Origin of the sequence: Dermacoccus sp. Tok2021 (assembly GCF_019895135.1) — a bacterium.
Lineage (GTDB): Bacteria > Actinomycetota > Actinomycetes > Actinomycetales > Dermatophilaceae > Dermacoccus > Dermacoccus abyssi.
Genome location: NZ_JAGTHU010000020.1, coordinates 1 through 57671 on the forward strand (window position 1 = coordinate 1; position 57671 = coordinate 57671).

The 57671-nt window shown below is 67.2% G+C and carries 49 protein-coding genes and 2 pseudogenes (1 of these 51 running past the window's edge); 12 read left to right on the forward strand and 39 right to left on the reverse strand.

Features of this window, described 5'->3' with window-relative positions:
• Nucleotides 1–54: 54 nt before the first annotated feature.
• The 15 genes and pseudogenes from K9D12_RS11515 to K9D12_RS11580 form a co-directional block, all read right to left on the reverse strand.
• Nucleotides 55–1179 (reverse strand): glycerate kinase, encoded by a 1125-nt coding sequence (locus K9D12_RS11515; RefSeq protein WP_223060287.1) that lies wholly within the window; start codon nt 1177–1179, stop codon nt 55–57.
• A 129-nt stretch (nt 1180–1308) separates the two neighbouring features.
• On the reverse strand, nt 1309–1734 hold the full coding sequence (locus K9D12_RS11520; protein ID WP_223060288.1) for a universal stress protein: 426 nt from the start codon (nt 1732–1734) through the stop codon (nt 1309–1311).
• Nucleotides 1731–3419 carry an APC family permease gene (locus K9D12_RS11525; RefSeq protein ID WP_223060289.1) on the reverse strand — a complete coding sequence of 563 codons (1689 nt, stop codon included), beginning with the start codon at nt 3417–3419 and terminating at the stop codon, nt 1731–1733. Before K9D12_RS11525 ends, K9D12_RS11520 begins: the two co-directional genes overlap by 4 nt.
• 6 nt (nt 3420–3425) lie before the next feature.
• A pseudogene (locus K9D12_RS11530) lies at nt 3426–4672 on the reverse strand (saccharopine dehydrogenase family protein).
• Between the two features lie 356 nt (nt 4673–5028).
• Entirely contained in the window at nt 5029–5166 is a 138-nt protein-coding gene (locus K9D12_RS11535) for a hypothetical protein (protein ID WP_223060290.1), read from the reverse strand.
• 411 nt (nt 5167–5577) lie between these two features.
• Nucleotides 5578–6825 (reverse strand): IS256 family transposase, encoded by a 1248-nt coding sequence (locus K9D12_RS11540; RefSeq protein WP_223060291.1) that lies wholly within the window; start codon nt 6823–6825, stop codon nt 5578–5580.
• Between the two features lie 901 nt (nt 6826–7726).
• The gene (locus K9D12_RS11545; RefSeq protein ID WP_223060292.1) at nt 7727–9715 is read right to left on the reverse strand and encodes an AAA family ATPase; all 1989 of its coding nucleotides are present in this window, start codon (nt 9713–9715) and stop codon (nt 7727–7729) included.
• The gene (locus K9D12_RS11550; RefSeq protein ID WP_223060293.1) at nt 9712–10164 is read right to left on the reverse strand and encodes a hypothetical protein; all 453 of its coding nucleotides are present in this window, start codon (nt 10162–10164) and stop codon (nt 9712–9714) included. The genes K9D12_RS11545 and K9D12_RS11550 overlap by 4 nt, the downstream gene beginning before the upstream one ends.
• 140 nt (nt 10165–10304) lie before the next feature.
• Entirely contained in the window at nt 10305–13679 is a 3375-nt protein-coding gene (locus K9D12_RS11555; protein WP_223060294.1) for a DEAD/DEAH box helicase family protein, read from the reverse strand.
• Nucleotides 13679–14272: a restriction endonuclease subunit S gene (locus K9D12_RS15320; RefSeq protein ID WP_370633504.1), complete on the reverse strand. Its 594-nt coding sequence runs from the start codon at nt 14270–14272 to the stop codon at nt 13679–13681. The genes K9D12_RS11555 and K9D12_RS15320 overlap by 1 nt, the downstream gene beginning before the upstream one ends.
• 27 nt (nt 14273–14299) lie before the next feature.
• Nucleotides 14300–14647 (reverse strand): annotated as a pseudogene (locus tag K9D12_RS15325) (restriction endonuclease subunit S); the annotation flags it as partial.
• Between the two features lie 92 nt (nt 14648–14739).
• Complete coding sequence (locus tag K9D12_RS11565; protein WP_223060296.1) at nt 14740–16212, reverse strand: class I SAM-dependent DNA methyltransferase; 1473 nt, start codon at nt 16210–16212, stop codon at nt 14740–14742.
• 93 nt (nt 16213–16305) lie between these two features.
• Nucleotides 16306–16854, reverse strand: coding sequence for a hypothetical protein (locus tag K9D12_RS11570; RefSeq protein ID WP_223060297.1), 549 nt, complete (start codon nt 16852–16854; stop codon nt 16306–16308).
• 79 nt (nt 16855–16933) lie between these two features.
• Nucleotides 16934–17803 (reverse strand): hypothetical protein, encoded by an 870-nt coding sequence (locus K9D12_RS11575; protein WP_223060298.1) that lies wholly within the window; start codon nt 17801–17803, stop codon nt 16934–16936.
• Nucleotides 17804–17836: 33 nt separating this feature from the next.
• A complete protein-coding gene (locus tag K9D12_RS11580; protein ID WP_223060299.1) occupies nt 17837–18988 on the reverse strand; it encodes a Fic family protein in 1152 nt (383 codons plus the stop codon).
• A 221-nt stretch (nt 18989–19209) separates the two neighbouring features.
• Here K9D12_RS11580 and K9D12_RS11585 point away from each other — a divergent pair, with 221 nt between their 5' ends.
• Both K9D12_RS11585 and K9D12_RS11590 read left to right on the forward strand, forming a co-directional pair.
• Nucleotides 19210–21765, forward strand: coding sequence for a DNA topoisomerase IV subunit A (locus K9D12_RS11585; protein WP_223060300.1), 2556 nt, complete (start codon nt 19210–19212; stop codon nt 21763–21765).
• A 174-nt stretch (nt 21766–21939) separates the two neighbouring features.
• Entirely contained in the window at nt 21940–22809 is an 870-nt protein-coding gene (locus K9D12_RS11590) for a sucrase ferredoxin (protein ID WP_223060301.1), read from the forward strand.
• A 54-nt stretch (nt 22810–22863) separates the two neighbouring features.
• Here the strand turns inward: K9D12_RS11590 and K9D12_RS11595 are convergent, their stop codons facing one another.
• Both K9D12_RS11595 and K9D12_RS11600 read right to left on the reverse strand, forming a co-directional pair.
• The gene (locus K9D12_RS11595) at nt 22864–23529 is read right to left on the reverse strand and encodes a hypothetical protein (RefSeq protein WP_223060302.1); all 666 of its coding nucleotides are present in this window, start codon (nt 23527–23529) and stop codon (nt 22864–22866) included.
• A gap of 154 nt (nt 23530–23683) precedes the next feature.
• The gene (locus K9D12_RS11600) at nt 23684–24922 is read right to left on the reverse strand and encodes an AI-2E family transporter (RefSeq protein ID WP_223060303.1); all 1239 of its coding nucleotides are present in this window, start codon (nt 24920–24922) and stop codon (nt 23684–23686) included.
• Nucleotides 24923–24985: 63 nt separating this feature from the next.
• Here K9D12_RS11600 and K9D12_RS11605 point away from each other — a divergent pair, with 63 nt between their 5' ends.
• Nucleotides 24986–25564: an HhH-GPD-type base excision DNA repair protein gene (locus K9D12_RS11605; RefSeq protein ID WP_223060304.1), complete on the forward strand. Its 579-nt coding sequence runs from the start codon at nt 24986–24988 to the stop codon at nt 25562–25564.
• A gap of 39 nt (nt 25565–25603) precedes the next feature.
• Here the strand turns inward: K9D12_RS11605 and K9D12_RS11610 are convergent, their stop codons facing one another.
• From K9D12_RS11610 to K9D12_RS11635, 6 genes are all read right to left on the reverse strand, one after another.
• Nucleotides 25604–26428, reverse strand: coding sequence for a hypothetical protein (locus K9D12_RS11610; protein WP_223060305.1), 825 nt, complete (start codon nt 26426–26428; stop codon nt 25604–25606).
• Nucleotides 26429–26568: 140 nt separating this feature from the next.
• Nucleotides 26569–27099, reverse strand: coding sequence for a hypothetical protein (locus K9D12_RS11615; protein ID WP_223060306.1), 531 nt, complete (start codon nt 27097–27099; stop codon nt 26569–26571).
• A gap of 137 nt (nt 27100–27236) precedes the next feature.
• Nucleotides 27237–27674, reverse strand: coding sequence for a hypothetical protein (locus K9D12_RS11620; RefSeq protein ID WP_225911213.1), 438 nt, complete (start codon nt 27672–27674; stop codon nt 27237–27239).
• 40 nt (nt 27675–27714) lie between these two features.
• Nucleotides 27715–28344 (reverse strand): SatD family protein, encoded by a 630-nt coding sequence (locus tag K9D12_RS11625; protein WP_129663149.1) that lies wholly within the window; start codon nt 28342–28344, stop codon nt 27715–27717.
• Nucleotides 28345–28376: 32 nt separating this feature from the next.
• Complete coding sequence (locus K9D12_RS11630) at nt 28377–29672, reverse strand: MFS transporter (RefSeq protein WP_047311490.1); 1296 nt, start codon at nt 29670–29672, stop codon at nt 28377–28379.
• Nucleotides 29669–31780, reverse strand: coding sequence for a type IIA DNA topoisomerase subunit B (locus K9D12_RS11635; protein WP_047311489.1), 2112 nt, complete (start codon nt 31778–31780; stop codon nt 29669–29671). Before K9D12_RS11635 ends, K9D12_RS11630 begins: the two co-directional genes overlap by 4 nt.
• A gap of 285 nt (nt 31781–32065) precedes the next feature.
• Here K9D12_RS11635 and K9D12_RS11640 point away from each other — a divergent pair, with 285 nt between their 5' ends.
• Nucleotides 32066–32266: a hypothetical protein gene (locus tag K9D12_RS11640; RefSeq protein WP_082128775.1), complete on the forward strand. Its 201-nt coding sequence runs from the start codon at nt 32066–32068 to the stop codon at nt 32264–32266.
• 129 nt (nt 32267–32395) lie between these two features.
• Nucleotides 32396–32884, forward strand: coding sequence for a DUF456 domain-containing protein (locus tag K9D12_RS11645; protein WP_047311487.1), 489 nt, complete (start codon nt 32396–32398; stop codon nt 32882–32884).
• 38 nt (nt 32885–32922) lie between these two features.
• Here the strand turns inward: K9D12_RS11645 and K9D12_RS11650 are convergent, their stop codons facing one another.
• The 5 genes from K9D12_RS11650 to K9D12_RS11670 all read right to left on the reverse strand — a co-directional run bounded on the left by K9D12_RS11650 (nt 32923) and on the right by K9D12_RS11670 (nt 39322).
• The gene (locus tag K9D12_RS11650; protein ID WP_223060307.1) at nt 32923–33399 is read right to left on the reverse strand and encodes a DUF3040 domain-containing protein; all 477 of its coding nucleotides are present in this window, start codon (nt 33397–33399) and stop codon (nt 32923–32925) included.
• Nucleotides 33400–33527: 128 nt separating this feature from the next.
• Nucleotides 33528–34676: a DNA polymerase IV gene (gene dinB / locus K9D12_RS11655; RefSeq protein WP_052946959.1), complete on the reverse strand. Its 1149-nt coding sequence runs from the start codon at nt 34674–34676 to the stop codon at nt 33528–33530.
• Entirely contained in the window at nt 34673–38539 is a 3867-nt protein-coding gene (locus K9D12_RS11660; protein WP_223060308.1) for a DNA polymerase III subunit alpha, read from the reverse strand. Before K9D12_RS11660 ends, dinB begins: the two co-directional genes overlap by 4 nt.
• A gap of 5 nt (nt 38540–38544) precedes the next feature.
• Nucleotides 38545–38994, reverse strand: a complete 450-nt coding sequence (locus K9D12_RS11665) for an SAV_6107 family HEPN domain-containing protein (RefSeq protein ID WP_052946958.1) — start codon at nt 38992–38994, stop codon at nt 38545–38547.
• A gap of 40 nt (nt 38995–39034) precedes the next feature.
• Nucleotides 39035–39322: a DUF6504 family protein gene (locus K9D12_RS11670; RefSeq protein ID WP_223060309.1), complete on the reverse strand. Its 288-nt coding sequence runs from the start codon at nt 39320–39322 to the stop codon at nt 39035–39037.
• A gap of 239 nt (nt 39323–39561) precedes the next feature.
• Here K9D12_RS11670 and K9D12_RS11675 point away from each other — a divergent pair, with 239 nt between their 5' ends.
• Nucleotides 39562–40650: a polyprenyl synthetase family protein gene (locus tag K9D12_RS11675; protein ID WP_370633502.1), complete on the forward strand. Its 1089-nt coding sequence runs from the start codon at nt 39562–39564 to the stop codon at nt 40648–40650.
• 22 nt (nt 40651–40672) lie between these two features.
• On the opposite strand, the gene K9D12_RS11680 is transcribed toward K9D12_RS11675, so the two are convergent.
• The gene (locus K9D12_RS11680; protein ID WP_047311482.1) at nt 40673–41047 is read right to left on the reverse strand and encodes an Rv2175c family DNA-binding protein; all 375 of its coding nucleotides are present in this window, start codon (nt 41045–41047) and stop codon (nt 40673–40675) included.
• 121 nt (nt 41048–41168) lie between these two features.
• Between K9D12_RS11680 and K9D12_RS11685 the strand changes: the two genes are divergently transcribed.
• Together K9D12_RS11685 and pknB are read left to right on the forward strand one after the other, a co-directional pair.
• Nucleotides 41169–42347, forward strand: coding sequence for a LysM peptidoglycan-binding domain-containing protein (locus K9D12_RS11685; protein ID WP_223060311.1), 1179 nt, complete (start codon nt 41169–41171; stop codon nt 42345–42347).
• A gap of 90 nt (nt 42348–42437) precedes the next feature.
• Nucleotides 42438–44405 carry a Stk1 family PASTA domain-containing Ser/Thr kinase gene (gene pknB / locus K9D12_RS11690; RefSeq protein ID WP_223060312.1) on the forward strand — a complete coding sequence of 656 codons (1968 nt, stop codon included), beginning with the start codon at nt 42438–42440 and terminating at the stop codon, nt 44403–44405.
• Between the two features lie 78 nt (nt 44406–44483).
• Here the strand turns inward: pknB and K9D12_RS11695 are convergent, their stop codons facing one another.
• Nucleotides 44484–45857, reverse strand: coding sequence for a class II 3-deoxy-7-phosphoheptulonate synthase (locus K9D12_RS11695; RefSeq protein WP_370633503.1), 1374 nt, complete (start codon nt 45855–45857; stop codon nt 44484–44486).
• 61 nt (nt 45858–45918) lie between these two features.
• On the reverse strand, nt 45919–46836 hold the full coding sequence (locus K9D12_RS11700) for a 1-acyl-sn-glycerol-3-phosphate acyltransferase (protein ID WP_187035349.1): 918 nt from the start codon (nt 46834–46836) through the stop codon (nt 45919–45921).
• Between the two features lie 167 nt (nt 46837–47003).
• On the opposite strand from K9D12_RS11700, the gene K9D12_RS11705 reads away from it, so the two are divergent.
• Nucleotides 47004–47564: a hypothetical protein gene (locus K9D12_RS11705; protein WP_223060313.1), complete on the forward strand. Its 561-nt coding sequence runs from the start codon at nt 47004–47006 to the stop codon at nt 47562–47564.
• A gap of 6 nt (nt 47565–47570) precedes the next feature.
• Here K9D12_RS11705 and K9D12_RS11710 read toward each other — a convergent pair whose 3' ends face one another.
• From K9D12_RS11710 to K9D12_RS11725, 4 genes are all read right to left on the reverse strand, one after another.
• Nucleotides 47571–48245, reverse strand: coding sequence for an endonuclease/exonuclease/phosphatase family protein (locus tag K9D12_RS11710; protein ID WP_118914887.1), 675 nt, complete (start codon nt 48243–48245; stop codon nt 47571–47573).
• Complete coding sequence (locus K9D12_RS11715) at nt 48242–49228, reverse strand: ROK family glucokinase (RefSeq protein ID WP_047311480.1); 987 nt, start codon at nt 49226–49228, stop codon at nt 48242–48244. The genes K9D12_RS11710 and K9D12_RS11715 overlap by 4 nt, the downstream gene beginning before the upstream one ends.
• Nucleotides 49225–50190, reverse strand: coding sequence for an ROK family glucokinase (locus tag K9D12_RS11720; protein WP_223060314.1), 966 nt, complete (start codon nt 50188–50190; stop codon nt 49225–49227). Before K9D12_RS11720 ends, K9D12_RS11715 begins: the two co-directional genes overlap by 4 nt.
• Nucleotides 50191–50281: 91 nt before the next feature.
• Entirely contained in the window at nt 50282–50749 is a 468-nt protein-coding gene (locus K9D12_RS11725; protein WP_047311697.1) for an SRPBCC family protein, read from the reverse strand.
• 111 nt (nt 50750–50860) lie between these two features.
• On the opposite strand from K9D12_RS11725, the gene K9D12_RS11730 reads away from it, so the two are divergent.
• Entirely contained in the window at nt 50861–52651 is a 1791-nt protein-coding gene (locus K9D12_RS11730) for a long-chain fatty acid--CoA ligase (RefSeq protein WP_223060315.1), read from the forward strand.
• 24 nt (nt 52652–52675) lie between these two features.
• On the opposite strand, the gene K9D12_RS11735 is transcribed toward K9D12_RS11730, so the two are convergent.
• On the reverse strand, nt 52676–53485 hold the full coding sequence (locus K9D12_RS11735) for a hypothetical protein (protein ID WP_223060316.1): 810 nt from the start codon (nt 53483–53485) through the stop codon (nt 52676–52678).
• Between the two features lie 23 nt (nt 53486–53508).
• Nucleotides 53509–53679, reverse strand: coding sequence for a hypothetical protein (locus K9D12_RS11740; protein ID WP_165357813.1), 171 nt, complete (start codon nt 53677–53679; stop codon nt 53509–53511).
• A gap of 227 nt (nt 53680–53906) precedes the next feature.
• On the opposite strand from K9D12_RS11740, the gene K9D12_RS11745 reads away from it, so the two are divergent.
• Nucleotides 53907–55634, forward strand: a complete 1728-nt coding sequence (locus tag K9D12_RS11745; protein ID WP_223060317.1) for a DEDD exonuclease domain-containing protein — start codon at nt 53907–53909, stop codon at nt 55632–55634.
• A 7-nt stretch (nt 55635–55641) separates the two neighbouring features.
• On the opposite strand, the gene K9D12_RS11750 is transcribed toward K9D12_RS11745, so the two are convergent.
• Nucleotides 55642–55923, reverse strand: coding sequence for an Lrp/AsnC family transcriptional regulator (locus K9D12_RS11750; RefSeq protein WP_129663110.1), 282 nt, complete (start codon nt 55921–55923; stop codon nt 55642–55644).
• 19 nt (nt 55924–55942) lie between these two features.
• Nucleotides 55943–56998 (reverse strand): anthranilate phosphoribosyltransferase, encoded by a 1056-nt coding sequence (gene trpD / locus K9D12_RS11755; protein WP_129663108.1) that lies wholly within the window; start codon nt 56996–56998, stop codon nt 55943–55945.
• Nucleotides 56999–57214: 216 nt separating this feature from the next.
• Here trpD and K9D12_RS11760 point away from each other — a divergent pair, with 216 nt between their 5' ends.
• Nucleotides 57215–57671: the 5' portion of a heme-copper oxidase subunit III gene (locus K9D12_RS11760; RefSeq protein WP_082128771.1), read on the forward strand. 197 nt of this gene lie beyond the right edge of the window; 457 of the gene's 654 nt are visible here — the first part of the coding sequence; the start codon lies at nt 57215–57217; its stop codon lies beyond the right edge, outside the window.

Genomic DNA, 57671 nt, shown 5'->3' on the forward strand with positions numbered 1-57671 from the left:
GGCGGGGGGGTGGGGGGGGGGGGGCGGGGGGCCCCCCCCCCCCCCCCCGCGCCTCTACCGAATTCGCTCGACGGCCGACGCCGCTGCCTGTTCGAGGTCGGCTCCGGTGTTGGCGAGCGCCTCGTCGAGGTCGGTGTAGCCGGCGTGGATCGGCTCGACGGCGACGATCGTGTCGTCGATGAGAGCGCGCCCCTCCGGGCGGACCTCTCCCCCGAGCATGACGACGGGCACGCCGTGACGGCGGGCGATTTCGGCGACGCCCCAGGGCGTCTTACCGAAGCGGGTCTGCCCGTCGATGCGGCCTTCGCCGGTGAGCACGAGGTCGGCGTCACGCACCGCATCCTCGAGCCCCACGGCCTCGGCGACGACATCAAGACCCGGCCGGAGCGTCGCACCCGTGAGAGCGAGGAACGCAGCGCCGAGTCCCCCGGCAGCGCCCGCCCCGGGCAGGTCGCGGACCTCACGGCCCGTCGCCGTCTCGAGAACGTCGGCCCATCCTGCGAGCACCGTCTCGATCACGGGCACCCGCGCGGGCGTCACGCCCTTCTGCGGCCCGAAGACGGCCGTTGCGCCGTCGGGCCCGAGCAGCGGATTCGTCACGTCACTGGCCAGGATCACCTCGACACCCGCAAGCCGCGGGTCGAGCTCCGACAGGTCGAGCGACGCCACATCGTGCATGCCCTCGGGCGTCGGAGTGACAGGCCTGAGGTTGCAGTCGAGCAAGCGCCCACCGAGCGCAGAGATCATGCCCGCGCCACCGTCGTTCGTTGCCGATCCTCCGAGACCGATGACGACCCGGCGCGGGTCGAGGTCGAGCGCGGCCGAGACGAGGTGCCCGACACCAGAGCTGCAGGAGCGGTACGGGTCGCGCAGTTCCAACTCGATGTGATGCAGCCCGGCCCCCTGCGCGACGTCAACGACGGCGAGGCGTTCCGAAGCGACCCACCCGAGCTCAGCTGTGCGAGGACGTCCGAGCGCGTCTGTGATGTCCACGGCGATCAGCTGACCGCCCATCGCCGCCATGAGGGTTTCGGTCGTGCCTTCTCCCCCGTCGGCCACCGGCAATTCGACGACGTCCGCCGAGGGAAGGACGCCACGCACACCCCGAGCCAGCGCTGCCGCGGCGTCCACCGCTGAGAGCGCTTCTTTGTACGAGTCGGGGGCACAGACGACCTTCATGGGGCTGACCTCGTTCTCATACGCCTCGCGGGGCGACGATCATCGGGATGGGCAGGTGGGCGAGCATCCGGCTCGCCACTGTACCGATGAAGATCTGCTTGCCCTGCGCCAGGCGGGACGAACCGATGATCAGCGCGCTGTCGGGCTTCCACTCGATGTGCGAGATGGCCTCCTTGAGGTTCTTGCCCTGCCCGACCTGAGCGTCCGGGTGCCGGTGCCCGCGCCGATGACGATGCGGTCGGCGTCGATCTCCTCGGCGGCGTCGAGCACGCCCGCCGCGACAGAACTGCTCCGACGCACGTGGAGGACGACGCCGTCGAGGTCGGTCAGCGCGTCGAGGTGCTTCTGCACGCCCTCGCTCGCCTGGCGCACGACTTCCTCGGTGAAACCGACGTCGCCGAACGTGTGGGCGCCGAACGTCTCCTCGCGCACGACGTAGACGACGGCGAGCTCGGCCCGGAAGGTGCGGGCGAGCGTCGCCCCGAGGGCGAGGGCGTCCTTGGAGCGGGCGTCGCCGCCCCACGCGACGAGGTATCGGACGGTCGAGTCGCTCATCGCGTTTCACCTTCGCCTGTTGTCGGGGTCGGCCCCGTCGGTACGCCGCTGAGCCCGCCGTCGGTGACGAGGTCGCCTTCCTGCGTGATCGTCACATCGCCACCGATGACGCCGTACTGGGTGCCCTCGGCGCGCCAGCGCTGCAGGTCTTCGAACGAGCCGGTGCGCAGCGTCCGCCCCCGGAAGAACGCCGCATCCCGCGACCACTGCAGGGCCATGAGCACGAATCCGCACAGGAGCGAGACGACACCGACGACGGCCACGGCGCCGAAGCCCCAGATGGTCACGTTCTTGCCGTTGTCGTCGAGCAGGTAGTCGGGTTCGGCGTACGACTTCACGGCGTAGGCGAACGTGAGGAACAGGAGCGCCCCGCCGAGGCACGGGATGAGGCCGCGGTTGACGAAGTGGCGCGCCGAAGTGCGCAGCGAGTGCCGGTAGAACCAGGCGCACGCGAAGCCGGTGATGCCGTAGTAGAAGGCGATCTGCAGCCCGATCGCACCGATGAGCGCACCGAGGATGTTCGTGCTGATGAGCGTCATAAGCAGGTAGAAACCTGCCGAGACGATGCCCATCCCGAGCGTCGACCACGTCGGCGTCTGGTAACGCGGGTGGACGGTGGAGAACTTGGCCGGCAGCGCGCGGAACACGCCCATCGACAGGGCGGTGCGCGCCGTCGGGAGGATCGTCGTCTGCGTCGAGGCGGCCGACGAGGTAAGAATCGAGATGGCCAGGAGCGCCAGCCCGGCATGGCCGAGGAAGGTGTCGCCGAAGAGCGCCGGCCCGATGGCGGTGAACACGTCGTCGGCGTTGGATTCGTTGCCGAGCCCGATGCCCGTGTCCCCCGTTCCGGCGAACGCGACGGTGGCGATGGAGACGAAGACGTAGATGACGAGGAGCAGCAGCGTCGAGATGACGGCGGCGCGCCCCGGCGTGCGGCTGGGATCGTCGGCCTCCTCGTTCGTCGAGACGGCCGAATCCCAGCCCCAGTAGATGAAGACGGCGAGCAGCACTGTCGAGGACAGCACCGACATCGAGAGTCCACTCGGCCACAGCCACGACAACGACGGCTTCGCCGAGCCGGCCGGGGCGCTGCCGGAGTAGACCTTCCACAGCGCCACCCCGACGACCATGATGAGCGTGAGCACCTCGATCGTCAGCAGCGCGTACTGCAGGCGGGCGGAGACTTCGATGCCGCGGAACGAGATCCACGTCATGACGCCGATCCACAGGAGGCCGGCGGCGGTGGACCAGAACGTGCTCGTGTCGAGGCTGTTGTGCAGGCCGAGTTCGTTCGCGAGGGTGAACGAGTAGGCGCCCGCGATCTGGGCGAGGTTGGCCATGACGATGATGTCGGCGATGACGATGCCCCAGCCGCCCATCCAGCCGGCCACGGGGCCGAAGGCGCGGGTCACCCAGGTGAAGGTGGTGCCGCAGTCGGGTTCGGCCTCGTTGAGCTCTCGGTAGGCCACCGCGATGAAGTACATGGGCAGGAAGGCCAGCAGCATGATGGCGGGCGCCTTGAAGCCCGCGCCACCCGCGACGACGAAGCCGAGCGTTGCGGCGAGTGAGTACGCGGGTGCCGTCGAGGCCACGCCGACGACCACGCTCCCGGTGAGGCTCAGGGCGCCCGCGCGAAGCCCCTTGCCCTCGGTGACGACGGTCGCGACCGATCCTGCGTCGCCCATCTCACCTCACTGCTCCCGCATGCCCCAGGGGGAACCGAAACCGTCGGGCTTCGGCGCCTTGAGCAGGTCGAGGAACGGCACGGCATCGAACGCCTCGGGGCCGAGGACGCCGGCGCCGGACCACGCACCGATGGCAAGGAGTTCGAGAACGACGACGGGGTTGATCGCCGTCTGCCAGACGACGCACTGGGAGTCGTAGTCCTTCATCGTCTGCTCGTTGTCGACGACGTGGTAGAGGTACGTCGAGCACGGCTCGCCGTCCGTTCCGGTGCCGGTGACCCACAGTCCGGCGCAGGTCTTGCCCTTCATGCGCGGCCCGATGGTGGCGGGGTCGGGCAGAGCTGCTGCGACGACGTCGCGCGGCGAGATCTGCTGGCCCTTGACGGTGATGAGTTCCGTTGAGTCGAGGCCGAGGGTGTGGAGCACCTTGAGGATGCCGATGAACTCCTTGCCGAGGCCGTACTTGAAGGTGACGCGCTTGGCGTCGACCCAGCGCGGCATGAGGAGCACTTCCTCGTGTTCGACGTTGACGCACTCCACCTCGCCGATGCCCTCGGGGAAGTCGAAGGTTTCGGGCTCACTGAACGGCGGCGTGGTGAACCAGCCGCGGTCCTTCTCCCAGACGACGGGCGGGTTGAGGCATTCCTCGATGGTCGTCCACATGGAGAAAGACGGCGCGAAGATCTGTTGCCGTCGTCGCCGGTGACGACGAGGTTGGCGCCGTCGCGGGTGCCGAGTTCGTCGATCTCGGAGAAGAGGTGGTCGGCGGCGTAGCGGGCGAAGACGTCCGAGAGGCCGGGCTCGACTCCGATGCCGACGAGCGCGAGGCGTCCGGCCTTCTCCCACGCGTCGGCCTTGGCGAACTGCTCGTCGCCGAGCTTGACGCCGACGTTCGCGTACGGCTCGCTCTCGTGGGGTCTCGAGAGAGACATCGCCATGTCGAGGTAGTCGGCGCCCGCGGCAAAGGCTCCGTCGAAAATGGGGATGACGAAGACGGGGTCGACGGCGTTGAACACGTGCGTGATGGCGTGCTCGCGGCAGAGCGCCTCGACGCCCTCGGCGCTCGAGGCGTCGATCTGAGCGGACGCGACTCGGGTTTCGCCGTCACGACGCTCGGACGCAGCGCGGGCGCTCGCCTCGGCGCGCTCGGCGGAGTAGTCGGCGACGACGAGTGCGTCGAAGAAGTCGCGCTCGACGAGGAGTTTCGCGGCGGCCGAGCCGACGCCGCCGGCGCCGATGAACAGGATGCGCATGGTCGTGTGGTCCGTTCAGGAGGTCGAGCGGTTCGGGACGTGCTGACTGCGGTGTGATCTCAGGTCAGCCGCACCGGGCCGTCGACTCGTGCGTGTGCCCGGATCGCCCCTACGGATCCGCCGGCATCGCCGCGTTGCCCGCGCCTGCGCCAATCATGCTCGTGAGACGCAGTTCACTATGGGCGCGAGCATAGGCCTAGCCCCCGACAACCGCTAGCGATGCGTCAGCCCGTAGAAGGTGGGGCGGCGGGAAGCCCCAACCGTCACCAACTACGCAGTGAAGACAAGCGCCCAGCCGTACCCTGAGCCCATGCGGCCCGGCCTTTACGAAAAGCTCATCACTGCCCGCCCTGTCGCTACTGGTCGACGTCGAAGTGCTCGCTGAGCCGTTGCAGGGTGAACTCCTGACGGAGTTTGCACGCGCTGTTCTGGTTCGCGAACATCCCCTTCTCCCACACAGCGTCCGTGACCGAGCGCGTATCGAGCCACTCCACAGGCACCACCCACTCAGCATCATCGTCAGTGTTTGAGCCTGCGTGCCAGTACGAACCCATCAACGGCTGTTAGTGCAACGGAACGTCTCGTCCGCCAGTCGCGAGAACCGTGTCTTCGAAGCGCTGGGCGGGCCCGGTCGTGACGCCCACGCCGACGTACCCAGTTCCGGGGACGTTCACCCAAACGCGGGCTTCCTCCGGCAGGGCCCGAATCGTCCGGCTGTAGAACTTTCCACCGCCCGCCGACAAGAATCCATAGCGCCGTGCGTCTTCCCAGTTGCGATCACCGCCAAAAGAGACGTACCAGTCCCGCCCGTTCCACAGTGGCTTCTTCCTCCCCCGAGTACCCGACCCTCCCTCTTGGTCAAGTCCCGGGTAGTGGTGTAGCGCCTGCGTGGTCCTTTTGATGGTTCAGGCGGTCAGTGCGGGCAGGGCGTCAGCTCCGATCTCGGTGTCGAGGGCGGGCACAATGTTGACGCGGCAGCGGGCGAGGACGTCGAGGCCGAGATAGCGCCTGCCTTCGGTCCATTCGTCGGTTTGCTCGGCCAGCACGGCACCGACCAGGCGCACGATCGCGGCGCGGTTGGGGAAGATCCCTACGGAGTCGGTCCGGCGACGGATCTCGCGGTTGAGGCGCTCCGCGGGATTGTTCGACCAGATCTGGGTCCACACGTCCTTGGGGAAGGCAGTGAAGGCGAGGATGTCGGCGCGGGCGGCGTCGAGGTGCTCGTGGACCTCGGGCAGCTTGTCGTCGACGTAGTCCAGCAGGCGGTCGAACTGCGCCTGGACCGCCGTGTCGTCGGGCTGGTCGTACACCGAGTGCAGCATCGCCTTGACGGCCGGCCACATCGACTTGGGTGTCGCCGACATTAGGTTCGCGGCGTAGTGCGTCCTGCAGCGCTGCCAGGTGGCGCCGGGCAAGTTCGCGGCAACCGCTTCGACCAGGCCCTTGTGGGCATCGGAGGTGACCAGGCGGACGCCGGTCAGGCCGCGGGCGGTCAGGTCGGCGAAGAACTCGTTCCACGCTGGCCCCGTTTCCGACGTCGCTACGCGTAGTCCGAGGACTTCGCGGTGCCCGTCGGCGTTGACACCGACCGCGACCAGCGCGACGGCGTTGATCACGCGCCCACCCTCGCGCACTTTCATCGTCAACGCGTCCGCGGACACGAACGTGAACGGCCCCGCCTCATCCAGAGGCCGGTGGCGAAAGTCGTCGACGATCTGGTCCAGGTCTGCCGCCATCCGAGAGACCTGCGATTTCGACAGGGCGTCGATCCCCAAGGTCTTCACGAGCTTGTCCATGCGGCGGGTGGACACCCCGGCGAGGTAGCAGTCCGCGACGACGGTGATCAGCGCGGACTCGGCTCGCTTGCGGCGCTCGAGGAGCCACTCGGGGAAGTAGGTTCCGCTACGCAGCTTCGGAATGGCGACGTCGACGGTTCCGACGCGGGTGTCCAGATCGCGGTGGCGGTACCCGTTGCGTTGCGTGGTGCGGGTCGGGTTGGGGCGGCCGTACTCGGCTCCGACGACGGCGTCGGCGTCCGCGGACAGCAGCGCGTTGATCATCGTCTGCAGCAGCGAACGCATCAGATCCGGGCTTGCTTCGGACAGGGCTTCACCCAGCAGGCCAGCAGGGTCGACAATGTGTGGTGCGGTCATCGTGATGACTCCGTTCGAGAGTGCTGTGAGAGGTTCACTCGAAGGATCACGCGGTGGCCGCACCACGTCCACTACCGGGACGATCTCGGCGACCGCGCTACACCACTATGCGGGACTCAACTAGCCAGAACGGCGCCCACTGCTCTTCCTCCTCCCAAACATAGGGACGTTGGAACGGCGGCACGACCAACTGCTGAGGCTGGTAGAAGATCTGCTGCGGAGTAAGAACATGGGTCTCCATCCGGCCAGGCTACGTTGTTCGTGATGCGGGCCACAGGCCATCCCCGAGAGTCCAGATTCTGGCATTTATAGAAGTCAGCACCGCAGATCGGGACTACCCACGCCGAAGCGGGATCCTCATGGCGTTGTCGTGCCAGATACTCGCGCTCGCCCGCCAGCCCTACTAGCGGTGGCCCAACGGCGAAGGGGGCGTACTCGAAACCCATGGGGAGCTACTCGCTCGGATGGCATGACCGCGAAGCTCGCCACCGATGCGCTCTGCGTCGCCGTCGCCCACCGGACCGAGATCGTAGGATGCATTCTGCACGTGGTCAGGGCAACCAGTTCCGCAGCAGGGCCATGGCTCGGGCGCTGCGCCGTCACCACATGGTCGGATCCGTGGGCAGAGTCGGCGCCTCTGGCGCGAATGGCGCGATGGCGATGTTCTGGTCGCGCCTGCAGACAAACGTCCTGAATCAACCGCGCTGGTCGCCGCGGCAGGATCTGCGGCTCGCGATCGTGGTCCGGATCGAGCGAAAGTACCACCGGCAGCGAGCCCAGAGCCCCTCGGCGCCTTGCCTATCCAGTTCGGAGCCAAGCTAACCGGCCCTTCACACTCGCGGCCTAAGCTGAACCTGTGATCGTTCCCCGCGTCCTTGCCCGAGATGGCGTAGGCGGCACTCTAGATCCGCTCGTTGACCGTACTCACGTCCGCTGACGTACTCCTTCCGTCGAGCACCTTCATCAGCGACTCGTGTACAGCCTTGAGGATCCGGGCGCCCTCCTCACTCGGGATGGCGAGTCCTTCTTCGACGAGGCGGCTGGCAATGACCCGCTTCCCGGGCAGCTGGTACCCCCCTTCCCGGGCCCAGGACTCAATCACGGTCGGCCACAGCGTCGTGCTGTCGACCCGCAAGTCCGGCAGGTCAGAGACAGCGATCGGGTCTCGCCCAGCCTCGTTAACCAAGATGACCACGACTTGCTTGTAGGCGTCGGCATCGAGCAGGTTCTCCAGAGTGAGCGCGCCAAGGGTGACGATCCGGTCTGCAGGGACGCCTGCTGTCATGAGTGCAGTGCGGAGCTTCTTGCCCCCTTGGTCGCCGTCTACAAGGAAGGCAACTCTCGCACCTTCGAGATCGAGATCGGAGTACATGGACACCGGCACTTCAGCCAGCCCAGGGGCGACTTGGTAGTCGAGGTCCTCAGCCCCTATCGCCGCCTTGATGAGTGACGGCAAGATGAGCATCTCGGTCGCACCCTCAGCAAGGACAACCTTGCGCGCTGCCGAGAAGGCCGCCGCCCCGGCGCCCATCGCCAGCATCAGCGGCGAGTAGCCGACCCCTTTCGTCCAGAAGCTACCTTCAACGAGGCTTCGTTGGCCGTTGGCGGGATCCGGAACAACCGCCCGGATGTTTGTGCCAAGGTCAGGCGGGAGACAAGCTGGCGAGTGGGTCGTGTAGATGATCTTGGCTGCGCGGGTCTGCGTCATGAACTCGTTCACGAGATCGGCTTGTGCATCGATGTGCAGGTGGGTCTCGGCTTCGTCGATCAGGAGGATCGGCGGCACAGTCTGGCCTTTTACGGTTAGGAACGCCACCAACGCAACGAACATCTGCACGCCCGCGCTTCGCTCGTGGAACTGCGTGATCGTTCGCCCATCCTGTTTCATCCGAATCTCCAGGCTGGCACCATTGATCTTCAGGTGGGCGCAGATGCTCGACTGGTTCCAGACCTGGCCAAACTTGGCCTGCAGCGTTTGGTTCGCCTGTTCGATCAGAGTCTCGCGGGCACCCTCATCGCCGTTGTTGATCGTCTTCCACAAGTCGGGCAAGGAAAGCTCGGCCATAGTGGCGATGTTGCGGAGCGCTGCTGGTGGCTCTTCGACGCGCGCCTCAGTGAGTTCGTAGCTCGATTCGAGGAGTCGGTCCGCGTCGGACATGAGCAGGATGTCTGGAGAGATCTTGTAGAGGACCTGTGCAACCTCGGCAGTGGGGTCGGGCCGATCGATCCATGCTTGGACTCTTTCGAGCGCGGCGCGAATCTCACCGCTGAGCCCGTATTCCTCGAACTCGGCAATCCAGCTCGCGGGTTCAAGATCCGATGCCTGCTGCACGAGCGCGTTGACGTCTTGGGTTTCAACCGTTGCCACCGCATGCTGCAGGCGGTTGACAAACGATACGCAACGCTCGTCGAGCTGCTCCGGCTCCTCGCCGTCCGCCGACTCAGTCGACGCTTGCACCTCCAGTTCCTCTAACGCGGACTTGGTCGCCTTGTCCTTCACGTCACCAAGCGCAGATGCGAGTGTGAGGAGGTTCTTGCGGGGAGCCGGTACGACCGTTCGAACCAATTCGCCGGGGCCCGCAGTCCTTGAGAGCCAGAGATCGGTCGGTTTCTCATGCAGATCGAAGTCAGCGACGGCGGCCTGATCACCTTCGCTTAGTCGGTACTGGACCTGCACGACGACGTGGTCGTCGGCGATGTCACCGGGAAGGCCACGGGATCGCTGAGCAACGGTGAGCGACTCGCCGTTATCGATATAGGCGAGCGCTCGGAGCAAGGTCGTCTTGCCAGCCTCGTTCGGTCCGACAATGGCCACAACCTTGTGGTCCAGATTGATCTGCGCCTCAGCGAGCCGACCAAATCCGCTGAACTCTGCCTTCGTAAGTCTCATCGACGCGCGCCCTCGGTAGTGGCACCGGCCAGCAGCTCCGCCGGCTCCAGTACGAGCTTTGACTGACGCGGACCCTCCGCATCGCCATTAGTGAGGAAGCCATTTCGGATCTTCGGCGAGGAGCCGTCCCGCGGTTCCTGCTCGCCCGCCGGTAACGTCGCCAACCGTGCGGCGAGCCCTACGAGCAGGGGCGTCACCGTGGTGACGGGCTGTGGACCGTTGATGAGACCTGGCTCTGCAGACGTGTTCGTGGATCGATCCATCGCCACGTGGACCGCCGAACCGGTGAAGTGTAGACCCAGACTGGGCCTCGAATCCGCGCGGATGATGTCCGAACACTGCTGGGCACAGTCGGCTCCATGCCAGGAAGACAAGTGCTGATACATCGGCACGATGGACTGATCGCCCGTGCGCAGGAACGCGAGCAACTGCGAGACGACGGCCTTCATGTGTCCTCCGTGTTCATGCGACGCCCCAGCCCCGCATCGCGTAGCCATGATGTTTCGGGCGCTCTCACGAGAAGTCGCCGTTTGGCGCCCGTTGGATGCTGTCACCTTCGGTTCCCGGCTCGGCCAATTCTCGAGAACCGTCATGCAGGATGGGACTCGACAAGTGCGTGTTCGCGAACCGACTTTAGTGTCTCGACGATAACGGTGACGTCCTTGTCGGGGAAGATCATGTCCGGGCCCCGCGGCAGGTCATCAGTGAAGGGCGACTCGTACAGGCGTCCTGGTGGCATGACACCGTTGGCTGTCAGTTCCGTGATGATCGACTCGATGAAGCTCACTTGATCCGCGGTGTATCGGGTGCCATCAAGGAAGTCCTTGAACACCTCCATCGCGGCAGCGCGATCCAGCCCGACGAGCGAGCGCACGAACAAGCCCAGCCCGCCCGTGTCGATCTTCGCTCGCTCGAGATGGGACGGCTCGGCACCAGCCTCGACCAACATGGTTTCCAGCGCTCCGAGGTCCGTCTCCGTGAGCTGTTTGTTACGACGCAGCTTCTGCAGCGCGACATCTGATTCGTGATCGCGCAGGTAGGCAGTCGCCTTTTCCCGGAATCGCTCCCAGTTCAGACCCGGCGTAACGATGGGAAGCGTCACGTCCGAGGGCTCGATCCACGTGTCCTCGAAGTCCGTGTAGACGGGGTTCTTGCCGCCCTCTGACGTAACGAACGCGGCCAGCTCACGCAAGCGCAGCCGGACGAGTTCGAGCATCGGCAGTGTGACATCCACCCACCACTCGTCGCTTGCCACATCCTCAAGGCGTTCGGTCTGTGCTGCAACAAGCGGGATCGACAACTTGCCAAGGAGGTTGTGCGCGATTGCCTGGATGGTCTCCCGCATACGCTCAGCCGTGGCCGCATCGCCATCAAGATCAGCTACCTGGCGACGCAGGATGAGCAGGTCGAAGCGCTTGGCGGGTTCCTTGCCCATGCCCACTGTGCTCGGCAGTCCCGCCAGGGAAACCGCCTCGGCGGCAGCGACTTCGTCAAGCGACTCCCATGCCTCACGCGCGGTGAATTTCTCCACGAGGCGACGGTGCGGACGTACGAGCACGTTGTCGAGGGTCATGCCCGTGACGAACTCGTGCAGCGCGTCCGCGGTCGACCGCCGCAACTCCCCCTCGCCTCGTGAAGCATCGAGCCCCCTCACGAGTGCGACCCGGTTTTCGACGATGCGTTGCGTGAGCGACTTTTGGGTCGACCCATCATTCGTGGCTGGGTCGGCGCTGAAGAATTCCAAGTTGCCGCAGAAGTCAAAGACGAAGAAATCCTCCTTGTCCGCACCCTCCCCGTACAGCCCCGGCCGCAAACGAGTGCCGCGTCCGATCATTTGCCAGAACTTGGTCCGTGAGCGCACTGGCTTGAAGAACACGAGGTTGGCGACGTCGGGTACGTCGATACCGGTGTCGAGCATGTCCACGCTGATGGCGATGTGCGGCGCCGACTCCGGGTTGCCGAAATTCTCGATGAGCGTGTCCGCATACGACACCCCATGCGTGATCACTCTCGCGTAGGTACCAGCCAGAGCCGGCCATTGTGCGTCGAAGCGAGCCGCGATGAAGTCCGCATGCCGTTGGCTCTTCGCGAAGATGATCGTCTTTGCGATGCGGTCGCCGCCTGCCACCTTGTGGCCGCGCTCCATCACCATCGCGAGCACCTTGTCTACGGTGTCCGCGTTGAAGAGGAACCGGTTGATGTCATCCGCCTCCACGCCATCGGGTGGGCCGTCCTCGCCCCAGTCGATGAGATCCCACGCGTCCTTCTCGTCGGCGCTCAGGTCCTCGTAGCGGATCCCTCGCTGCAGGAACGTGGTGCCGACGGGGATGCCGTTGGGCGGCACGAGGTAGCCATCCTTGATGGCGGCGTCGAGCGTGTATGCGTCGGTGGGCGTGCCGTCGTCGAGTTGGAAGAGGCGGTAGGTGTTGTGGTCCACCTCGTCCTTGGGTGTTGCTGTGAGGCCGAGCAGCAGCGAGTCGAAGTGGTCGAAGAGGTAGCCGTACTTGGCGTAGACGCTGCGGTGCGCTTCGTCGATTACGATGAGGTCAAAGTGGCCTGCGCCGAAGCGGCGGGTGCCGTCGGCGTTCAGCTGCTGGGTGAGGCCCATCATCGTTTGGTAGGTGGACACGTAGATGCGGCCCTGCCCGTTGCGTTCTTCGACCAGGTTGACCACGGGGTCGTTGGGCAGCAGCGCCGTGAAGGTCTTTTTCGCCTGCTTGACCAGGGCAGTTCGGTCGGCGAGGAACAGCACGTTCTTGGCCCAGCCCCCGTCCATGAGCTGCTTGATAATCGCGGCCGTGGTGCGGGTTTTGCCGGTGCCGGTGGCCATGACGAGCAGGGCGGCGCGCTCGCAGCGCTGGAGGGCATCATCGACGGCGCGGATCGCGCGCACCTGGTAGTGACGGCCGGCGATGTCGGTGTCGACGGGCTCGTCGGCGAGCGGACGACGGGTACCGCGCCGTTCGATGAGCCGCATGAGTTCGGCGCGCGTGTAGAAGCCGCTGACACGACGCGGCGGGTAGCCGATCTCGGGCGCGTCGTCCCAAAGGTAGTGCTCGTAGCCGTTGGTGAAGAAGATGATCGGACGACGTCCGAACTGCGCCTCAAGCACATTGGCGTAGAGGCGCGCCTGCTCCTGGCCTTCGTTGGGTGAGCGGCGCGTGCGCTTGGCTTCGACGACGGCGAGTGGGCGCCCATCGTCGCCCCAGAGCACGTAGTCGACAAAGCCCTTGCCGGTCTTGCTCGGCATGCCCATGATTTCGTATTCGCGGTCGTCCTTCGCTTCCAACGGCCAGCCGGCTTCGTGGAGCAGTAGGTCGATGAACGCGTCGCGCGTTTCGTCTTCGCGGTAGTCGTGGTCGTCCTTGAGGGTTTTGGCGGCCTGCGCGGCCTTCACCTGGGCGCGGAGCTTTTCGATTTCGGCTTCGTGCTGCGCGAGCAGGTCGTCCTTCTCAGCGAGAGCAGCCGCGTGGGCGGCGTCTTGATGTTGGAACTTTTCGGCGAGCTTTACCACTTCGGCGTGGCTAAGCGGCGCGGACTGTGCTGCGAGCTTGGGGTCGAACTGCAGGCCGGTGGGCACCGAGTTTGGTGTAGTCGAGTAGCGGAACGCCGCCCAGACGACAACGTGGAACAGCTCGTTGAGCACCTGGGTCGCCGTAGTGATGGGGATGGGCTGCGTCTTGTGCACAGCGTTGTTGCCCATGTTCTTGATGAGCATGAGCTTGTTGACGATGCCCTGCCCCGCAAGGTTCTTGAACTGCGACGACGTGATATGCCCCGACAGGTCATCGTGGACCGGCGACTTCAACGCCGCGAGGTCGTACAAGTGGTGGACGAGCACCTCGATGCTGCGCCGCGCGTAGAAACAAGCAGAGCGCGGGTCGTTCGTGAGGTACGACTCCGCCTTCGCGCAGTCTTCGTACACCTGCGACCATTCGGCTTTGATGAAGTCGAAATTTCCCATCACAGTTCCCCCTTGAACGCTCGGGCTTGGAGGGAGTCGAACAACGCGTCATCTTGCGCCAGTGCAGCCCGCACACTTTTGGCGGCCACCCAAACCGCTGAGGAGAATTGCGAGAACTCCCGTTGTACTTTCATATCTGGGACAGGGATTTCGAGGGCACCAAATCGCGATTTGGGCAGAATGGGGAGAGTTGTGGAGTCACCCTGCGATCTCATCAAGGGTTTCAGTTGACGCACTGCGTAGAGGCCGTAAACAGGATCCACCGAATCGGACCACTCCACCGCATTGATCTGCTGGTTGAATGCGACGGTTTCGCTCGCTATACCTGTCTTGCCGATCGTGCCAATACAGCAGACTAATACTGATCCCGCCGCCACCGTCTTGCTCAGGAGTGCTCCTTCGTTCGTCACTGACCGCTGCGCAGGGGTTTCCCCCTCAAGGTCTCCGGGCGTCACGAATGGGATCTCACCTCCGAACATCCCGCCCCGGCTCGTCGGGGGGGTCTTTCCGGTCAAAACGGCGCCAAGCTCAGAAAGGGGCCGTGTTTCATACCTGGATCTAGGAAATTCAAGAGAGAACTTCGCGTCGATCACCTCGACAGTACGTTCGATAACCCCTCGCCGCTTGGTGCGGATGGCATCGGCTTGGTCGAGAATTGCCGCGATGCGCCGCTGCTCATCGAGGGGTGGAAGGGGGACTGCGACCTTTGAGATCCCTTGCCGCGTGAGCTGGGGCTGGGAGGAACCGGAAACAACATCTTTGAACCCGCGGAACTGCAAAAAACGTGCAAGGAATCTCAAGTCCACCCGCTCGTCTTTGAGCTCGTCTAGGGCCATCGAGTTACTGGTGACAAAGCTCTCCGACCGCGTGATATGTACGCTACCGATAGTCCCCCGGCATCCGACTGCGATGACAGGATCACGGTGCGTGAACGTGTCATAATAGCCAATGACTCCGTTTGCCCCGTAAACGGGATATCCTGCGTCCTAGAGATTTTTTGCCGGTAGCGCTCGCCATTGACGAGGGCGGCACAGCTCCTGCAAGGGGACTGCGATCCAGGTCATCCTAGCATCGCCTTCAACTCGGCGATGTAGTCAGCAATCTCGGCGTTGATATTTTCGATTTCACTGATGATCTCCGCAGGCGCGCGGTGTTCAACATCCTCGTATTCAATCTCTTTGTACCGGTTGAGCGAGAGGTCATACCCCTGCCCCACGATCTCCGCCTTCGGCACGCAGAACGACTGCTCAGTCCGCGCCCGTTCCTTCTCTGAGCCGTCGCGCTGGGCCCAGCGCGCACGCACGTCGGGCAGGTCGTTGGCCTCGACAGGGTTGCGCTTGTCGTCGAGCGAAAGGCCGTCGGCGCGCACCTCGTAGAACCACACGTCGTCGGTGCCGCCCGAGTCGGTCTTCGTAAAGAAGAGGATGGCCGTCGAAACCCCGGCGTACGGGCGGAACACGCCCGAAGGAAGCTTCACCACCGCGTCGAGCTTCTGATCCTCCACGAAGATGCGCCGCAGTTCCTTGTGTGCCTTCGACGAGCCGAAGAGCACGCCGTCCGGCACGATCACCGCAGCGCGACCGCCCGGCTCAAGGAGGCGCAGGAACAGCGCGAGGAAGAGCAGCTCCGTCTTCTTCGTCTTGGCGACGCGCTGCAGTTCGGCGCTCGTTGAGTCGTAGTCGAGTGACCCCGCAAAAGGCGGGTTGGCGAGGATGAGTGAGTACTGCCCGGCGTCGCCCGCAGCGCCCTCGGAGAGCGAGTCGCGGTAGCTGATCTCCGGGTTCTCGACGCCGTGCAGCAGCATGTTCATACTGCCGATACGCAGCATCTGGTTGTCGAAGTCAAAGCCGTTGAACGTCGTCGAGTGAAACGCCTTGCGTAGGACGGCGTCGGTGAACAGCTCCGAGTGGTGCTCGCGCAGGTACTCCGACGCGACCATGAGGAATCCGGCGGTGCCGCAGGCGGGGTCGCAGATGCGGTCAGTGGGCTTCGGCGCCGTCATGTCCACCATGAGCTCGATGATGTGACGCGGCGTACGGAACTGGCCGTTCTGTCCGGCGGACGCGATCTTGCCGAGCATGTACTCGTACAGGTCGCCGTTGGTGTCGCGCTTCTCCATCGGAATCTCGTCGATGGTGTCTACCACCTTGGCGAGTAGTTGCGCCGAGGGAATGGTGAAGCGTGCGTCCTTCATGTGGTGCGCGAACGTCGAGTCGTCACCGCCGATCTGCGTGCCGAGCTGGTGCAGGTACGGAAACACCTGCGTCTGCATCGTCGTGAACATCTCCGAGGGCGACTTCTCTCGAAGCTTGCTCCAGCGCAGATGCTGCTGACCCGGCAGGAACATCGGGTTTTCAATCGGCCCGCCCGTGATGAGCGCCTTACGCTCGGCGAGCGTCTGCAGGTCGTCCAGACGACGTAAGAAAAGCAGGTAGGTGATTTGTTCGATTACCTCCAGCGGATTGCTGATGCCACCCGACCAGAAGGCGTTCCAGACGCTGTCGACCTTGCTCCGAATCTCACCTGTGATCACAGGCCCAAGGTTAGGGCACTCGACCAGGTGACCGCGCGCAGAGTGCTCAACCGGGCAGGAACGGAGCAGGGACTCCTGACGCCCCATCCCGGGTCAGGCGCCTGCCTCGCTGACGGCCGTCGCGTTCTGGGACTGGGCGTCGTCATAGCCCAGCGTGGCGACGCGCCTCCGAGCAGCCTGGCGTACGGCCGCTTTGCGACGAACAGTACGCCACAATAGGACGAGCGCCAGGAGACCGCCGATTACGGTCGCCACGCTGCCAAACCACGCCGCTTTCACGGCGAGATCCCGAGGGGCACCGAGCACCTTCATTATCTGCAGCATCATGACGGTCCAGATCCCGATCAGATAGCCAGCCGGCGCCACCCAGGAAAGAGCCACGTCCACGCGGTTCGCGGGATGCAATGGTCGCTCAGCAACCTCCGCCACTCGCAGGTTGCCCCTCTCCTCATAGTGCGATGCCGCGTCGTCGTCTCCTAGGTCACGCAACTGGGCTGCAATCTGCAATTGAGTAGCCCGATCAGCCAATGCTCGAGACATAGCAGAATTCTTCGGATCCGCCAAGCTCGTCACCCAGCGCCAGACACCGAGGATCGCAGGGATCGCAGTGGTTAGAGCCGCGAGAACCAATTCGCCGTTCATGCATGCCTCCTTCGTTATATGTGCGACCCACGCTACGAAGGACCACCGACATCGGCCGGCCGCTCAGGTCTTCGCTCAGTTACCACTGAGGCTCCAGGTGGCGACACATCGCCACAAAGTTCTCGTCACTGTTGTGACGGCGAAAGATCGACTCCCACGTGGCACCTTCGTTAGTCAGCTGTTCGCAGACTTCGTTGTGCTTCGCGAGGAAGAGTTCGACCGACTCTTCATCCGTCAGGACTCCCTTGTGCTTCACCTGCATGACGCCCGTGGACTCCACGCCGGGCACGTATCGCTCTAATCGGCGAAACCACCGGGGCCGCTCTACTGCTTCCGCCAAGGCGATCGCTTCGAGTGCTCCTGTGTGCGAACAGTCAGCGCTGCGGATCTTCCTGAGCAACTCTGCGTCGACAGAACGCGCAGCGCGGTCATGAAGGTACTCCGCTTCGGGGGCACGCTTGAGAAGGTCATACGCCCCCTTCGCCAACGCCAGGGCCAAGACCGTCGCCCAGATGTTGGTGCTCAAACCGCGCACGTCCGGCGCCAGCCAGCCGGTCCACCGGCGCGTCGCCCACACTAGGGCACAGGACAGCACAACGCCCACAGCCGTGATCCCGTGAAAATACATACGGGTGGTGCGAGCCCACTCGTTCTTCGACATCGTAAGCATGGCCGCAACCGACGACGTCAACACATGCGTGAGGCACATCGTGAGCAGTGCGACTGCTGACGGCCACCCCAGTTGCTGGGCGCCGTGAACCGCCAAGATTCCTGCCATTGCCACAGGCCCGAGCCGGAAGAGGATGTATGTCCACCAAGAGCGACTCACGACGATGCTGACAAGGTCTTCGGGATCGACATAACGTTCTGGCCATTCCACCGACAGGTAACGGTAGAGCCAACGCAGGGCGAGCGCGATCACGGCTCCCCACACAATGCTCTGGACCAACGGACTCCTTTCGTTTGCCGACACAGCTATCGATCAGCGAGGAAGCTCCACGCGAATCTGTTGAAGCAGGTCGGGGTATGGGTCAACGAGAGTTCGGTCGCCGCGCGCCTCGCTCATCGCAACCCGTAGTTTGTTCGCCGGCAGGTAATAGCGACCACGCGTCGTCCCTTCGGCACGAAGCAGCCCGGCACTGACGAGCACGCTCAGGTCACGAGTCGCTGTCCGGTCCTCGACGCCCGTCCTGTTGATGTAAGTACTACGGCGGATACGCATGCCAAGGGCAGCATCGAACAGGGCGTCGACCGACCGCTCGGGGACACCCGAGTCCACAACGATTTCGTCCAGCGCGGCCCAGATTCGCTCGGCGTCCGTGAACCGTCGGCGCAGGGTTTGAGCCTGCTGGTGATGCGCGCGGAGGGAGAACTTCAACCACAGCGTCGCGTCCCGCTCCGGACTCCACGCGCCCTGACCTGTTGCTGCAAGAACGTCGTAGTAATCGCGAGTGTTGGCACCGAGCCACTCTTCGATGCTGGAGAACTCGGGCTCGAGAATGTCGTCAGTCGCCAAGACCAACGTCTGCAGGATGCGAGCCATCCGGCCGTTGCCGTCCCGGAACGGGTGCACCATGACGAAGTTCAAGTGGGCCATGGCCCCACGAACCAGGCTGTGCTCATCGGTGGAGGCCGCCAGGACCTGCATCAACTGGTCGATCAGCTGCGGAACGTCGTCGGAGTCCGGACCCTCGTATACGTTGCGACCGGTCGACTCGTCCTGCACATAGATGGCCCCGCGCCGGTACTCCCCCGGGCTCTTGGAGAAGTCGTGCTCGAGAAGCATGAAGTGCATGGTGCGAAGCGTGTGAGCGTCCAAGGTGAAGCCCGGCAGGGTTGCCATCCGCAGCACGTAGGTGAGCACCCGACGGTAACCCTCGATCTCTTTCCAGGTGCGCTCGTCGGCGGTCAGCGGCTCATCCCCTTCGACCGCGGCTGCCGCATCTTGCTCGGTGACCTCGTACCCCTCGATGCTGTTGGAGCCGCGGATCGCACGGGCTTGTGTGGTTCGGCGCAGACCACCTGACCAACGCTTGGGTGCGCGAAGAACGTCAGCCATCTCACGCCGGATGTCATCGATCTCGTAAAGAACGCCTACGTCGACGACGTCGAGCTCGGGTGTCTCGTAGAGCATGGCTGAGCCTCCTCGTCTCATTGTCCTAATGATTCGGACATTGAGACAGTACCGCGCGATGTCCTGATGTCCTAATAATTAGGACATCAGGACATCGACGTGCCGACGGGCCAGCTCGGCGTGCATGCCGCGTGTCGATCGCCCTCCGGTATAGATCTATGCCGGAGGATGACAGATGCACTGTGCCCTCCCCTGGGCGTCCGCGACGTGAAGGATGATCGGTGGCCCGTTCGAAGAAGCCCGAGGTTCTCGACGACGACTTCGTCGAGAACATCATCGACATCGATGTCGAAGAGGAGATGCGCTCGGCGTTCCTCGAGTACTCCTACTCCGTCATCTACTCGCGTGCCCTGCCCGACGCGCGCGACGGCCTCAAGCCGGTGCAGCGCCGCATCCTGTTCTCCATGGACGAGCTCGGCCTCATGCCGACGAAGAACCACGTCAAGTCCTCCCGCGTCGTCGGCGAGGTCATGGGCAAGTACCACCCGCACGGCGATTCGGCCATCTACGACACCCTCGTGCGCATGGCGCAGGACTTCACGATGCGCCTGCCGCTCGTCGACGGCCACGGCAACTTCGGCTCCCTCGACCAGGGCCCCGCCGCCTCCCGTTACACCGAGGCCCGCCTCGCGCCGGCCGCGCTGACGCTCACCGAGAGCCTCGACGAGAACACCGTCGACTTCGTCCCCAACTACGACGACTCCCTGCAGCAGCCGTCCGTCCTGCCGGCCGCGTTCCCCAACCTGCTCGTCAATGGCGCCAGCGGCATCGCCGTGGGCATGGCCACCAACATGCCCCCGCACAACCTCGGCGAAGTCGTGCAAGCCGCCGTTCACCTCATCGAGAACCCCGACTGCAGCCTCGACGACCTCATGCGCTTCGTCCCCGGCCCCGACCTGCCCATGGGCGGGCGCATCGTCGGCCTCGAGGGCGTGCGCGACGCGTACATCTCCGGCCGCGGTTCGTTCCGCACCCGCGCCACATGCAGCATCGAGAACGTCACCCCCCGCAAGAAGGGCATCGTCGTCACGGAACTGCCCTACATGGTCGGCCCTGAAAAGGTCATCGACCGCATGCGCGACCTCGTGAGCAGCAAGAAACTGCAGGGCATCTCGGACGTCAAGGACCTCTCGGACCGCCACCACGGCCTGCGCCTCGTCATCGAACTCAAGAACGGCTTCAACCCCGACGCCGTCCTCGAACAGCTCTACAAGCTCACGCCGATGGAGGAATCCTTCGGCATCAACAACGTCGCCCTGGTCGACGGCCAGCCGCGCACCCTCGGCCTCAAGGACCTCCTGCGCGTCTACACCGACTTCCGCGTCGACGTCGTGCGTCGCCGCACCGCCTACCGCCTCGGCAAGAAGGAAGACCGCCTCCACCTCGTCGACGGTCTGCTCATCGCGATCCTCGACATCGACGAGGTCATCCAGATCATCCGCTCGTCCGACGACTCGGGCATCGCGCGCGAACGCCTCATGAAGGTGTTCGACCTCTCCGAGGCGCAGGCCACCTACATCCTCGACCTGCAGCTGCGCCGCCTGACGAAGTTCTCCCGCCTCGAGCTGGAGAAGGAAGCCGAAGAGCTGCGCAAGGAGATCGAGAAGCTGCGCGCGATCCTCGCCGACGTCAAGCTCCTGCACAAGGTCGTCTGCGACGAACTGCTCGCCATCGCCAAGGAGCACGGCACGCCGCGCCGCACCGTCCTGCTCGAGGCCTCCGGCGAGACGAAGACCGCCAAGAGCGCCACACCGCTCGAGATCGCCGACGACCCGTGCTGGGTGCTCCTCTCCTCCACCGGCCTCGTCGCGCGCACGACGAACGCCGACCCGCTCGGCACCGACGGCAACCGCCGCAAGCACGACGCCATCGTCGCCGCCGCGCGCACGAGCGCCCGCGGTGAGTTCGGCGTCGTCACCTCGACCGGACGCCTCTTCCGCGTCTCCGCGCTCGAGCTGCCGCACCTCGTGGACACCCACGAAGCGCCCGTGCTCGACGGCGGCGCACCGCTCGCCGCATTCGTCGACCTCGCCCCCGGCGAGAAGGTGCTCACCGTGACGTCGCTGCGCACCGACTCCCCCGGCCTCGCCCTCGGCACGGCCGCCGGCGTCGTCAAGCGCGTCAACCAGGACTACGCGAACAAGCCGATCATGGAAGTGATCACGCTCAAGGGTGACGACGTCGTCGTCGGCGCCGTCGAACTCCAGACCGGCACCGAGGAACTCGTCTTCGTCACCAACGAAGCGCAGCTGCTCCACTTCAACGCCGACGGCGTGCGCCCGCAAGGCCGCACCGGCGGCGGCGTCGCCGGCATCAAGCTCGGTAAGGGCGCCCACGTCATCCACTTCGGTAGCGTCTCGCGCGACGGCGTCGTCGTCACCGGCGCCGGCCACCCGAGCTCGCCGGACGGTGAGATCACCTCACTCAAGGTCGCGCCGTTCGCCGAGTTCCCGGCCAAGGGACGCGCGACGGCCGGCGTGCGCGCGCACCGCTTCCTGCGTGGTGAGAACCACCTGACGTTCGCGTGGGTGGGCTCCGCCCCGGCGCGCGCGGCTGACGCGACGGGCAAGGCCATCACCCTGCCTCCGGCCGACGGCAAGCGCGACGGCTCGGGCGACACCGCTCCCGGGCAGATCGCGGCCATCGGCACGACCGCGCCGTACACCGACGTTTCGGCCGACGCGTCGGCGAGCGAGGTGGCGGAGCAGACGCCCGTCAGCGCAGCAGAGGAGAGGGCCGAGGGCACATTGAGCCTGTTCGACGGCGACGACGCCTGACCCGGTCGGGCCGCTCTGTGAGTGTTGGCCCGGTCTGTGACCGGCGCCGCTCACAGAGCGGGCCAGAGCTCACATCCTGACGCGTGGGACCCGACCGGGCGGTGCGAGACGGTGTGCTGCCCCGCTGCGGCACCGGGCGTGAGAGCCTATGCGCTTCCCGACTAGGCTCAAGGTGTGACTCCTTCGCTGTGCTCCGCCGACTGGGACGACTCCGCCCTACCCGCCTGGGGCAGCGCGAAAGATGCCCGCGTCGTCGTCGTCGTGGAAGTCGGCGGATCGTGGGGGCGTGACGCTGTCGCCGACGCCGGGCTCAAGTCTCCGAAGGGCGCCACTCTGTACGTGGTGCGCTCCCCCGGTCGTCATGCCGAGACACCGTCACTGCAGCGCGTCATCGTGAGCGGTGGGTTCGACAACGAGCCGTGGCTTGTCACCGGAAAACTGAATGCCCCAGGGGTTTCCACGTTCCTTTCGGGCGATGTTGTCGACGAATCATGGTGGGCCGAGTTCGGCTTTGAGCGTTCCGACGAACCCGCACTCCTCGTCTGCACCAACGGTGTTCGTGACACGTGCTGCGCGGTGCGTGGACGGCCCGTCGCGCAGTCGGCCCACGCGGTTGAGCCGACCCGCACGTGGGAGGTGTCGCACATCGGCGGCCACCGCTTCGCGCCGACGGCGATCCATTTGCCGAGTGGGCAGACGTTCGGCCGCCTCACGGGCGACGACGCCGCCACCCTGGCGAGCGTTGCGACAACTGAAGCTCTCCCCGCCGACCTCTTCTCACGCTCGAAGCACCGCGGACGGGTGGATCTCTCCCCCGCCCAGCGCGTCGCCGAGACCTGGTGGCGCGAGCAGCACCCCAACCTTCCGCTGACGCCGCCCGTCGCGATCGGTGAGACGACGAAGACTGACGGCGGCGAGAGCGTCGAGCTGCCCGACGGCACGACGCTGCTCGTCACCACGCACAAGGGCCCGGAGCTGCGCGACTCGTGCATCAAGAACCCCAAGCCGTCGCAGTACTACGAAGCTGCCCCCGAAACGCAGTGACGGGCCGGGCGCCCTTCGCGCCCGACCCGTCCTCCGCTCACACGAGCGCAATCCTCACTTGCGTACGGTGCTGCTCGTCGAGCTCCAGATCGTCGTTCCACCCGCGTAGCTCACGCGGTAGTCGCGTGCTGCCTTCGAGGTGTAGGAGTAAGTCAGGGCCCCCTTCGTCGCGGTCGCCTTCTTGAGCGTCTTCCACGTCGTCGTGCCCACCGGGCGGTACTGCAAGGTCGCGGTGGTCTGCCACGGAATGCGCTTCTGAACGGTCGTCGCGTATCGCGTGCCGGTCGACGTGAGCGTCACGCGGGAGCCGCTGCGCACGGCCTTGAGCGACGTCCAGGAACCCAAGCGGACGGTGGTCGTCGGGGTGTTGGGGGTGAACTCGTTCCAGTTGTTCTGCTCCGTTGCCCACGCCTCACGCCAGGAGACGACACCCGGGGTGTGCCAGTCGTAAATGTCCCAGTAGTCCGACGTCACCGAATCGAAGAGGACACCGTCCTCGGCTCCCTGCGAGGTGTATCCGGTCCACGTCGCGAAGACGGACGATGCGTACGAGGTGCACGTTCCGGAGAGCGTGGTCTTGACCGCCTGGTACGGACCGACGATGCGCACCTGCGCAGGAACGACGAGTCGGCAGCTACCGATCGTCGCGGCCTGGGCACTGGGGCTGAAAGCCACCGTCGCAAGAGTGGCGAGGGCCGCGGTGCCGGCCAGGGTGGACATGCGTCGCATGCTGGGTTGTCCTTCGGGGAGCAATGAATAGTCGGTTCGACATGAACCAACCTTCGAAGATTACGGCACGCCACGGTGCCCGCCGACACGATTCGGCCGAACTCGCACGTCGTCCGCACCGGGTTGGTGGACCGGTGCCCCCACGTCACTCTGCTTTGGTTGCTCCGTGCAGTGCCGCAGGTGAGTTCTCGGGTGGCTGATCTGCACGCCCCGGCGGGCGCTCGTCGTCCCCCTCGCCCTCCACCTCGCGGCGAGCGTCACGCTCCGCAGCGCGGCGCGTCTCGTCGCTGATCTCGTAGCGACGCTTGTAGAGGTCGAGCAGCGCCATTGCCGTCGCAGCCATGGGCACACCGAGAATGCCGCCGGCGAGGCCGAACATCTGCGCACCCAGCAGTGCCGACGCGAACGACACCGCCGGGTGGACGTCGACAGCCTTCGCGCTGATGTTCGGCTCGATCGTGATGTTCTCGATCTGCTGGTAGATGATCGCGAAGACGAGGATGACGAGACCGTTGACCGGCTTGTCGCTCGTGAGACCGACGAGCACGGGCAGCACGATCGAGATGTACGTGCCGATGTTCGGGATGAACTGCGCAATGAGGCCGGTCCACAGCCCGAGCGCCAACCAGTAGGGCATCCCGATGATCATCATGAACGTGCCGTGCACCGTCGCCGAGATCGTCGCAAGGATGCACCGCGCCGCGACGTAGCCGCCGACCTTCGTGACGAAGACTTCCCACACCGTCAGCACCACGCGCTGCTGCGACGGGCGGAACAGGCCCGCGATCCACGTGCGCAGGCGCGGCATGCCCGCCGAGATATAGCAGGTGAAGAACACGAGAACGAAGGTGTTGAACGCCGTCGAGACGATGCTCGTCACGAGCCCGAGCACACCACCCGCGAGCTGCGACCCGTAGGACGCGACCCGCTCCGGCGTCAGGGAAAATTTCGACAGCATCGTGTTGATGTCGTAATCGGTGTCGAACTGCTCGTTCGCGTAACGCACGAGGTCGGTGACGACGCCCGGCGCCGCCGTGACGAGCGCCTGGATCTCCGACACGAGCAGGCTGCCGAACGCGGCGAAGAAGCCGGCGATCGCCAGGCCGAGCGTCAAGACCACGACGCCCGTCGCCAAAGCACGCGGCATGTGCTTGGCCAGCCGACGGACGGCCGGCTCCATCGCGACGGCGAGGAAGAACGCCATGAGGATGGTGAAGATGGCCGAGCCGGCGGAGTTCGAGATGAACCCGAGCGCCGCGACGACGCCCAAGGCACCGAGCACCACCCACGTGGCCCGCCACACCGACCGCGGGTCGAGGGCGATGGTGAGACGGGGTGCGCCCTGATCGTGACGCGCGTCGGAACCGCTCGCTGGCACTGTCATTGCCCTCCCCCTCGTCACGTTGACGGGATGAGTGTTTCACGCCACCGCGGCTAGGCTGACGCCATGGCCGAGCTTCACATTGCACAGGACGAGCACGCCGACGAGATCATTTCCGAGCACCCGTTCGGGCTGCTCGTCGGGATGCTCCTCGACCAGCAGCTCGCCATGGAGGTTGCCTTCGCCGGCCCCGGCAAGATCTACGACCGCTTCGGCACGCTTGATCCCACCGAGATCGCGGCGATCGACCCCGACGAGTTCATCGCGCAGTGCACGACTCCCCCGGCTATCCACCGCTACGGCAAGTCGATGGCCGAGCGTGTCCAGAAGCTCGCCGCGGCCGTCCGCGACGAGTACGACGGCGACACGACGAAGATCTGGGCCACCGACGACGCGAACGAACTCCTGAAGCGCCTCAAGAACCTGCCCGGTTACGGCGACCAGAAGGCGCGCATCTTCGCATCCCTGCTCGGCAAGCAACTCGGCGTCCAGCCCGACGGCTGGCGCGAGGCCATCGGCCCCTACGCCGAAGAGGGCTCCTTCCGCTCCGTCGCCGACGTCGTCGACCCCGACTCGCTGCTCAAGGTCCGCGAGACCAAGCGCGAGATCAAGGCCGCCAAGAAGGCCGCCGCGAAGAAGGACTGACGGTGGTGGGCTCCCCTCATCGGAGCCCACCACAGCGCGTCACCGGGCGGGCTTGAACTCGAGAGTGCCCTTCACTTTCGTAGCCTCCCCAAGTCGAGCCACAACGTGGCCGCCCGACGTCGTGTATCCAGCCAGTGTCTGCGTCTTGCCTGTGCACGTGAAGGGCTTCAACGGCGCATACGCCACTGGCCCGGAGACTGAGAGAGCGACCGACTCCGCGCCGGTGCAGGTCCCCACCAGGGAGTACTTTCCCTTGGGCAGGTACATGCTCCAGGTCATCCCATAGCCGTCCAATTGGAAGGGCGCGTCGAACGGCCCGGAAACCTTGTTCGCCAGATCCTTCTCGGTGGCGGCAATCGGTGTGACGACGAAGTCCGTCGTACCGCTGGACTTCACCTGGAGCTGGAGCTCTCCCCCGCGCGCCCGGAAAGCCGGAGTTGCAAGGCCAACACGTCCAAAACCCCGGCTGGCGCACCCCTCGGTCTCGTGGAAGATCTGCCCCTTCGAGTCATTGACGATGATCTCAAAAGGGTCGCCGACACACGAGTACTGCACGGCGTAGATGCCCGCCTTCACGGTCTCGGACTGCGAACCCGTAGGTGCCTTGCTGTTCAGCTGTCCGCTCGTCACGCCGTAGCGCGCCTGGCCATCGGGGATGCCGGCGTCCTGCGCGGTGAGCTCGGGGTCAAGCGGCGCCGGGGTCTTCGAGGGTGACGCTGTCGCCTTCGTGGCCGACAACGTAGCGCTGCTCTTCGATGTGGGCGATGTATCGGTCTTCGTGTCATCGTCCGACGAGCAGGCGGTGGCGGAAGCGAGAACGAGTGCGGCGACGAGAACGCCCCCGCGGCCGAGCGATGAGGTCATCTGACGTGACCCTTCTGACAGACCCCGCAGGATCCCAATGAGACGAGCGTCACTGTAAGGAGTACCGGCCGCCACACGCCAGAGCCGATGCGTGACCGTGACCCACTTGGCAGCCCGCACTCAACCTCACCGGCCTGCCGTCACGCGGACGGCGTGCCTGCCTTGCGCACACCGACGGCGAACTGCACCGTCGTGCCTGCCGCCGGCGTCAGCGTCACCTTCAACCCGGGCGCGGCCGTCGTGAGGGTGTCCAGGGTTCCGGGGTCACCGTCACACTCGTACGTGCGCGAGAACGTCTGCTCGATCATGGCGCCCTCGATCGCCTCCGAGTACGACGCGGTCGCCACCAGCCCACCGCCGGTGCACGCAACCACCACTTCCATGGGTCCACCCGCCACGTCGGGGAAGTCGAGGCTCTTCCCCTCCGACGCTGTGCCCTTCTCGATCGTGCGGAAGCCCTGCGGGTGGCCCAACACGTTCTCCCGCAGCCCCGACGCCCCGGCCGCCGGCTTCGCCTGAGCGTCGTCGCCGAGCACGACCGGCTTGGGCGTCGTGTACTCCGGGTGGTCCTGATCGCGCGCCCACTCGTCCATCGAGCAGCCCGAAAGCAGCGCGGCCACGAGCGCGTTCGTCACCGTTGCAGTAACGCGAAATGAGCGGAGGGTCGCCATGAGATCTCGTTCTTCCTGGCGGCAGGCCGCACGGTGTCCGGCGGACAGCCGAATCACTTCAACGTAACGGCGTCACACGATTCGAGGAAGAGTTGCCGCCGGAGCAATCCGGTAACGAAACAGGCGTGGCGAATCCGTCAGCCGCGCAACCACACGGCCAACCCGGCGCATCCGCACGCCCAGAGCACGCTGACGAACGTGCCAATGATGAAGCGTTCCGCCACCGCCGACTTCTCACCGCTGCGCAGCTCCGGGTAGCGCCCGAGACCCTTCACGGCCAGGACGATGGCGATGGCCTCCGGCCAGTTCGCGACCAGACCCGCGAAGATCGCCAACCGTTCGAGCGCCCCGATCCATGCGCCGCCCCGCAGGATGCTCCCGGCCTGCTCGACGCCACCCGTCGCCTTGCCCGACCCAGGTTTCGGTGTCTCGGCGTTCGGCTCGGAAGGCGCCGGTAGCTGTTCGTGATCGCGCCGGCCGTCGACGAAGCGGAAGACCAGCTGCGTGACGAATCCGCCCGCCACGACAGCGAGCACACCGAAGAGCGCGACCACCAACACCGCCCGTTCGTTCATGACCTGAACGCTAACGCCCGGTACCGACAACCGGGCGAGATCAGCCCAAAGCAGCCGTCAGCGCGCGCACCGCGAGCGCCTCTCCCGCGTCGGCTTCGACGACGGCCGCGGTGCTCACTCGCTGGCTGACGGCGGACGCCGTCACGCCGAGGCGAGCCGCGACCTCCTGACGCGACAGGCCCTCGGCGACGAGGTCGGCGACCTCCCACCCGGCCGCGGTGCGGCGTCGCCAGACGAAGGCCAGCAGGTCGAGGGCGGCGCGTACGTCGTCGGCAGCGGCGCTGGCCTCGGCTCCCCCGACACGCGTCACGACGGCGAGATCCTGCGCGCCGCCCCGTGATTCGTTGACGGCGGCCCGGGCCGCGACGAACGCGGGCCCGTTCGCGGCGCGAACGTCGTCCGGCACCGGGGTGTCGACGGCCCCGATGCCAAGACCGACCCGCCACCCGCCCTCGCGGACGAAGAGACGCACGGCGCTCACGGCATCGGCCGGGTCGGCGATGAGTGCCTGGACTTCGTCACCCGCCGTGCGCGCGAAGGCACGGGACCTACCGCCGAGCGTCAGGGATTCGAGGGCTGTGAGCATGGCCGGAACACGGTCGCCCCGAGAACTGCTGCGGATCTGGTCTGCCGTGACGACGATCATCGCCCCACCGCTCGATTTAGTCATACGCCTAAAGTAGCAGCGATTAAGCCTCTGGCCTAACTCTTTGCGGCTTCAGTCGACAGCCTGTACCGACGGAACGATGGCACGAGCACGGCGATCGCCACCACGGAGACGAGCACGAGGACACCACCGATCCACGCTGCCCGACCGGCCCCGAACGCCTCGGCGCCCGCCCCGTGGACGACATCGGCGATGCGCGGCCCACCCGCGACGACGACGAGGAAGACGCCCTGCAGGCGACCGCGCACCGCGTCGGTGGCCGCCGTTTGCAGCATCGACGTGCGGAACGCCGCCGAGACCATGTCCGCCGCGCCACCGACGACGAGGGCGCCGAACGCGATCCAGAACAGGATGTCGAGCCGTCCGTTCGCGAACACCACCGCTCCACCGAAGACGACGACCGCCCCGCCCCACACGGCGACAGCGGCGAGCACCGCCACGCCGTGACGTTGAACGCGCGACGCCCACCCGGAGAACACGCCGCCGAGGACGGCGCCGACCGGAATGGCCGCGAACAACCACGCGAACGCGAACCCGCCCTCGCTCGGCCCGCCGAACGACTCGTGCGCGATCTGCGGGAACTCCGCGCGCGGCATGCCGAAGATCATCGCTGCGAGGTCGACGACGAAACTCGCCATGAGCACGGGATGGCGCGAGAGGTACCGCAGCCCGTCGACCACGGACTTGAAGCCGGCCACCGTCACCTCGCCGAGCGGACGCATCGCCGGCAGGTTGATGACGGCCCACATCGTCGCGAGCAGGCACAGCGTGTCGGCGGCGTACATCCACGAGAACCCGAGCACCGGAATGAGCGTTCCCGCGACGAGCGGCCCCGCGATGCCTCCCGCCATCGCCACCGTCATGAGGAGTGAGTTGGCCGCGGGCAGGAGCTCGGGTGGCAACAGCCTCGGCAGAGAACTCTGCAGCGCCGGCTGGTGGAGCGCGAAGAAGATCTGCTGCACCGCGAACAGGCTGAGCAGCAGCCACACGTTGATGCCGCCGACGGCGGCCTGCGCCCAGAACAGCGCGCTCGTCACGATGAGCCCGGTCGTCGTGAACATCAGGATGCGACGCCGGTCGTGCGCGTCGGCGAGCGAGCCTCCGTACAGGCCGAAGACGATGAGCGGCACGAGACCGAACAGGCCCGTCAGCCCGACATAACTCGAGTCACGCGTCTGCGCGTAGATCTGCGCGGGCACCGACACGATCGTCAGCTGCGCACCGATGACCGTGACGATGTCGGCCAGCCACAACCGCCGGAAGGCGAGAACCTTGAGCGGGCGCGTGTCCGCGAGAACGCTGCGGGCACGCGCGAGCCTGCTCGCGGTCATGCGTCGATGCGCTCCATGTCGAGCTGGTGAGCCGACGAAATGATGAAGTCCTTGCGGGGCGCCACGTCGCTGCCCATGAGCAGGTCGAACACCTGCTCCGCCGCCTCGGCGTCGGCGAGCGTCACGCGACGCAGCGTGCGGTGACGCGGATCCATCGTCGTCTCCGCGAGCTGGTCGGCGTCCATCTCACCGAGACCCTTGTAACGCTGCGGCTGCTTGAACGTGCGGCCCTTCTTCTCCCACGCGCTGACGACCGAACGCATCTCGGCCTCGGAGTAGGTGTAGATGACCTCGCCCTTGGCGCGGCCGCTCGCGTTGAGCTCGAGACGGTGCAGCGGCGGCATGGCCGCGTACACCCGACCGGCCGCGACGAGCGGGCGCATGTAGCGGAAGAACAGCGTGAGCAGCAGCGTGCGGATGTGGGCGCCGTCGACGTCGGCGTCCGTCATGAGGATGATCTTGCCGTAGCGCACCATGTCGAGATCGAAACTGCGCCCCGAGCCGCCACCGATGACCTGGATGATCGAGGCGCACTCGGCGTTCTTCAGCATGTCGCCGACCGACGCCTTCTGGACGTTGAGGATCTTGCCGCGGATCGGCAGCAGCGCCTGGTACTCCGAGTTGCGCGCGGCCATGCCGGTGCCGAGCGCCGAGTCACCCTCGACGATGAACAGCTCCGACTTCTCGCCGTCGGTGGAGCGGCAGTCCTTGAGCTTGCCCGGCAGGCTCGAGCTCTCCAGCGCCGTCTTGCGCCGCTGCGTCTCCTTGTGCTGACGCGCGCTGATGCGCGACTTCATCTCGGCGACGACCTTCTCCAGCAGGAGCGCCGACTGCGCCTTCTCGTCGCGCTTCGTCGACGTCAGGTGCGCCGTGAGCTCCTTCTCGACGACCTTCGCGACGATGGCGCGCACGGCGTTCGTGCCGAGCACCTCCTTCGTCTGGCCCTCGAACTGCGGCTCCGCCAGACGCACCGTGACGACGGCCGTGAGGCCGGCGAGGACGTCGTCCTTCTCGACCTTGTCGTTGCCGACCTTGAGCTTTCGCGCGTTGACCTCGAGCTGCTTCTTGAAGACCTTCATGAGGGCCTGCTCGAAGCCGGTGTTGTGCGTGCCGCCCTTCGGCGTCGCGATGATGTTGACGAAGGAACGCACCTTCGTCTCGTACCCCGTGCCCCAGCGCAGCGCGATGTCGACGCCGCACTCACGCTCGACGTCCTGGCTCGTCATGTGCCCGCTCTTCTCGTCGAGCACGGGCACCGTCTCGGTGAAGTGACCGCTGCCCTGCAGACGCCACACGTCGGTGACGGCCGCGTCGGCGGCGAGGTAGTCGGTGAACTCGCTGATGCCGCCGTCGTGGAAGAAGACCTCCTCGTGGGGTCCGTCGGCGCCCGGCGTCTCGGGCAGGCCGCGCTCGTCACGGATGACGAGGGTGAGGCCCGGCACGAGGAAGCTCGTCTGACGCGCACGCCCGATGAGCTGCTCGTAGTCGAACTGGGCGCTCTTGAGGAAGATGCTCGTGTCGGCCCAGTAGCGCACGCGCGAACCGGTGACGCCGCGCTTGGCCTTGCCGACGACCTTGAGCTCGCTGCCCGACTCGAACGGGCTGAACGGGTTGAGCGGGCTCTTGCCGTCGGCGTCGTCGAAGACGCCGGGCTCGCCGCGGCGGAAACTCATGCCGAACGTCTTGCTCGCACGGTCGACCTCGACGTCGAGACGGGCGCTCAGCGCGTTGACGACCGACGCGCCGACACCGTGCAGACCACCCGACGCGGTGTACGAACCGCCGCCGAACTTGCCGCCCGCGTGCAGCTTCGTGAAGACGACCTCGACACCCGAAAGGCCCGTGCGCGGCTCGACGTCCACGGGGATACCGCGGCCGTTGTCGCGCACCTCGACGGAGCCGTCGGGCATGAGGATGACCTCGATGCGGTCGCAGTAGCCGCCGAGCGCCTCGTCGACCGAGTTGTCGATGATCTCCCACAGGCAGTGCATGAGACCGCGCCCGTCGGTGGAACCGATGTACATGCCCGGGCGCTTGCGTACGGCCTCGAGCCCCTCGAGCACCTGGAGGTGACGAGCGGTGTAGGTCTGGTTCTCTCCTTGCGACACCTGGGAATCTCCTTGAAGTTCGCGGGGGACGCCGCAGACGGCGCACCCGTCACCGTACCCGAAAATCCGCGGGTTTCCGGGCCGCCACGCGGTGATCCGACGCTCACTCACTGCGCACCTGCGGCGTCGACCGAATCACAACGATGTGGCTCAGGAGTCGGAATTGGGCTTCTCGGGAATGTCCGCCCGTGACAGACTGTTGTCGATTCCGAGAAACGATGCTTCGGGCATCGTTCGTAGGACGCCGCTGGTGCCCTTTGAGGGCATCCCGACGAGAGGATCGATATGACCACGACGATGGAACACACGATGACGGCCGCTGACCGCTGCGATCGCTGCGGAGCCCAGGCCTTCATCAAGGCGGTCATGTCGGGTGGACTCGAACTGCGCTTCTGCGGCCACCACGGCCGCGAGCACCTCGACAAGCTCAAGGAGGTCGCCGTCGAGGTCATCGACGAGACGCCCCGCCTGAGCGAAGAGGTCTGAGCAGCACACTCCCGCTGACGCCGAACGGCCCCGGTCACCCGCCAAGGGTGCCGGGGCCGTTCGCGTGCCTGCACGCGGCGGGCTCTCTTCCTGGTCCGGCTCGTGGCCCAGCTGAGGGATGATGGCCCCATGGAACTGACGACGACGATCATCGCCGCACTCGTCATGGCGGTCGGCATCGCCGGTCTCATCGTGCCCGCGCTGCCCGGCCTTCTGCTCGTGCTGGGCGGGGTGCTCATCTGGGCGCTCGGCAACTCCGGCCCCACCGCGTGGACGGTGTTCGGCATCGCGTGCGTCCTCGCTGCGATCGGCTACGTCGTCCAGTACGTCGTGCCGGGCCGCCACCTCGGCCGGGCCGGCATCCCGAAGCGCAGCAGCCTCGTCGGAGTGATCTTCGGCGTCATCGGCTTCTTCATCATTCCGGTGATCGGCCTGCTCGTCGGCTTCGTGCTCGGCGTTTTCGTGGCCGAGATGGCCCGTCAGCGCCGCACGGACGAGGCGTGGCGCTCGACGAAGGTGGCCGTCAAGGCTGCCCTCATGTCGGTGGGAATCGAACTGCTCGCGGCGCTGATCATTGCCGTCGGATGGGCCTGCGTGGCCATTCCGATGGCTCTGTGACTGGCCTGTGACGAGGCGTCCCTACCAGCCAGGCGTCCCTACCAGCCCTGGCTCTCGCGGCGACGACGATCCCAGCGCTCCTCAAGACGCTGCATGAAGCCGCTGTTGCTCGCGCCACGAGCGGGCTTCGCCTTGGACTTGGCCGAGCCCGGGAATCCACCCTGGACGCTCGGGAAGCTGCGTCCGGCACCGCCCGAGCCGCCGGCGCGCTGCGCCGACGAGGAACCGACGACGTGCAGGTCAGGACGCTGGTCGGCATCCGTACCCACCGCGTAGGTGACGCCGAAGACCATGCCGAGGAAACCGATGGCGCCCAGCCAGGTCTGACGGGTGGTGACGGCGAGAACGACGAGCGCGAGACCCGCCGCGAGGGCAAGCACACCGAGCAGGACACGACGGCGACGTCGTGCGCGGTTCGGGTCGGAAACCATGGTCGACGCGAACTTCGGGTCCTCGGCGGAAAGCTGCGCCTCCAACTCTTCGAGAGCGCGCCGTTCCTGTTCTGACAACGGCATGGGAGCCTCCGGTTCGACACTCGCGGCGCATGGTGCGCCACGCATGGTGTGCTGGCATTGTCTCGTTCATTTGTAGCACTTCGGGACGTTACGCGTGGCCACCCGCGAGGGGGCGAAGAACCGACCGCTCATCCCACGAGACTCGCCGGTCTCACGATGCCCGCGCCGAACCGCGCGCTGGCGCGGTCGACGGCGCGATCGGCCTCCTGCCAACCGAACTCGCGCTCCCCCAGCTTTCCCTGCCGGGAGGTCAGCCGTCGGTCGGTGAGCCCCTGCACCCGCACCCCGACGAGGCGGATGCGGGCCCGCTGCAGCCCGAGGGCGTCGAAGAGCTGGGCGGCCACGGCGTAAACCTCCCGGCTGACGTCGGTGTGCTCGCTCAACGTGCGCGACCGCGTGATCGTCGTGAAATCGGAGAAGCGCACCTTGAGCACCACCGTGCGTCCGGCCACCTCGGCCGAACGCATACGCGCCGCGACGCGGTCGCTCAGCTTGAGCAGGTGCCGCTTGATGAGCACAGGATCGTCGAGATCCTCACCGAACGTCTCGTCCGAACCGATGCTGCGCTCCGGCTCGTGCGGCACGACCCGACGTTCGTCGTGACCCCACGCGAGGCGGTGCAGCGTCATGCCGCTCGCCTGCCCGAGGGAACGCACGAGCGTTCGCTGCGGCAGGTGCGCGATGTCGCCGACGGTGCGCAACCCCAACGTGTGCAGCTTCTCCTGCGTCGAGGCACCCACGCCCCACAGCGCCTCCACCGGCAGCGGGTGGAGGAAGTCGAGCACCTCATCCTGACGCACGAGACGCAGCCCGTCCGGCTTCGCACTCGTCGAGGCCAACTTCGCGACGAACTTCATCGGCGCCACCCCGACCGAACACGTGATGCCCTGCTCGTCGGCGACGGCGTCACGCAACTCGTGCCCGAGCGCCGCCGCAGACTCCGGCCCGTTGCAGACGCCGCCAACGTCGAGGAACGCCTCGTCGAGCGAGATCGGCTCCACGAGCGGCGTGACCTGCGAGAACAGGTGCATGATCGAGCCCGAGATCTGCGTGTAGAGGTCGTAGTCGGGCGCGAGGACGACGGCGTCGGGGCACAGCCTGCGCGCACGCCCCATCGGCATACCCGAACTCACCCCGCTGCGCCTGGCCTCGTAGGTGGCCGAGAGCACCACGCCCCGCCCGGCGCCGCCGACGATGACGGGCTGACCGAGCAGATCGGGGCGCTCGATGAGGGACGCCGACGCGTAGAAGGCGTCCATGTCGATGTGCAGGATCATCTGCCCCACCCTCCTGAACTTCCGGGGCTCGCGTGCCACAGCGACCGCGGAGCCTCACCCTGACCGGGAAGGTGCGCGCGACCTCCCGAGACCGTCTCGCCGGCCGGTTTGATGTCGGCGTACGGCGACTGTTTGAACCCTGAGGAGTGCACGAGCATCCGACGTCCGCGAGCGCCGCCGACACCTTCTGCCTCCGGTGGGGCGACGCTGACGAGGCTGCTCACGCCGTCAGCGCCCGCCTCGCTCCACGCCTGCCACACCGCCGTGAGATCCCACGCGCCGGTGGCCCGGATGGAGACACCGTGTGGGCCGGTACGCCGCACGACACCGCGCACGAGGAGCATCCACGAGTGGAAGACGGTGTCGGCGTACGGGCCCTGGACGTCTTCGAAGAACGTGGCGTCGGCGGGGCCGGTGCCGTCGTCGAGCGTGAGGAAGATGACGCGGCGCCCCGAACGCACCGGCGGGGTCTGCGTGGCCACCTTGATGCCCGCGCACCACACCTCCTGCCCACCCCGCAGGTTCACGAGATCGGACGCAGCGCTGAGGCCCAGGTGACGCAGCATCGGCGCGTAGAACTCCATGACGTGACCGCTGACGTCGAGACCGAGGATGTCGAGCTCGGCACGCACCTTCTCCGCCGGCGTGAACTCGGGCAGGCCCGAACCCTCACCGTCGACGGCTCCATCGACGAGGTCGAGGACGAGTTGAGCACCCACCGGATCCTTCGCCCCGGGGCGGCGCCCCTGCGCCTGCGCACGGGCGGCTTCCACCGGGTCGAACGTGAAGAGCCCCGCCTCCCCTGGCGCTTCGCCGGCACCTGGGCTCGACGCACTCCTCTCGTCTACGTTGCTCGACGACGGCTTGGTCACGAGCACCTTCTGCCCGCGCGGACGCCCCCGCGATGTACCGCGCAGGTGCCAGCGCTCGAGATCTTCCAGTTCGAGCAGGAGGTCGCGTCGGGTGAGAGCGCCTCGCCCTGTGCGAGCACCGAAGCCGTACAGGCTGTCGAAGGCGCCGACGAGAACGAGACGTTCGACGCTCGTTCGCGTCAGGCCGGCCCGGTTCCACACGTCGCTCAAGCTCGAGTAGGGCTGCGCCGCGACGAGAGTTTCGATCTCCCTCTCGCTCATGCCTTTGACGTCGGCGAATCCGATGCGCAGACCGAGTTTTTCGGAAGCCCCTGCGCTCGGGTCCGATTCGTCGGAGCTCGGGCCACCAGGGAGACCGACCGAAGCACCAGCATCGTTGTGACTGCCCTCCTCGGCGCTGCCGCTCACCCGCTCCACCCGGTACTCGCCCCGCGAGGCGTTGATGTCAACACCGAGCACGGGCACACCGAACGTGCGAGCGTCGGCGAGGATGAGCCGCTTGGGGTACATGCCCGGGTCGTGCGTGAGCACACCCGCGACGAACGCCGCGAGGTGATGGGTCTTCAACCACGCCGACTGGTAGGTGGGCAGCGCGAACGCTGCCGCGTGAGCCTTGCAGAAACCGAAGGACGCGAAAGCCGCGAGCACCGCCCAGATGCGTTCCCGCTCGCCGCGCGTGTACCCGCGGGCCTTGGCGGCAGCACGCCACCACTCCCCGATCTTCTCCTGCCCTGTGGGCGAGCCCATCGCCCGACGCACCTCGTCGGCTTGGGCGAGCGTCACCCCCGTCGTCTCGGCGACGATGCGCAACACCTGCTCGTGGAAGACCACGACGCCGACCGTCTCCTCCAGCGCCGGCCGCAGGCTCTCGTGGAGGTACTCCGGCTCACCCCAACCCTGACGCACCCGCAGGAACGGGTTGATCATGTCGCTCTTGACCGGGCCGGGGCGGAACAGCGAGATGTCGATGATGAGGTCTTCGAAGGCCTCGGGAGCGAACTTGCCGATGAGTTCACGCTGCCCGGGCGACTCGATCTGGAAGCACCCCAGCGTGCGCGTCGAGCGGATGAGATCGAACGTCGCCTCGTCGTCGAACGGGACACACGTCTCGTCGTCGAGGTCGACGACGACGCCTTCGACCCGCTCGATCTCGGCCACGGCATGCGCCATCGCCGACTGCATTCGGATGCCGAGCACGTCGAGCTTGAGCAGGCCGAGGGTCTCGACGTCGTCCTTGTCGAACTGGCTCATCGGGAAACCGAGCCAGCTCGCCTCCATCGGCGTGCGATGGGCGAGCTGCGCGTTCGACAACACGACGCCGCACGGGTGCAGCGCGACGTGCCGCGGCAGACCGTCGAGTCGCTCGACGAGGTCGAACAGTCGCTCCAACTCGCTCGAGGCGAGGCCGCGCGCACGCAACTCCGGCAACTCCTCGATGGCCTGGCGCGCATTGCGCGCGGCGATGTGCGGAAAGGCCTTCGCGATGACGTCGACGTCGGCCGGCGGCATACCGAGCGCAGCGCCGGCGTCACGGATGGCGTGACGCACCCGGTAGGTCTCCGCCATCGACACACACGTGACCCGCTCGCCGCCGAAGCGCTCCATGATGCGTTCGTACATCTCGGTGCGCCGCGCCGATTCCACGTCGATGTCGATGTCGGGCAGTGACGCCCGAAGCGGCGTGCAGAAGCGTTCCATGAGCAGGCGGTGCCGGATCGGGTCGACCCCGCTGATGCCCAGCAGGTAGTTGATGAGGCTGCCCGCGCCCGAACCGCGAGCAGCGACGCGCACACCGGCGTCACGGATGAGATCGCACACGATGGCCACCGTGAGGAAGTAGGTCGGGTAGCCGAGGTGGCGCACGACCTCGAGTTCGTCGTCGAGTCGCTCTTCGACGGCGGCGTACTCGGTTGCCGAGAGGTGGCCGTAGCGAGCGGGCAGCGCGGCGCGGCAGCGCTCGGCCAGAGCGCGCTGGGGGTCGACGCCGTCCAGGTCGAGCACCTCCGGTTCCGGAAGATGAACTGCACCGATACCGATGTCGTGGAACGGATGCTGCACGCAGAGCTCGGCCAACCGTGACGTCGCGCCGACGAGTTCGAGGGCCGCACTCTCGTCGCCCGCAGCCTGCGCGAGTTCACGTGCGATCTCGAGCATCTCGCTCTCGGGGAGCAGATGCCCTCGCGTGCTCGTGCGGTCGAGGTGCCGCAGGTCGAGCGCCACCATGCGCCGCGCCGCGTCGAGCAGATCGGCGGTGACGGCCTCGTCGGCGTCCGCGTGCCTCACCCAGCCGGTGAGCACCGCGGGCACACCGCACGCACGCGCCAGCGCCCACAGGTCGAGCGCGTGCCGCCTGCTGGCCGGCGTGCCCGGCGCCCCGTCGTGACAGGCCACCTCGACTGCGAGCGCCCTGTGCGGCAGCGCAGCACGCCACTGCTTGAGCAGCTGCTCCGCCGCGGCAGGACGTTCGGCGAGCAGCGCCTGCCCGACGTCGGAGGCCGGGCCGAGCAGCACGGTGAGCGCCGGGGCGCTGTTACCCCTGCCCACCTCCTCGACAGTGACGAACCGCGCGATCCGTTCACGCGACGTGCGCGCGGCACTGCGCTCCCCGACGAGGTGAGCATCCGTGACGAGACGGCACAGCTGCCCCCATCCGACGCCCTTGTCGAGCCCGCTCGCGGCGCCGCGGGCGAGAACGGTGACACGAGGCCCCCGGTCGTCGACGGCTGCCCCGCCCTTCGCCGGGGTGCGCCGCGGGCGGGACGAGTTGGCCGGCGTCGGTGGCTCGAGCGCCAGGTCGACGCCGACGACGGGGTCGATGTCGTGATCACGGCAGGCCTCGACGAACTTCACCACGCCGTAGAGACCGTCACGGTCGGTGAGCGCCAGACGCTCGTAGCCCAACTCGTGTGCGCGCTCGACGAGACGCTTCGGCGGTGTGGTGCCGTAGCGCAGCGAGAAGGACGACGCGACGTGCAGGTGGGTGAACTGCACCGACCTCACCCCACCGCGACGGGGGTGAGCCGCAGCGCCGAAGCGTCGGCGGCAGGCAGACCGACATGGACGAGCACGGTGTCGAGGAAGAGCTGGGCCTGCCGGACGAGGTCGTCGGCCTCCCGCACACTCACTCCGGCACCGCCACCCTGGGCGACGGCGCTGCGCTTACCGCACTCAGTGAAGAAGCTCGCCCACTCCCCGAACTCCGGGCGCTGGCGAGCCAGCGCCTCCCACGCACTGCGCGGGCGTGAACCGAGCGAACGCGGCGCCACCTGAGCCAGAAGGGCGGCAGCCGCCCGCAACGCAGCCAGTTGGGCCCTCGCGTAGCGCTCGGACGTCGTCGTGGCCGAGCAGGCCTCGATCAGGGCAGCGCGCGAACGGCCCAGAAGGTCGAACAGATCACCGGTGAGTGCTTCCGCGGGCGCACCCGGACCCATTGCCGTCGTCGTCATGACATCTCCCTCTCGCTGCACACTTCGTCGAACCTGCACGTCAGTCACTGAGCCGCTCGAGCGACCACCCGGAGCGCGCGTGCGCCAGGTCGAACACCCCGAGGCTCGGGCTCGCCCCCGCACTCGCTTCGACCCGCCACACCCGACGTTCGGCGTCGTACACGCCCTGCTCCCCCATCGGCAGGCGCCACCACGGCGTTGCCTCACGCCAGCTCTCGAGCACCCCCGCGACCCGATACCGGCGCCCGCGCCAGACGAAGGCCTCGGGCGCGCTCGCCTCCCCCGTGTCCGCTGTCGTCACCTCGACGTTCTCGGCGTATCCGCGCATCCCGCCACCTCACTTCACTCGGGCGACGACTGCGTCGTCACCGCCGGATGTTTCGCTGTGGCTGTGACGGTGAGCGACGACGCAACGAACGTCGGAACAACGGCACAGCACAAGCCCGTTTTTTCGAACTCATGTTCGATATGGTGACACTAGAACGCCCCGGCGACAACCCCCAGATTCCGCGGAATCGGAGCGACCGCGTAGGCTCGGTGGAAGTCGCTTGCCGGAAGGATCGAGACGTGCCCAACTCCGCGGACGCATCGCAGTTGCTCGAACGCATCCAGCGCACCGTCGACGCCGAAGTCGCCCACCAGCGCGAGGTTCTCGCCCCCCTCGGCGACGAAACCGATCTCATGGTCGACGCCATCGCTTCCCTGCTCTCCGGCGGCAAGCGCGTGCGTGCGTCGTTCCTCTACTGGGGCTACCGCGCCGCCGGCGGCGCCGACAGCGACGACCTCGTGCGCGCCAGCGCGTCGATGGAGCTCTTCCAGGCCGCCGCGCTGCTGCACGACGACGTCATGGACGCGAGCGACACCCGCCGCGGCATGCCGGCTGCCCACCGCGCCATGGCGAACGCCCACCGCGAGCGCGGCCTCACCGGCGACGCCGACCGCTTCGGCGAGGCCGGCGCCATCCTCGCGGGCGACCTGTGCCTCACCTGGGCCGACGAGATGTACGCGACGAGCGGTCTATCCGCCGACGAGGTTCTTCGCGGACGCCGGGTCTTCGACCTCATGCGCACCCAGCTCATGGGCGGGCAGTTCCTCGACGTCCTCGAGGCCGTGCAGAACTGGGAAGGGCTCGCCACCGACGAGCGCATCACCCGCGCTCTGCGCGTCATCCGGTACAAGAGCGCGAAGTACACGATGGAGCACCCCCTGCTCATCGGTGCCACCTGCGCCGGCGGCGACGACGCCACTCTCGAAGCCCTCTCGCGCTACGGTCTCGCCCTCGGCGAGGCCTACCAGCTGCGCGACGACCTGCTCGGCGTCTTCGGCGACCCGGCACAGACAGGCAAGCCGGCCGGTGACGACCTGCGCGAAGGCAAGCGCACCGTCATCGTCGCTCACCTGCTCGACGACCTCTGCGCCGACGACCGCGCGTTCTTCGACACCCGCTTCGGCCACGACGACCTCGACACCGACGAGATCGAGCGTTTCCGCGCGCTCGCGATGAGCACCGGCGCCGTCGACGCCGTGGAGCAGCGCATCACTCAGGGAGCCGACGAAGCGCGCGCCGCGCTCGAGTCGCTCCGCGAGTCGATGCCGACCGAAGCGTTCACCGCTCTGCACGACTTCATCGAGACGACCACCGCTCGCTCCAGCTGAGCAGCCCCGCGTCAGCGCAGCGTCAGAACGCCTCTTCCATGGCGCGCTTGCGCACCTCGGCCTTGCGGCCCGCACGCAGCATGTCGATGGGGGCGCCGTCGATCGGCAAGGTCTCGTCGGGCGTGCACAGCCAGCGAATCGCTTCCTCGTCGCTGAACCCCGCGTCGGAGAGCACCGTCACCGTGCCCATGAGAGGCGTGACGACCGCACCGTCCTGAACGAAGGATGCCGGCACCGCGACGACATTGCGCTCCCCCACGCGCGCGGCGATGATCTCGCGATCGGCGATCATCTGACGCACCTGGCGCAGCGACATGCCCAGCTCCTCGGCGAGGTCGGGCACGGTGAGCCAGTCACCGACAAGTGCTTCGAGTTCCGTGTGCGTTGCGTCATCCACGACCCCAAGATTGCCAGACGGGAACGCGTTACCGCATGTCGGCCAGCGCACCGGGGGCGAGCTTCACCCCTTCGGGCGCGCCTTCGCAGGACGAGCCACGTCACCACCTAGCGTGTGAGCCATGCCTCTCACCTACGACGTCCCCGTCGCACTGCACGCGGCGCCGCCTGCGCACGTTCAGCCGGGCCGAGCTCACGCGCAGTTCGTCAAGGGAGCCGCGAAGAGCAGCCCTGCTGCGAAGAAGAAGCCGACCCGCAAGGTCAAGAACGTCACGATCCGCCCCGGGGACTCGGTCTACGCCATCGCGCGAACCCACTCCTCGAGCGTCGCGGCCATCGTCAAGGCGAACCCGAAGATCGAGTTCCGTCGTCTCGTGCCGGGCACCGTCCTCAAGGTGCCGGTCCCCGCCTCGGCCCCGAAGGCGACGAAGCCCGTCAAGAAGCAGCCCGTCAAGAAGCCGTCGAAGGCCACGAGCGCGAAGCCGGTCAAGAAGCCCGCAGCAAAGCCAGCGAAGGCGCCGGCGAAGAAGCCCACGAAGAAGGCCGTTCGTCACACGAAGAGCGTCACCGTGCGCCCGGGCGACTCGCTCTACACGCTGGCCCAGCGTCATCACGCGAGCCTGGCAAGCGTCATCAAGGCGAATCCGGGGCTCGACGCGCGTCGTCTCCACGTCGGGTCTCAGGTCAAGATCCCCGTTGCCGGTGTCACCTCCGCCGCGAAGCCGGCAAAGAAGCCCACCACGAAGCCTGCTCGCAAGCCCACCTCGAAGGCCCCTGCTGGTGGCTACGCACCCAAGCCGACGCACGTCGTCAAGTACGCCGGCACCCCTGCGGCACGGCGCTACCCGGCCTCCGCTGTCGCCTCGGGTGATCGTCACCGTCAGCAACTCGCGCAGGCGAACCTGCCGAACCAGGCCCAGATCCGTTCGATGATCGTCGCCACCGCCAAGCGCTACGGGGTCGACCCGACGCTCGCCCTCGCCATCGGCTGGCAGGAATCGGGGCACCGCCAGAGCGCCGTCTCCGTCTGCGACGCGCTCGGCACGATGCAGGTCATGCCGGCCACCGGCCGTTGGGCGGGCGACCTCGCGGGCCGCAAGCTCAACCTCATGGACCCACAGGACAACATCACGGCAGGCGTTGTCACTCTACGCTTCCTCACCCAGCACGCCAACAACCGCGACGAGGTGATCGGCTCCTACTACCAGGGCCTCGGCGCTGTCCGGAAACACGGCTTCTACCCCGACACACGCCAGTACGTCAGCAGCGTCAAGGCGCACATGAAGCGCTTCGGCGGCTGACGCAGCCGGGCGCCAGGCACGCTCCGTGTCCTCACCTGATGACCCGCAGCGTTCAGCGTTCTTCCTGCCCCGCCACCTAGACTCGCCACCGTGACCACCTCGCACGCCGATCCCCTCATCGGCCGCACCGTCGAAGGGCGCTATCGCGTCCTCGAGCATCTTGCGGACGGTGGCATGGGCAGTGTGTACGTCGCTCGAGACCTCCGCCTCGAGCGGGAGGTCGCCCTCAAGGTGTTGCGGGCCGACCTTGCGCGTGACCCCGTCTTCGTCGAGCGCTTCCAGCGTGAAGCCCGCGCTGCGGCGCGACTTGCCCACCCCCACGTCGTCGCAGTGCACGACCAGGGGCAGGACGCCGATGTCGTCTATCTCGCCATGGAACTTGTGCGCGGTCGCACGTTGCGCGACGTCATTCGCGACGGCGACAGGAGCGTGGGTGAGCAGCTCACGCTCTTCGAGCAGCTGCTCGACGGGCTCGCCGCCGCCCACCGGGCCGGCTTCGTGCATCGCGACATCAAGCCGGAGAACGTTCTCATCGACGCTGCCGACCGGGTCAAGGTCGCCGACTTCGGCCTGGCCCGCGCGGTCACCGGAAGCGGTGTGAGCGTGGACAGCGAAGTCCTCATCGGCACGGCGTCGTACCTGTCGCCCGAACAGGTCGAGCCGTCGAGCTTCAGCCCCTCCGGCACCCGTTCCGACGTCTACTCCGCGGGACTCGTGCTCTTCGAGATGCTCACGGGCCACCGCGCCTTCGACGGCGACCTTCCCGTCCAGGTGGCCTACCAGCACGTGCACGGCACGATGGCGAAGCCCTCCGAGATCCTGCCGGAGCTCACTGCCGCCTTCGACCCACTCCTCGCCCGGGCCTGTTCCAAGGAGCTTCAGGAGCGTCCCGCCGACGCCGAGGAGTTCAAGACCGAAGTCACCAGGCTTCGCGCCGAACTCCCCAACGACGTTCTCGACGTCCCGGTACCGCCGGCCCCGCCGTCGTCACTGACGACGAACGCCGACACCCAGCACACCCGCGTCTCCGCGGCCGCCGACGGTACGACCGCGCCGGTCGCCCGAGCCTCCTCTGCAGCCGAGGCTCCCGACTCCCCGCTCGTCACCCGCCAGTACGGCCCCCAGTCGACGACGGCCCTCCCGAGCCGCGCCACCGTCGTCGAGAACGAGCGCCCGCACCGTTGGTGGCCCTGGGTGCTCGCCGTCGCCGCACTCGTCGTCGCCGTCGTGGCGGCCATCGCGTTCACCGTCGGCCCCCTCGGCCCGCGCACCGTTCCCAAGGTTCAGGGTCAAGCTCAAGGTCAGGCCGTTTCGACCCTGCGAAGCGCAGGCTTCGACGTCAAGGTCCGCACCACCGAGTCCGACACTGTGCCCACGGGGCAGGCTGTGCGCACGACACCCGAAAGCGGAGCGTCGCGCCGTCCGACGAGCGATGTGACGCTCTGGGTCAGCACCGGCCCCCGCATGGTCGACGTCCCCGATACCGCGAACGCCACGCAGGACGACGCGCGCAAGACCCTGGAGAGCAAGGGGTTCAAGGTCGCTCGCGTCGAGAAGCAACACTCCGACATCGAGAAGGACAAGGTCGTCGGCACCAACCCCGCAGGTGGCAGCCGCGTGCGTCACGACACCCCGATCACCCTCATCGTGAGCGACGGACCGGCCGAGGTCGACGTCCCCGATGTCTCCGGATCGTCGGAGGACGATGCGAAGCGTCAGTTGGAGGCGCTCGGCTTCTCCGTGACGACAACGGAGGACTACGACCCGGACATCGAGTCGGGCAAGGTCGTCTCCACCGACCCGAGCAGCGGCACGACCGCGCGGGCAGGAAGCACCGTCACGCTCACCGTGTCCAAGGGACCCGAGATGGTTGACGTCCCGGATGTCGTCGGCATGAGCGCAGCCGATGCCCGCCGCACGCTCGAGGACGCCGGATTCGAAGTCGACGGCGGCTCGTGGCTCGACGATCTCCTCGACGGCACCGTCTCCAGCCAGTCGCCCGAGGGCGGCTCCGGCAAGCAGGCGCCCAAGGGCTCCACTGTCACGCTGAACTTCTGAGGCGGCTCCACGACAAACGCCGAACGGCGCTCACCCCCTCGTCGGGGCGAGCGCCGTTCGGCGTGAAGCGGTGGTTGCTCAGGCGTTGCGTGCACCCAGCATCTCGGCCACCAGGTAGGCGAGCTCAAGGCTCTGCTGGTGGTTGAGGCGCGGGTCGCACGCCGACTCGTAACGGCTCTCGAGGTCTTCGTCACGCACCTCGACGCTGCCGCCGAGGCACTCCGTGACGTCGTTGCCCGTGAGCTCGACGTGCAGGCCGCCCGGCACCGTGCCGGCCGCTTCGTGCACCTCGAAGAAGCCACGGACCTCGTCGACGACGTCGTCGAGACGACGCGTCTTGTAGCCGCTGGAGGATTCGAACGTGTTGCCGTGCATCGGGTCGGTGATCCACAACGGCGTGGCGCCCTCGGCCTTGAGACGCTCGACGATGGGCGGCAGAGCCTCGCGGATCGTGCCCGCACCCATGCGCGTGATGAACGTCAGACGGCCCGGCTCACGCTCGGGGTCGATCTTGTCGATGATGCGCAGCAGGTCGTCCGGGTCGGCCTTGGGGCCCACCTTCATGCCGACCGGGTTCGAGATACGGCTGATGAAGTCGATGTGGGCGCCGTCGATCTCGCGGGTGCGCTCACCGACCCACAGCATGTGTCCCGACGTGGCGTACGGGCGGCCCGAACGGGAGTCGGTGCGCGTCAGCGGACGCTCGTAGTCGAGCAGCAGCGCCTCGTGGCTGGAGAAGAAGTCGACCGCCTTGAGGGCGTCGAAGTCGGCACCACAGGCCGCCATGAACCGCATCGCCCGGTCGATGTCCTTGGCCGTCTTCTCGTAGCGCGAGTTCGCGGCGTTGGCGATGAAGCCCTTGTTCCACTCGTGCACGTTGCGCAGGTCGGCGAAACCGCCCTGCGTAAAGGCTCGCACGAGGTTCAGCGTGGCCGCGCTCGTGTTGTACGCCTGGAGCAGACGGTCCGGGTTCGGACGACGAGCATCCTCGGTGAAGGCGAAGTCGTTGACCATGTCACCGCGGTAGGCCGGGAGCGTGACGTCGCCACGGGTCTCGGTGTCCTTCGAGCGCGGCTTCGCGAACTGGCCGGCGATGCGGCCCAGCTTCACGACCGGCGTGCTCGCGCCGTACGTGAGGACGGCCGCCATCTGGAGGATCGTCTTGATGCGGTCGCGGATGTTGTCGGCCGTGGCCGAGGCGAACATCTCCGCACAGTCGCCACCTTGCAGGACGAAGGCCTCGCCGCGGGCTGCGGCGGCCAGACGGGTGCGCAGATCGTCACACTCGCCCGCGAAGACGAGCGGCGGATAGCTGGCCAGGGTCTCCGAAACACGTTCGAGCGAGCCGTCGTTGGGCCACGTGGGCTGCTGCTTCGCCGGAAGCTCCGGCCAGTCGAGGCCCACGGGACGGGTCGTAGTCGAAATGGTCTGGGTTTCGGGGGTGGTACTCACCCTCCAAAGCCTATGACCGCTGTCCAATCCTGCGCATCTCAGACCTTTTACTGAGACGGAGTCAGGAGCGCTCGCTCGCTTCCTCACCCGGCGCCTCGGCCACCGGCTGAATCGTCTCCGTGGTCACGTCGCCGGAGGAGTCGGGGGTTTCTGCTGACGCGGCTGCGTCCGCGTTCTTGCCCTTGTCGGCGTCGCTGCTCTTGCGCGGCAGGCGTGAGGCGGCGTCCTCGATGACGGAGGTGGCGCTGCCCTGGATCTCCTTGGCCACGTGAACCGCGCCCTCACCGATGGTGCGAGCCTTCTCGGCAACGGACTTCTTGCGCGATGCGGCGTACTCGTCGACGTACTCCTGGCCCGACAGGAGCATGAGCTCGTACATGATCTCGTCGGTGATCGAACGCAGGACGAAACGGTCGGCGCTCATACCCTCGAAGCGCGAGAAGTCGAGCGGAACACCGAAGCGCACGTGCGGCTGCGCGTAACGACCGAACTTCTCACCGGGAGGGGCCACCGTGTCGGTGTCCATGAGTGCCACCGGGATGACCGGCGCGCCACTTTCCAGCGCCAACCGGGCCACGCCCGTCTTGCCCTTGTAGAGGCGGCCGTCCGGCGAACGCGTGCCCTCGGGGAAGATGCCGAACAGATCGCCCTCAGCGAGGATCCGCTTGCCCGTCGCGAGTGCCCCCGCGGCCGCCGAACCGCTCGTGCGGTCGATCGGTACCTGGCCCGTGCCCGAGAAGAAGCTCTTCTGCATGCGGCCCCTGACGCCGGGCGTGGTGAAGTACTCGGACTTGGCGACGAACGTCACGCGACGGTCGAGCACGAGCGGCAGAAAGAGCCAGTCGGAGTACGACAGGTGGTTGATGGCGAGGATCGCAGGCCCCGAATCCGGGACGTGCTCGAGCCCTTCGACGGTCGGGCGGAACACCGTCCGCAGCGCCGGGCCGACGAGAACTCGCTTGAGGAGCCAGTAGAGCACGGGAGAACTTCCTGTTGGGCGTGAGAATCCGATGTCACTCTAGTCGGTGTGACCTATGACGCGTAGCCCGTCCGGGCCGCGGCGTTGCCCCTCTCGTGCCAGGATGTGGGCATGCAGCTCGACGATCTCCGTGGCAGCGCTGTGCCCGCGCGCCGCAACCGCGTTCGATGACGAACGGGCAGCCCGACGAGGCCCGCGACTGGGACGCGGAGTTCGAGGCCATCGCCAAGAGCCTGCGGCCGCAGTCGGATTCCTCTGCCGACGAACCTCATGAGATGCCCCCGGCGAGTCGCCACCGGTTCGACCACGGCTTTGCCGAGCCACCCAAGGACAACTCGCGCGGCGACAGCGCGTCGTCGTCGGCCACGGACGACTCCCCCGTTCCGGGTTTCCGTGACCAGTGGCGGCTGCGTGACGACGCGCCCTCGCTGCCGAACCTGAACACGAATCGACCGCTTGAGGACCCTCCCGAACTCGAGGACGACGACGACTTCGTCCCACCCGAGCCGACGCCCCTCGACAGCGACGACCCGGCAACGATCGTCATGTTGGGCTGCCTCGTGCTGGGCCCGTTGTGGCTGCTCTACCTGCTCTTCTTCGACCGCAACGCCGCAACGTTGTGGTGGAGCCTCGCCGCGCTCATCACCGCAGCCGGCTTCGTCATGGCCGTGGCCCGACAGCCGAAGTCACGCGACGAGGACGATGACGACGACGGGGCGCGCGTCTAAGGCTCGTCAGGCGATGACGGCGTCGACGACGAGCGGGCGATGGTCGGTCGCGACCTTCATCTGCTCTTCGACCGCGGACATGTCGACGGCCGTCAGCGTCAGCTGCGGCGAGGCGTAGATGAAGTCGATGCGCTTGTGCGGGTCGGCCGCGTTGAACGTGTTGATGCGCGGGCCCGCGTCGAGCAGACCGTGATGCTTGAACTCGCGCCCGGCGGGGCCGTTCTCGAGCTCGTTGAAGTCGCCGGCGATCGCCCACGGCAACGTGTGGTCGAGGGTCTCGTCGCCGAGCAGTTCACGCGCGTGTCCACCGCGCAACGCTCCGTAGAGCGACAGGTGCGTGCTGATCGCGACCCACGGCTTCTCACCGGGCAACGCCACCTCCGCCCATGCGTAACCGCGCGGCTCCTGCGGACGCGGCACGGAGTACAGGCCGTGACCGCTGCGACGCACCTCGACGCGCGGCGACGTGATGAGCGCGGTGCTCATGCGATGACGCTTGCCGCCGCCCCAGACCATGCCGAGGCTCTCGGCGAAAGCCGCGACCTTGTGGTTCGAGAACGGGTGACGCGGCATCTCCTGCAGGCACAGCACGTCAGGTCGCGCGTGCTCGATGACTTCGTGCAGCGCGGCCCGGTCGTCCTTGAGGCCCCGCACGTTGTAGCTCATGAGTCGTACCGTCATGCCACGTTTCCTTTCACGGCGCTGCGGGCGAGGTCTGCGGCGCCGACGAGGCCGGCCTCATTGCCGAGTTGCGCCTGGGCGATGCGGGCCTCCGGGCGGTAACCGCGCCCGGGCAGTTGTTTGCGGAAGGCCTCACGCGCCGGACCGAGCAGCATGTCACCGGCGGCGGAGACTCCACCGCCGATGACGAAGGCGCTCGGATCGAACGCGCTGGCGAGGTTGGCGAGGCCAGTGCCGAGCCACGTGCCGATCTCGGCGAGAAGCTCCGCGGCGGTGGCGTCACCGGCCGAGGCGGCCTCGGTGATCATCGGACCGGTCAGCTTCGTCAGGTCGCCGCCGAGGGTGTCCGCGATGTCGTGAGCCATGGGCGATTCGGCGGCGAGCAGCGAGCGAGCTTCGCGCACGAGCGCGTTGCCGCTCGCATACTGCTCCCAGCAGCCGCGGTTTCCGCACTCGCAGCGCAGGCCGCCGGGCACGACCTGCATGTGGCCGAACTCCCCCGCGATGCCGTACCGACCGCGCTGGATCTCCCCGTCGAACAGCACGGCGCCGCCGATTCCGGTTCCCAGGTTGACCATGACGACGTGGCTCTCACCGCGCACGGCACCAAAGCGCCACTCGGCCCAGCACGCCGTGTTGGCGTCGTTGTCGACGAAGACGGGGTGCGTGCACCGCGCGCGCAGGTTCTCGCGCAGCGGCTCGTTGCGCCACGACAGATGCGGGGCGAAAACGACCGTCGAGCGATCCGCTCCGACGAAACCGGCCGCGCCGATGCCGACGGCGGATACATCGCCGAGCGAGTCGCGCTCCGCGACGGCGTCGAGCTCGTCGACGACGCTGACGAGCAGGTCTTCGACGACCGCCGCCTTCGTCGAGCGGTGTGGGGTGTCGCGACGGGCGCGGGCGATGACGTTGCCCTCCTCGTCGACGAGACCGCCGGCCACCTTCGTGCCGCCGATGTCGATACCGATCGCGAGACTCACGCGCGTCCTTCCCTTGCCAGTGCTGCGGCGCCGATGACGCCTGCGTCGTTTCCGAGCGTCGCGACGCAGAAACGAGCCGCGGGGCGGTGCCCGCCGCCGGTCAGCTCCTCGGCGAACGCGACGCGTGCGGGCTCGAGGACGAGGTCGCCCGCCTCGGCGAGGCCTCCCCCGATGACGAAGAGCTGCGGGTCGAGAATCGCCGTGAGCGACGCGGCGCCCTCGCCCAGCCAGCGTCCGATCTCGGCGAGCAGCGCCACCGCCGCTTCGTCACCTTCCTGGGCGGCCTGCGTCACGTGAACGCCCTTGAGGTTCTCCGGCTTGCCGTCGCACAACTCACGCAGACGCTTTCCCTGCGGAGTCCCCTCGTCGACGAGGGCCCGCGCGTCGCGAACGAGCGCGCTGCCGCTGGCGTACATCTCGAAGCAACCTCGGTTGCCACAGCCGCAGAGGTGTCCGTGCGGGACGACGCGCATGTGGCCGATCTCGGCGCCGACGCCGTGGCTGCCGCGGAAGACCTCGCCGCCGAGCACGATGCCTCCGCCGACACCAGTGCCGAGCGTGATCATCACCATGTCGTCGACGTTCTTGCCGCCGCCGTAGCGGAACTCCCCGTACCCGGCGGCGTTGGCGTCGTTCTCGATGACGACGTCGTGACCGGTGGCCTCCTGGAGCTGGGCGCGCAGCGGCTCGTGGCGCCACGCGATGTTCGGTGCGAAAAGGACCGTCGCCCCCTCACGATCGATGTAACCGGCGCACGCAACCCCCACCTTGGGCGTCTCGTCACCATGGGCTCGCGCCTTCTCGGCAAGCTCCCGGATGAGGTCGACCGTGCCGCTGATGATGGCCTCGGCATCCTGCGCGGGCGTGTCACGGCGTGCCTGCTCGACAAGTCGGCCCTCGGCGTCGACGAGACCGCCGGCGATCTTCGTTCCGCCGATGTCGATACCGATGCTCACGCTCACGTTGTGCCCTTCATCCCGCGGAGCCACTCGGGCGACCGCACGTGCCACCAATCCTGAACGGCTCCACGACGGTGGCCAAATCGCCTCGCCGTCACTCGCGGTGCGTCCTTTCCGTGTTTCGGCGCTCGACCTCACGCGCCAAGTCGTCCAGCGCCACCGAAACGACCGTTGCCTCAGCCTTGCGGCGTAGTGCTGTGATGATCGGAATGCCGGGATCCACGTTCAACGTGTACGTGACGGTGCACCCCTGAGCCGCCGGCACGATGCGGTACGAACCCTCCAGGCTCCGTAGCTGCTGCGCCGCGACGAGTGTCCACGCGACCTCCGCTTCCGGGCCCCGCCTCGTCACGCGGTAGCGCAGCCGGAGGACGTCCTTGAGCAGCCCGGCGTCCATCCTCAGCTCTGCGTCGCTCGGCATGCCCGCCGCATCCAACGCGAACACCTCGGCCCGTGTGATCTGCGATGTCCACCTCGGGTAGGCCTCGATGTCGACGACGGTGGCCAGCACCGTCTCCGGATCTGCTGACATCACCCGAGTCGCGTTCGTGTGCTCACCCATGTCGCGACAGTAGGGCATGCGCGCGGAACCTTTCGAGCAAGCCGCTAGGCTGGGCGCGGCATTCGGACGTCAGTCCACCCCGCCACCCCACGCCTCAGACGAAAGGTCGCCATGCAGGAGAGCTGCGAACCTCTGCTCGTTCCCGTCCGCGAGGAAGCGAGTCTTCCGCAGTTGCTCACGACGAACGCGACGCAGCGTGGCGACAAGGTCGGCTACGCCGTGCGCGAGGGGGCCACGTGGCGTGAGATCACCCACCGCGAGTTCCTCGCCGAGGTGGAGCAGTTGGCCAAGGGCTTCATGGCGTCGGGCGTGCGACCGGGCGACCGTGTCGCCCTCATGAGCCACACCCGCTACGAGTGGACACTCGTCGACCTCGCACTGCTCACTGCCGGCGCCGTCGTCGTGCCGGTGTACGAGACGTCGTCGGCCGACCAGATCTCCTGGATCCTTCGCGACTCCGGCTCGATCGCCGCCATCGTCGAGGACGTCGACATGGCCCGCAGCATCGCCACGGTCCGCGACGAGTGCCCGGCCCTGCGTGACGTCTGGCAGATCGACGGCGGACACCTCGACGAGTTGCGTCAGGGTGCCGGCGATGTCAGTGATGCCGAGATGCGCGCACGACGCGACAGCCTCGACGCCGAGAGCATGGCGACGATTATCTACACCTCCGGCACGACCGGCCGCCCGAAGGGCTGCGTGCTGACGCACGGCAACTTCGTTGCGCTGTCGCAGAACGCCCTGGCCCGGATGGACGCGCTCGTCAACGGCGAGGACAACAACGGCACGATGCTGTTCCTGCCGCTCGCGCACGTCTTCGCGCGCCTCATCCAGTACGTGGCGATCGCTTCCGGAACCCGTTTGGGGCACACGTCGATGACCACCCTCGTCGACGACCTCGGGACCTACCGCCCCTCGTACCTGCTCGCGGTGCCGCGGGTGTTCGAGAAGGTGTTCGCCGCGTCGCGTCAGCGCGCAGTCTCTGACGGCAAGGGTCGCGTGTTCGACACCGCCGCCGATGTCGCGACGAAGTACAGCCAGGCCACGAACGCGGGGCGGCGCCCGTCGTTGCTCCTTCGGGCCAAGCACGCGGTCTTCGACCGTCTCGTCTACGCGAAGCTGCGCGCGGCGTTCGGCGGCGAGCTCCGGTACTCGATCTCCGGTGGCGCGCCTTTGGACGCCTCCCTCGCCCACTTCTACAACGGGATCGGCCTTCCCGTTCTTGAGGGCTACGGCCTGACGGAGACGACAGCACCGGCGTCGGTCAACCCGCCGGAGCGACTCAAGATCGGCACCGTCGGCCCGGCATGCCCTGGCGTCTGCCTGCGTATCGCCGAGGACGGCGAGGTGCTCGTCAAGGGCATCAACGTCTTCCGCGAGTACTTGGGCAACCCTGACGCGACCGCAGAGGCGAAGGTCGACGGGTGGTTCCGCACGGGCGATCTCGGCTCGCTCGACGAGGAGGGTTACCTCACGATCACCGGCCGCAAGAAGGACCTCATCGTGACCGCGGGCGGCAAGAACGTCAGCCCGTCGCGCCTCGAGGACGCCCTGCGCTCCGATCCCCTCGTGGCCGAAGCCGTCGTCGTCGGTGACGGCCGCCCGTTCATCACGGCGCTGCTCACCCTCGACGAGGAGGCGCTGCCGGCGTGGGCCAACGAGCACGGCGTCGCCGACCTCGACCCCGAGCAGGCACGCACGCGCCCCGAGGTGCTCGAAGCGCTGCAGGCTGCGGTCGACACGGCCAACCAACTCGTGTCGCGCGCGGAGTCGATCCGCAAGTTCACGGTGCTGCCGGAACACCTCACGGAGGCTTCAGGGCACCTCACACCGTCCCTCAAGGTGAAGCGTCACGTCGTGCTCAAGGACTTCGCCGAGCAGGTCGACGAGCTCTACGCCTGAGCGCGCCTCGGTGGTTCGCCGGCCTCAGCCTCCGGAGTTCAGTGCGCGTTCCAACCACGCGACGAACGACTCGGCGCCTTCGGGGACGATCTGTCGGGCCGAGGAGCCTGCGTGCTCCTCGTCCGCGCGCGACTGCACGAGAAGCTTGAGCACCGCCGCACCTGCGACGTGGGCCAGGTAGGTGACGTAAGCCGCGGACCACTCGTACCCCAGGCGGGCATCACGCTGGAACTGCTGCGCCGACGGTGGACCGGTGAAGTGTCCCTGCCGCGCGTTGTAGGTTGCCGCAAGATTCGGCCAACGTGCGGGGAGCCTCGGCGCCTGGTCGGGGGTTGCGGTCCACTCCGCAGCGCCCTCCTTGAGCCAGAGCGCTGTGCGGTCGGAACCGAAGTGTCGCAACCGCACGTGCGCCAGTTCGTGTGCAATGACGACCTGTCGCCCGATGTCGGTCAGCGATCTCGCCGCGCTGGGCGAGACGAGCACGCGCCCGTCGCTCGTCGTCACGGCTGCCGTCGAGCCGTCGAGGCCGTCAGCAGCCGCAGCGAAGGTGGCGTCGTCGACGACCGCGACCCTCACGCTCCCCTGGGCCTTACCCCAGATCGTGGCCACGTCGCCTGCCGCACGCTTCACAAGGTCCGCCCACTCCGATGCGCTCCCCTCGGTCACCGACAGGTCGATCGAGCCGAGCGGCGTCTCGAGGCGCAACGTCTGCCGCGACGAATCGCCCCCCGAACCCGACGGCGGCTCCGCGTCGCGAGCATCACCGTCGCCACCAGAGCATGCCGCGGCGAGGACGACGGGCAGCAACCCGAGAACACGGCGGCGGGACGGCATGCGCCAACCCTAGAGGGCGCGTCTCAGACGGCCACCTGAAGACCGAACGGCGCGCGCTCGAGACGCGCCTCCGCCGCGTCGTGGGCGGACACGAGGCCGGAGGCGCACAGGGTGTCGAGCACCCGGTGGTCCTCGGCCTCCCACTCGGGTTCGCCGAGGGCCGGTTCGGGCAGCCCGAGGAAGGTCGTGACCACGCATGAGTCGCAAGCGCGACCCCGCACCGGGCAGGAGTTGCACGAGATGAGCATGATGCCCCCTTCGGTTGGTTCTCGCGGCCGTTCGCCCATGCGATCGGCTTGTGACGACGACGGTAGGTGCGGGTACCGACAACCCCGCCATTCAGCGGAATTCATCCGATGGCCGGCGCCATCGAGCCTCGAGGAGCAAGGGGTTGTCGGTGCCGGCATCTACCGTGCGGAGCATGGAGATCACGACAGCGCAGACGGGCGTGCAGACGTCGCTCAGTGACCTCGGCACGCCCCTCGTCGACGTGACGTTCGTCGTGGTCGACCTCGAGACGACGGGCGGGCGCCCCGAGGCCGAGGGCATCACCGAGATCGGCGCCGTAAAGGTGCGCGGCGGCGAGATCCTGGGAGAGTTCGCCACCCTGGTCGACCCCGGCCATGAGATCCCCGTCCAGATCCAGCGCCTCACCGGCATCACGACGAGCATGGTGTACGACGCCCCACGCATCGCGGGGGTTCTGCCGGCCTTCCTCGAGTTCCTCGGACATGACAGCGTTCTCGTGGCCCACAACGCCGGATTCGACGTCGGTTTCCTCAAAGCCGCGTGCGCCGGCCACGCCATCGACTGGCCCGCCCCCGACGTCGTCGACACGGTGAAGCTCGCTCGCGCCCTCGTCCCACGCGACGAGGTGCGCAACCACCGCCTCGGAACCCTGGCCGCACACTTCGGTGCTCACACGACTCCCAATCACCGCGCTCTCGCCGACGCGCGAGCCACGGTCGACGTGCTGCACGCTCTCCTCGCCCGCGCTGGCTCACTCGGTGTGACATCCCGCGAGGATCTCCTCGTCTTCGGCGCCAAGGTGCCCGCTGCGCGTCGCCGTCGCGCGACGATGGCCGACGGCCTACCCGAGGCGCCGGGCGTCTATGTCTTCAAGGACGAGCAGGGCGTTCCGCTCTACGTCGGCACGTCGGGAAACATTAAGCGTCGAGTCAAGAGTTACTTCACGGCCTCCGAGAAGCGGCGCGGAATGGGCCTCATGGTCGACCTCGCGCACACCGTCACGCCGATCCCCTGCGCCACCGCGCTCGAAGCTCATGTGCGCGAGATCCGATTGATCGCAGAGTTCCGCCCTCGCTTCAATCGACGCTCCGCCCGGCCCGAGAAGGCCGCATGGCTCAAGGTCACCGACGAGCGCTTCCCCCGCTTGTCCGTCGTCCGTTCCCGACGCGACGACGAGGCCCTCTACGTGGGCCCGTTCCGATCGAAGACCGCGGCCGGCGCCGCGCGTGACGCCATCCACGACGTGCGCCGGATCCGCCAGTGCACTCAACCGATTTCGAACAAGGGCGCGCCCCCGTGCGTTCTCGCCGAGATCGACCGATGCGACGCCCCCTGCCTCGGCGAACTCACACCGGAGGCCTACGCGCCGATCGTGACGGCTCTGCGCCAGGAGCTCGAGTCCGGCACCTCGACGCTCGTCTCCGATCTCGAAGGACGTCTGACTCGCCTGGCCACCGACGAGCGCTTCGAAGAAGCCCGCGCCACGCGCGACGCCCTCGTGGAGATGCTGCGCGGCACCGATCGTCACCAGCGGCGCGCCCCGCTCGTCCAGAACCCCCACTTCGTCGCTGCCCGACCACGCGCCGGAGGAGGCTGGGAGTTCGCGGTCGTCCGCTACGGACGGCTCGCGGGGTCGGCACACGCGAATCGCGGGGAGGACCCGCGCCCCGTCATCGAGTCACTCGCCCTCTTCGCCGAAGCGGTGTCGCCCACCGACGAGACACTCCCGGAGGAGACGGACGTCGTGCTGCGCTGGCTCGAGCGCCCCGGAACCCGCGTGGTCGACTCGGATCTCCCGTGGGTCAGCCCCGTGGGCGGTGCCGGCGGGGCATTGTCACGGCTCGATCCCCTCGTCGAGCGGGCTCGCGAACTCGCGTGGGAGGAAGAGCGCGCTTCGTGAGGGGTTCTCAGCCGTCGAGGCCTAGGTCGAAGCCGGCCTCGAGGTCGTGCTTGGAGTAGGTACGGAACGCGAGGTGCGTGTCCGTGCCCGTCACGCCGGCGACCTTGTTGATGCGATCGGAGATGACAGGCGCGAGGTCCTCGTAGGAGGGAACGCGCACCATGGCGATGAGGTCGACACCGCCTGTCACGGAGTAGACCTCGTCGACGCCGTCGAGATCGGCGAGCTCCGCGGCCACCTCGGGGATGCGGGAGACCTCGGCTTCGATGAGAACAATTGCGGTGATCACGGGTACACCGTAGCCATCGTCAGCGCGACGCCGAGCGGGAACGTTCGACCCAACCGTCGAGAACTCGGGCAGCAGCACCGGAGTCGATGGCCTCTGCGCCCCGGGCGACGCCGGCTCGCACCGCCTCGGCAAGATCGCCACGTCCACCGAAGCGCTCACCGCTCGCCTGCTGCTCCGTCAGGGCCAACGCGAGCCCCGCGTTGAACAGGACGGCGTCACGCACCGGACCGTGATCGCCGGCCAGCAGACGGCGCACGACCTCGGCGTTCTCGTCCGCCTGGCCACCTCGCAAGGCTTCCAGCGGTGCCGTTTCGAGACCGACGTCCTGCGGGCCGAGCACGTGCTCCTCCACCGCGCCGTCGAACACCCACCACACCGTCGACGTCGTGGCCAGGGTGAGCTCGTCGAGCCCGTCATCACCGCGGAAAACGGCCGCATCCGTGCCGCGCTCGGCGAACACGCCCGCCATGACCGGGGCCATCGCCTTGTTCGCGCACCCGACCGCGGCCACCGCAGGGCGCACAGGGTTGGTCAGCGGACCGAGGAAGTTGAAGGCCGTCGGAACGGCGAGTTCCCGGCGCGTCGTCGCCGCGTGACGCATGGCGGGGTGGAAAAGCTGCGCGAAGAGGAAGGTCATGGGGGCCTCGAGCGCTTCGGCCTGCAGACGCTCGGGCTCCGTCGTGAGATCGACGCCGAGAGCCTCCAGGACGTCCGCAGTGCCCGTCGAACTGGAACTCGCCCGGTTGCCGTGCTTGGCCACTCGCACCCCGGCGCCGGCACAGACGAGAGACGCCATCGTCGAGATGTTCACCGTGTGTGCCATGTCGCCACCGGTGCCGACGATGTCGAGCGTCGGGCCCGGCACCTCGAGAGCGCGCGCGTGTTCGACCATGACGTCCGCGAGGCCCTGAAGCTCCTGCACGGTCTCGCCCTTGGAGTGAAGAGCCACGAGGAACGCAGCCATCCGGACGGGCGACACCTCCCCGGACATGATCGCGTCCATGGCCCCACGAGCCTGCTCATAGCTGAGGTCCTCACCTCGCACGAGGTGTGAGACGAGTTGCGGCCACTGCATTGCGATACCTCGCTGGTGTCGGACGACGGGTTCTCCCCAACTCTAGGCCCGCCGCCGACTCACCCTGTGCCGCCTCCCGATGCGCGGAACGACGCGCATCACACCCACAGCTCGAACCCGTGCGAAACCCAGTGCTCTCACAGCGGAAGTAACAAAAGTGTGTCTCTTCGGGGGGCCGCGTGCGCGATCGGGGAATGGGCAGGACATAATGTCCGGGTGGCGACCGCAACTACAGCTCAGACGAGCGAACACGGCATCCCCGCCGGGCACGGACCGGCGACCCGACCCAACCTGACTGCCGTTGGCACGATGGTGTGGCTCGGAAGCGAACTCATGTTCTTTGCCGGCTTGTTCGCGATGTACTTCACGATCCGCTCCGTGGCAGGTGACCTGTGGCATGACCGCACGCATCACCTCAATGTCACGTTCGCGGCCATCAACACGACGGTCCTCGTGATCTCGTCCGTGTGGTGTCAGCTCGGCGTGTTCAAGGCCGAGCACGGCATCCCGCACCGCACGGGCAAGCTTCTCGAGGTCGGCAAGTGGGGCATGCGCGAGTGGTACTCCCTCACCTACCTGTTCGGCGCGATCTTCGTGTCCGGCCAGGTGCTGGAGTACTCCGAGCTCCACGAGGCGGGCATCTCGCTCGACAGTGACGCCTACGGTTCGATGT

What these genes read in the sequence shown, in the direction of transcription:
- K9D12_RS11515 (WP_223060287.1), bottom strand. Translation starts at nt 1,179, where the DNA reads ATGAAGGTCGTCTGTGCCCCCGACTCGTACAAAGAAGCGCTCTCAGCG.
- K9D12_RS11520 (WP_223060288.1), bottom strand. Translation starts at nt 1,734, where the DNA reads ATGAGCGACTCGACCGTCCGATACCTCGTCGCGTGGGGCGGCGACGCC.
- K9D12_RS11525 (WP_223060289.1), bottom strand. Translation starts at nt 3,419, where the DNA reads ATGGGCGACGCAGGATCGGTCGCGACCGTCGTCACCGAGGGCAAGGGG.
- K9D12_RS11540 (WP_223060291.1), bottom strand. Translation starts at nt 6,825, where the DNA reads ATGACCGCACCACACATTGTCGACCCTGCTGGCCTGCTGGGTGAAGCC.
- K9D12_RS11545 (WP_223060292.1), bottom strand. Translation starts at nt 9,715, where the DNA reads ATGAGACTTACGAAGGCAGAGTTCAGCGGATTTGGTCGGCTCGCTGAG.
- K9D12_RS11550 (WP_223060293.1), bottom strand. Translation starts at nt 10,164, where the DNA reads ATGAAGGCCGTCGTCTCGCAGTTGCTCGCGTTCCTGCGCACGGGCGAT.
- K9D12_RS11555 (WP_223060294.1), bottom strand. Translation starts at nt 13,679, where the DNA reads ATGGGAAATTTCGACTTCATCAAAGCCGAATGGTCGCAGGTGTACGAA.
- K9D12_RS11570 (WP_223060297.1), bottom strand. Translation starts at nt 16,854, where the DNA reads ATGAACGGCGAATTGGTTCTCGCGGCTCTAACCACTGCGATCCCTGCG.
- K9D12_RS11580 (WP_223060299.1), bottom strand. Translation starts at nt 18,988, where the DNA reads ATGCTCTACGAGACACCCGAGCTCGACGTCGTCGACGTAGGCGTTCTT.
- K9D12_RS11595 (WP_223060302.1), bottom strand. Translation starts at nt 23,529, where the DNA reads ATGTCCACCCTGGCCGGCACCGCGGCCCTCGCCACTCTTGCGACGGTG.
- K9D12_RS11600 (WP_223060303.1), bottom strand. Translation starts at nt 24,922, where the DNA reads ATGACAGTGCCAGCGAGCGGTTCCGACGCGCGTCACGATCAGGGCGCA.
- K9D12_RS11605 (WP_223060304.1), top strand. Translation starts at nt 24,986, where the DNA reads ATGGCCGAGCTTCACATTGCACAGGACGAGCACGCCGACGAGATCATT.
- K9D12_RS11610 (WP_223060305.1), bottom strand. Translation starts at nt 26,428, where the DNA reads ATGACCTCATCGCTCGGCCGCGGGGGCGTTCTCGTCGCCGCACTCGTT.
- K9D12_RS11615 (WP_223060306.1), bottom strand. Translation starts at nt 27,099, where the DNA reads ATGGCGACCCTCCGCTCATTTCGCGTTACTGCAACGGTGACGAACGCG.
- K9D12_RS11620 (WP_225911213.1), bottom strand. Translation starts at nt 27,674, where the DNA reads ATGAACGAACGGGCGGTGTTGGTGGTCGCGCTCTTCGGTGTGCTCGCT.
- K9D12_RS11625 (WP_129663149.1), bottom strand. Translation starts at nt 28,344, where the DNA reads ATGACTAAATCGAGCGGTGGGGCGATGATCGTCGTCACGGCAGACCAG.
- K9D12_RS11630 (WP_047311490.1), bottom strand. Translation starts at nt 29,672, where the DNA reads ATGACCGCGAGCAGGCTCGCGCGTGCCCGCAGCGTTCTCGCGGACACG.
- K9D12_RS11640 (WP_082128775.1), top strand. Translation starts at nt 32,066, where the DNA reads ATGACCACGACGATGGAACACACGATGACGGCCGCTGACCGCTGCGAT.
- K9D12_RS11645 (WP_047311487.1), top strand. Translation starts at nt 32,396, where the DNA reads ATGGAACTGACGACGACGATCATCGCCGCACTCGTCATGGCGGTCGGC.
- K9D12_RS11650 (WP_223060307.1), bottom strand. Translation starts at nt 33,399, where the DNA reads ATGCCGTTGTCAGAACAGGAACGGCGCGCTCTCGAAGAGTTGGAGGCG.
- dinB (WP_052946959.1), bottom strand. Translation starts at nt 34,676, where the DNA reads ATGATCCTGCACATCGACATGGACGCCTTCTACGCGTCGGCGTCCCTC.
- K9D12_RS11665 (WP_052946958.1), bottom strand. Translation starts at nt 38,994, where the DNA reads ATGACGACGACGGCAATGGGTCCGGGTGCGCCCGCGGAAGCACTCACC.
- K9D12_RS11670 (WP_223060309.1), bottom strand. Translation starts at nt 39,322, where the DNA reads ATGCGCGGATACGCCGAGAACGTCGAGGTGACGACAGCGGACACGGGG.
- K9D12_RS11685 (WP_223060311.1), top strand. Translation starts at nt 41,169, where the DNA reads ATGCCTCTCACCTACGACGTCCCCGTCGCACTGCACGCGGCGCCGCCT.
- K9D12_RS11705 (WP_223060313.1), top strand. Translation starts at nt 47,004, where the DNA reads ATGACGAACGGGCAGCCCGACGAGGCCCGCGACTGGGACGCGGAGTTC.
- K9D12_RS11710 (WP_118914887.1), bottom strand. Translation starts at nt 48,245, where the DNA reads ATGACGGTACGACTCATGAGCTACAACGTGCGGGGCCTCAAGGACGAC.
- K9D12_RS11725 (WP_047311697.1), bottom strand. Translation starts at nt 50,749, where the DNA reads ATGGGTGAGCACACGAACGCGACTCGGGTGATGTCAGCAGATCCGGAG.
- K9D12_RS11730 (WP_223060315.1), top strand. Translation starts at nt 50,861, where the DNA reads ATGCAGGAGAGCTGCGAACCTCTGCTCGTTCCCGTCCGCGAGGAAGCG.
- K9D12_RS11735 (WP_223060316.1), bottom strand. Translation starts at nt 53,485, where the DNA reads ATGCCGTCCCGCCGCCGTGTTCTCGGGTTGCTGCCCGTCGTCCTCGCC.
- K9D12_RS11745 (WP_223060317.1), top strand. Translation starts at nt 53,907, where the DNA reads ATGGAGATCACGACAGCGCAGACGGGCGTGCAGACGTCGCTCAGTGAC.
- trpD (WP_129663108.1), bottom strand. Translation starts at nt 56,998, where the DNA reads ATGCAGTGGCCGCAACTCGTCTCACACCTCGTGCGAGGTGAGGACCTC.